Below are 57,671 nucleotides of genomic sequence, written 5' to 3'. Positions count from 1 at the left end.
ACGAACTTAGGCACAGTGGTAGGGCTTTTAATGGAGTGGTTAAATGAATAAGAAACAGATGTTTTGTCTGTAGAAGGGTTTTTGGTAGTGATGAGGATAACACCAAAAGCAGCCCTTGCACCATATATAGAGGCCGAAGCCGCATCTTTCAATACCGAAATTGAAGCCACATCATTAGGGTTGATCCTGCTCGGATCGCCCTCAACACCGTCAACCAAAACCAGCGCGTTTCCACCCTGACCAATAGAGGTAGTACCCCTTACGTTGTACGTTGGCGATTGGATAGGTTTACCATCAAGCGGCACCAGGTTAAGGTTGGGAATAACGCCCTGCAAGCCCTGGGTTAAATTAGGCAGCGACCGGTTTTCAAGCACCTTTGAGGTAACCTGATCAACAGCACCGGTAAGGTTCTGCTTCCGCTGTGTGCCGTAACCAACAACCAACACCTCGTTCAATGTACCTGATTGTGCTACCAATGTTATAGGCTTAAGCTGCGTGACCTCGCCCGATTTTATTTTAACCCCGGGTATTCTTTTCGTCTCGAACGAGATGAAACTTACCACCAGGGTATAGTTTCCGTCATCGGCACTTATGCTAAATTCGCCGTTAATGTCGGCCTGTACCCCTTTGCTGGCTTCCTGCAGCATAACGGTAGCGCCTGTTAACGGCACACCTTTTTCATCAACAATTTTTCCAGTGATTTTACCTAAGGCAGGCTTTGGCGGCTCTTTTTTAAACAGGGTAACGGTACCTGATATTTCTTCTTTAAAAGCGATATCGGTATTTTCAAAAAGGCTTTTTAATATATCAGCTAAACGCTCGTTATTAAAAGACTGGTTTTTAACCTGCACATCGGCCAAACCAAGTAATTTGGGGTCGTAGGCAAATTCAACATTACCGGCAATTTCAATTTTTTTAACAGAACTTAATAAGGTTTCTTTTGAGAGGGAAACGCTAACGCGTTTCTCAAAAACCTGTCCTGTGCTTGGGGCGGCTATCAATACACCTGCGCCCGCGATAATAATGGTGTAAATCAGAAAAGTGATACGCATGGCTTTAGTTAAGCAACGTAAGTTTTTTTTCATACTTTTGAGTTCTTAGTGGATTTTTAACGGAGAAACTAAGGGCATAAGCAAATAGGGCTCAATCTATTAGCTTTGCAATCAATGGCCGGTTCTGCTACAGACCGGCTTCTTTTTTTTAATACATGGTTACATCATTGTTTTTCCTCCTGCAGCTGTTTTTGTGGATGGAACATATTAGCTTCATGGTTTCATCAATCGTGCGCGAATGGCTGATGATGATATTGTATTTATAGGTATCTGTAAGCTTGTTTTTACTGGTGAGTTTTACCCCGTAGATGTTGTTGACGGTTAAGGCCAGTTCCCGGAAGGAAGCATTGCTGAGGGCGCTTTTACCTTCCACCCAACGCCTGCTTTTTTCGCCGTTATAGGCGCTCATATCGTAACTATGCTCTTGTAGTGAATAGGTAGCCCTTTGGTTAGGCCCCAGCACAGCCATTTTGCCTTGCTTATCGCTCACCTCCACGTGGCCGGTACGCAGGGTTACGGCTACGTAGTCTAATAATTTGTATGCTTTAACATTAAATGACGTACCCAGCACCTTAGTGGTTATGCTGTTGGTGACTACAAGAAAGGGGTGTGCAGGATCGTGCTTTACTTCAAAATAAGCTTCGCCCTCATCCAGGTAGATATTGCGGGTTGGCTTTTTCTCAAAACCATCAATAATCCGGATGCTCGACATGGCATTGAGCCAAACGGTTGAACCATCAGGTAGCTCCAGCTTTTTCACCTGCCCAATACCGGTTTTAAAGATGGCATAGCTTGGCTTTTGCTGTTCCTGCTGTTGCTGCGCAATCTCCCGGCGCACCAACAACCCTGCGGTAGCCAGCACAATGATTGCAGCGGCAGCCGCGTACCTGATAATATTTAGTCTTCGTATTTTGGGAGGAGGATTGCTGTTTACGCGTGCTCTCGTGTAGTTGTAGATCTCGCTTTTAAACTGCTGTTCTTTAGCGGCAGGTAATGATTCATTGATATCATCGTACGATTGATACCATTCATCAACCAGTTTTTGCTCCTGCTCGGTAGCTTTATTTTTAAGGTAGCGGTCAATTAATTTTTTAAGCTCCGACGAGTCCATTCAGTTTTGTGCGTTTTTTACTGACATGTTGCACAAAGCCGCTTTTACTACTTCTATTTTACATCAACTTTCTGTTAACTTTGTGTAAACAGGATGACGAGACAAACAAAGCAGTTAATATACCGGTCGGGGTATTCAACTTTAAGACGGCGTTTTAAACGTTTCAGGGCTTCGGTAATATTGTTTGATACCGTTTGCTCAGCGAGATTGAGGTTCTCCGCGATTTCTTTTACCGAATAACTGTCACTACGTAACAGGAAAGCGCGCTTCATATTAACCGGCATATCTTCTACCTCTTCACTTACAATTTTTTCCAGGTTAAAGTAGGATACCAGGTTTTCTTCTTTATAAATAATATCATTAATACGGCTTAAAGCATTTTCCATGGCGTTTTGCCTGATGGCTTCAGAGCGAAAATGATTTAATACCTTACGTTTAACCGCGCCAAATAAAAACTGCTCAAGAGACGTGTTAATCTGAAGCTCACCCCGCTTTTGCCAAACGTCAATCAACAGGTTCTGCACAATATCTTTCGCGGCCTCATCATCTCCTAACCTTGTCTGGGCAGCTATAAAAAGTGATTTCCAATAGCGATTGAACAATACATCAAAAGCGGTGATGTTATCGTCCCTAAGCATTTCCAACAGTTCATGATCAGCAGGAGGAGTATCAAATTGTTGCATCCGCCAAAATTAAACAACCTACGTAAAGTAAAAGTTAAATAACACACTGATCGTTCAGATTGGTTAATTACCTTTTGAAGTAGCAAGAAAGGCCTTAACAGCATCGGCTGTGATTTGAAAAAAAGCAGGTCCTGCAAGCAGCGTTATTTTAGCCATGGGTTGAAAAGCCGTAAGCGAGTGCCCTTTTAAAAAACGCTCGGTTTCATAAGCGTTTATAGCGCCTTTAATTACGTTAACTGCTACCGCGCCTGTAGGTGAGTCAATTCCTGCGTCTTTTAAATCACTGGCATGCGAGTAGCTACTTACCCCTAAGCGTAAAGCTTCACGCATCTCTACTCGGCCAACGCTTGTCATTAGTTCCGGATTGAAGGTTTTTCTGTCTCCAAGGCCTATGATCAGCAATTTTTCGGCAGGCATACTACCTGCGGGTGGTGTAATTAGTATGGTTTCCAATGCATGACCTTCAAACCTGCCGCTTTTTCTCAATTCGGTAAGCATTCCTTTTAATGCATCATCCACGTGCACCAGGCCATTCAGATTGCGGGGCAAGGCGGGTGGCGAATTAAAAATGTCCCCTTCGGTATATTGAAAAACACAAATTACCTGCAGCGGAGTTTGCTGGTTGGATGGCGCCTGAACAGCAACAGCTATTGTTATACTATCTATTTGTCCCAATACTTCAGATGTGCCCGGCGCAGCCAGTTTCTGGGTTTGTGCAAAACCTGTAGCCGCACCTGATAAAACCAAAGCAGCCACTGCAACCAAATACCGAAGCAACTGTCGTAAACCTACACATGTATTTATGGTTGATTGTTGGGGTGTTGATGTAGCGTAATTCATAAAGTAGATATTTAAATTGATTGAAGTATTATATTTTGATCCTTTGCTGATAAATCAAAATTGGGTAAAACGACAAAACAATAAAATGATGTAGATTAAGAAATACAAGATCTCTTAGGAGCTGTTTAAAATCTATAAATGCAGATTACAAGCAAGCAAAACTTCATTGCCGTTGGTTTTAACCAACGGGATAATGAGTAACCGCAAGATGGCTTTAGCCTAAATCCGATTGTAAATTAGGCTAAAGCCAAGACCTTTTAGCTTTTTTCCGTTGGTTAAAACCAACGGCTATGAATAATTTTTATTTTAAATGGCTTCTTAAGAAACAGCTGAATCGACTATCAAATCCAAATCAAACTTTATGTTCTGTAATGACAGCATCACCGTCATCACTTACGACAACGTCACAATCTTTTACTGATATATGGTGCTTAAACTGACCGATTGGTTCAATCCAGTCTCTTGAAGTAAAAACCGGTGCCTGTATCTGAACAGATTCTACCAGGATCTCTTCGCCGTCGAGTACAAGGCGCCAGCATTCGGTTTGGCCGTTGCTGTTTGTATTATAACGGATATGTGCCAGCTGCACTTTCTTATGCATAAACGTATTAGGGTTTTCGCAACAAACGACCGATTAAAAGGAAAAGTATCTACTATCGATGTACTTCGGAAATCCATCTTATTTGTTACGTACACCCGGGCACTTGGCTTAAGGTTGCTGTAGTTTCCATCGGAACTAACTTAAATATTAGGCTTTTTTTGTTCTTTTGCCTCAGTCTATGCAAACATTAAAGCAGTTACAAAACGGAGAGCTAAAAGGAGCCGTATCACTTAAGCTATCTGAACAACTTTCAAGCTTTCCGGTCGAGATTTTTGAATTGGCAGATACGTTGGAGTATCTTGATCTCTCCTTCAATAACCTGAGCTCGTTACCTGCAGATTTTGGCAGGCTCAAAAAACTGAAGATTTTTTTCTGTTCAGAAAACCAATTTACGGTTTTGCCCGAAGTACTGGCCGATTGCCCCTTGCTGGATATTGTGGGCTTCAAATCAAACCGGATAGAAACTGTACCACCGGCCTCGGTTAATCCAAATCTTCGCTGGTTTATTCTTACCAACAACAGCATTGCCGAATTACCTGCCGAAATAGGCAATTGCAGCAGGATGCAGAAACTAATGCTTGCAGGCAACAAATTAACCGAATTACCAGTTTCACTTGCCAATTGTCGTAACCTGGAATTGCTCCGGATCTCTGCTAATCAGTTAAATGAGTTTCCTGAGTGGCTCTTGTCTATGCCTAAACTATCATGGCTGGCTTTTTCGGGTAATCCGTTTAGCTACAAACCAATAGTTCAGCCGCTTGAGTTGATTGACAGCCACGAACTGGAAATTAACCAGTTGCTTGGTGAAGGGGCTTCGGGAATTATCTCTAAAGCTACCTGGAACCACAATCATGAAATTAGCGAGGTTGCGGTTAAAATATTTAAAGGAGCAGTTACCAGCGATGGCCTGCCAGAGGACGAAATGAACGCCTGTATCACCGCGGGTAATCATGAAGGACTGGTAGAACTGATTGGTCAGATCAGCAATCACCCCGAAGGCAAAAAAGGGTTGGTGATGAAACTCATACCACAAACTTTTTACAACCTGGGCATGCCACCCAGCCTGGTAAGCTGTACGCGGGATGTTTTTAAAACCGGTATGGGCCTTTCACCTGTTCATATTTTAAAAATTGCAGGAACCATTGCATCTGTAGCGGAGCACCTGCACAGCAAAGGCATTATGCACAGCGACCTGTACGCCCATAACATTTTGGTTGATGATGATGCTAATACCCTATTCAGCGACTTTGGCGCGGCCTGCTTTTATGATCATTCGGATACGGAAACCGCAAAAAAGCTTGAATCGCTGGAAGTACGGGCATATGGCTGTTTACTTGATGACCTTATAAGTTTGTGCAATGAAGTAGATTCGCTGTTAGTATTAAAACTTGAAGAGCTTAGGGACGCATGTATGAATGAGAACATGGAGAACCGTCCTTTATTTTACCAGATAAGATCTCAGGTCGCCGGATTAAAATAACCTGCAAAAGCCCGTATACTTCCGTAAGTTTTAAGAGGTATTTACACCCCTCTTAACCTTTTCTCCTAATATGGAAGATTAGAAAGTAACCCAACGTATTGCTTTTTTAGAAATATTTGAACGAAAAATGATAATTTTTGCCAATCCATCGATACATTTATCCTATTCGTCGGTTTTTTTTTGATTTTAACAATCCATGTATTAGATTTGCAGCTATTTCAATACAAGGTTACCACCTTGATTTGTGATAAGGTTTAGGTTTAAAGCCTCCAAGCAGCGAGTGCAAGGAGGCTTTTATTTTTTAATCTTATCAATAACGCATCAACTAAAGTTTTAGTGTTTAAACAAGCGTAAAAAAGTATTAAGTCTGAAGTTTTTAGTCTTAAGTCTTGTTTATCAACATTACATGCTGTATACCAGAAACTTAACAACCCAAAATACCCCCCACAAATCTGAGCTAGGCCATTTAATAACATATCCGACTTTGAACTTACGACTTGAGACTTAGAACTTACGACTTAGAACCCGGGACTTATGATTTACTTATTTTCCTTCACAACCTCAATTAAACAGGTCACCAGACCTATAAAACCAGCAATGAATAATCCGGCGCCGGCACCGCGCGCGTAATCGTCCCAATTCTCGGCCGGGCCACTGGGAATGGCCATCCCTGCCGAAAACAGGATAATACCTATTAATAAAAGATAAACAGAGCGTTTTGCTTTATTTTTCATCGGCGTAAATTAAAAAAATCATTTTTAATTTCTGTATTTTTGCAACCTCTTAAAAACGAGGTGAAATAATAGATGTACAAGGAATATAAGCAGTTAAATTTATCGCAAACCGGCAAAGAGATACTGGACTTCTGGAAACAGAAAAATATTTTCGAGAAAAGCATTACCAGCCGTCCGGCGGGTAACCCTTATACTTTTTATGAAGGGCCGCCGAGCGCTAACGGTATGCCCGGTATTCACCACGTAATGGCGCGTTCTATTAAAGATATTTTTTGCCGTTACAAAACCCTTAAAGGCTACCAGGTAAAACGTAAAGGCGGCTGGGACACCCACGGTTTGCCTATTGAGCTTGCCGTTGAAAAAGCTTTGGGCATCACTAAAGATGATATCGGCAAAAAAATAAGTGTAAAAGATTATAACGATGCCTGCCGCAAGGAGGTAATGCGCTATACCGACGTTTGGAACGACCTGACCGAGAAAATGGGTTACTGGGTTGACCTGAACGATCCGTACATCACTTATAAAAACGAATACATTGAAAGCCTTTGGTGGATCCTGAAGGAACTGCATAAAAAAGATATGCTGTACAAAGGTTATACCGTACAGCCATACTCGCCAAAATCGGGCACCGGTTTGAGCTCGCATGAGCTTAACCAGCCAGGTACCTACAAAATGGTGAAGGATACCACCATAACCGCGCAGTTTAAAGTTAAACGCGATGGGGATTCGGAGTTTTTGTTTAATGGCATAGATACAGAGGTATTTATCCTGGCCTGGACAACTACGCCGTGGACTCTGCCATCAAACTGTGCTTTAGCGGTAGGTCCAGACATTAGATATGTTAAAATTAAAACATTTAATAGGTATACCGGTCTTCCTATAACAGTAATACTTGCAGATGCGTTGGTTCTGAAATTATTAGGAGGGAATAATGGATTTGTTGTAAATGATGAATCTGAACTAAGATACAATCCTTCCAATAAACTTATTCCATTCTTTTACGATAGGAAAGGATTAAAGACAGGTTACATATTAGGTGAAGAATTAGTGGGGATCCACTACGAGCAACTGATGCCTTACGTAACTAACGAAGACCTGGAGAAAAACGCTTTCCGTGTTATCCCTGCTGATTTCGTTACTACCGAAGATGGTACCGGTATTGTACACACCGCGTCTGTTTTTGGCGCGGATGACTTCAGGGCCTGTAAGGAAAACAACGTACCATCGGTAATGGTGAAAGACGAAACAGGCAAAGATGTTCCTTTAGTGAACAAACAGGGCCGTTTTGTTGACGAGGTTACCGATTACGCCGGCCGTTACGTTAAAGAAGAATATTATACTGATGCTGAACGTGCCGAAGAAGGTTTTAAACCAACCGACGTACTGATCTCTATTAAATTAAAAACCGAGAACCGCGCGTTTGACGTTAAGAAATACGAACACAGCTACCCGCACTCATGGCGCAGCGACGAGCCGATATTATATTATCCGCTTGACAGCTGGTTTATCCGTACCACAGCGGTTAAGGATAAAATGGTGGAATTGAACAAAACAATCAACTGGAAACCTGAATCAACCGGCACAGGCCGCTTTGGCAACTGGCTGGAAAACCTGGTTGACTGGAACCTTTCGCGTTCACGCTACTGGGGTACCCCGCTGCCTATCTGGCGCGAGGAAAACGGCGCCGAAGAGATTTGCATAGGCTCAATTGCCGAGCTAAATGCCGAGATCGAAAAATCAGTCAAAGCCGGTTTTATGCCCGAAGGCTTTACGTTGGAAGATATGCACCGCCCTTATGTTGATGATGTTGTTTTAGTATCGTCAACCGGTAACAAAATGTTCCGTGAGCCCGACCTGATTGACGTTTGGTTTGATTCGGGCGCTATGCCTTATGCACAATGGCATTTCCCGTTTGAAGGCCGGGAAGAGTTTAAAAACGCTTACCCTGCCGATTTCATTGCCGAAGGTGTTGACCAAACCCGCGGCTGGTTCTTCACCCTGCACGCTATAGCCGTAATGCTAAGCGAAGCAAGCGATGAGGTAAAAGCTATCAACGAACAGGTGGGCAATAAAGGTATCGCGTTTAAAAACGTGGTTTCAAACGGCCTGGTACTGGATAAAAACGGCAACAAAATGTCTAAACGTTTAGGCAATGCCGTTGATCCCTTCGCTACCATCGAAAAATATGGTGCCGATGCTGCCCGCTGGTACATGATCAGCAATGCATCGCCATGGGATAACCTTAAATTCAATGAAGAAGGTATAGATGAAGTTAGGCGTAAGTTTTTTGGTACGCTGTACAACACTTACTCGTTCTTTACATTATATGCCAATATTGATAAGTTCACTTATAGTGAGCCTGAAATAGAGCACAGCAAACGTCCGGAGATTGACCGTTGGATCATATCCCTGCTAAACACACTGAGCAAAGAGGTTGACGGTTACTATGCCGATTTTGAACCTACTAAGGCAGCCCGTGCTATCCAGGAATTTGTGGATGTGCATTTCAGCAACTGGTTTATCCGTTTAAGCCGTCGCCGTTTCTGGAAATCAGATGATTCTGAAGATAAGCTTTCGGCTTATCAAACTTTATATACCTGCTTGATAGCTATCAGCAAACTGATGTCGCCAATAGCGCCGTTCTTTGCCGACAGGTTATATTGCGATCTGAACGCTGTTACCGGAAAAGAAGAGTTTGAGTCAGTACACCTGGCTTATTTCCCTGAGTACAACAGCGCACTGGTTGACGCCGAGCTGGAAGAGCGTATGCAGCTTGCACAGGATGTTTCATCACTAACGCTTTCATTACGTAAAAAGGTGAATATCAACGTACGCCAGCCTTTGAGCAAAATTTTATTGCCAATACTGGATAAAAGCTTTAAATTACACGTTGAGCAGGTTAAGGACCTTATTTTGTCTGAAACTAACATTAAGGATATTGAGTATATTACCGATACCGCAGGTTTCATCAAAAAGAAAATAAAGCCAAACTTTAAGGCCTTAGGCCAAAAAGTAGGTAAGGATATGAAAGTTGTAGCCGAAGCCATCACAAATTTCACCCAGGATGATATCGCCGCGTTAGAAACTAACGGCAATATCCTTGTACTTGATGGCAAATACGAAGTATTAGCTACCGACGTAGAAATCATAGCCGAAGACGTTCCCGGATGGCAGGTTGCAAATTTGGGAAAACTAACCGTGGCTTTAGATGTTACCATAACCAACGAATTAAAACAGGAAGGCATTTCGCGCGAGTTTATCAACCGTGTGCAGAATATGCGTAAGACCAAAGGATTTGAAGTAACTGATAGGATAAACGTGCAGCTAAGCAGCAACCCGGTGATCAGAGCGGCCGTGGAGAACAATTTAACCTATATTTGCGCCGAAATTTTGGCCGACAGCATTGTGTTTGTGGATGACATTACCGTGGGTGAACCTGTTACAATTGACGAACAAGAAATATTGATTGCTATTAGTAAAGTATAATGAAACAAGAACAAGAAAAAACCAGATATTCTGAAGCTGACCTGCAAGAATTTAAAGGGATTATCCTGGATAAAATGCGCATTGCCCGCGAGGAATTAAACTCATTGGCAACGTCATTGAGTTCGCCTAATGCCAACGGCACCGATGATACTGCCGGTACTTACAAAACATTAGAAGATGGTTCGGCCACGCTTGAAAAAGAGCAGATAAACCAATTGGCCGCGCGTCAGAAAAAATTTATTGAGCAGCTTGAAGCCGCGCTTGTACGTATTGAAAATAAAACTTACGGTGTTTGCCGCGAAACAGGCAAGCTGATCCCGAAAGAGCGTTTACGTGCCGTTCCGCACACTACCCTTTCAATGGAAGCTAAATTAAAGCAATAAATGAAGGCTGCTTATACCAAACCTTTTTTAACTGCTGCTTTTATCATCCTTGCCGACCAGATCATCAAAACCTGGGTTCGGGCGCATATGCACATGGGCGAAGAAATTCACCTGCTGGGAAGCCGGGGCATGTTGCGTTATACCGAAAACAATGGCATGGCCTTTGGCTTAGAGTGGGGCGGCGATGCGGGTAAACTGGCTTTAACGCTGTTTCGTATTGTTGCGGTTTGTGGTATAATTTACACCCTTGTTTATTTAATTAAACACAAATACCATCGCGGCCTTATCATGAACGTGGCGCTTATTTTAGCCGGCGCTATGGGTAATATTATCGATTCGACCTTTTATGGCTTGATGTATAAATATGCCCCTTTGTTTCACGGTAAGGTTGTTGATATGTTTTACTTTCCGCTGTTACAGGGTACATATCCTTCGTGGTTCCCGTTTTGGGCGGGCGAATCGTTTGAGTTTTTCAGGCCGATATTTAACCTTGCCGATGCATCCATCTGTGTGGGCGTAATTATGATATTACTGTACCAGAAACGCTATTTTAAACACGAAAAGCCCGAAATAGCCAGTCCCAACAGCGAGATGGTTGAGGAATAGATTTCTAATAAACTTGATATATAAAAAAAGCCGCGATGAGCGGCTTTTTTTGTTGAACTGCGATATAACCATATCGCACTATTATATTTTCTGATTCCCCGGAGGGGATACCTATTTGTAGAAACAACACCATATAATCTTTTTGCCTCGTAGAGGTTACCCTAAATTTTCCTGATAAAACCGGAAGGGTAGCACCTACCGGCGCAAAAAGCTATTTTTTATTCGTGCTACAAACAGGCAACACCTATGGTGCATGAAACCATACTGGTTGGTTGAAAGTAGCGGAAAAATGCTCCTGCCCCAAAGTTTACTTCAATTTTTCCAGTGCAGCTTTTACCCTTGGTATCAAAGCTTCAATTTCGTTAAGTGGCGTAGCACCAACCGAAGCACGGAACCAGTTTACGTCATCGCCGGTACCAAAAGCCGAGAATGGCACAAATGCCGCTCCCGCTTCTTTGATCAGGTAAAAGTTAATATCTGCCGAATCTTTCAGCACTTTTCCGTCAGGCGTGGTTTTGCCGCTGTAGTCAATTTTCAGGGTCAGGTAAATCGCGCCCATCGGTTCAATTGAATCAACGTTCAATCCTCCGGCTTTCATTTCCTGGAAACCTTCATGCAGGGCGGTAAGGCTGGCCTGGATCTTTTCTTTAAGATCATCAAGATAGCTATTTACATCAGCCTCATTGGTTAAAAATTTAGCCATGGCCATTTGCTCTGGCTTTGGCGACCATGCACCCATGTGGCCTACAATAGCCTTCATGTTTTCGATAACCAACTCCGGACCAAAACCCCAGCCTACACGTACACCGGTAGCTGCAAAACATTTTGAACCGCCATCAACAAAAATGGTGTAATCTTTTAATTCAGGGCGAAGGGTTACCGGATCATAATGTTTATGCTCGCCAAAGGTTAATTGCGAGTAGATTTGATCGTACAGTAAATACAATGGTTTTTCACCGGCAGCTCGGCTCTTGTTTTCGGCAATTACAAGGTCGCAGATCTCTTCCAGATCTTTTTTACTGAACATAGTACCGGTTGGGTTCAAAGGCGAACACAGGGCCAGTAATGCCGCTCCTTTTAAATGCGGACGGATATCATCTGCCGTAGGCATGAAATTATTTTCCGGAGCAGTCGGGATGATCACCGCATCTGCGTTTAACAGATCACTGTAGTGGTTATTGTTCCATGACGGAGCAGGGAAAACCACTTTCTCGCCCGGGTTAACTACCGCTAAAAATATAGAATAAATCAACGGGCGTGAGCCGCCAGAGATCAGGATCTGATTTGGAGCATAATCAAGACCTAAGCTTCTTTTCAAAAAGCCGCTTACACTCTGACGCAGGTCAAGCATACCATCGGCAGCAGGGTAGTTGGTTTGGTTATGATTATAGGCATCAATGATCTTATCCTTTAACGGGGTAGGGATAGGATAAATATTTGAGTCGAAATCGCCGATAGTAAGGTTGGCGATATTTTGGCCTTGTCTTTTTAATTCATTGATCTCGCCGGCTATCTTGATGATCTCCGAGCCATGTAAATTTTGAGCTAATAACGAAACACTCATGGGTTTATGTATTTATGAGCGGCAAAGATAGCCGATTGAGGTGAAAGGTGAAAGGCCGGAAAGAAGGTAAAAGCTGAAAGGCAAAAGGTTTATTGTGCCATCATAAAAGCAATCTGGCGCAAAACGAAAAAGAAAGCCTTTTGACTTTGGCCTTAATCTAAAAGAAAAAAGGTCAAAAGCATTAAAGAAAACCTTTTGCCTTTGACCTTTCGCCTTTAACCTTTAAAAGCTTTATAAATATGCTTTACGCAATTTTATGATCCGCATCCAGTGCATGAGTTTCATAACGGGATAAACAGGGTCTATCTCAAACCATTTGGCACCAAAATTAGCTTTATTTGGATGTTTATGGTGATTGTTCTGGAACAGTTCGCCAAGCATTAAAAAATCAAACGGGGTAGTATTTTTTGACTTATCGCCGTTATCAAAATTTTGATAACCATACTTATGGCCGCACCAGTTAACAATAGCGCCATGTATAGGGCCCATTAAAAAATGAATTGGAATAAGCAGGTACATCCACCATGCAGTAGCAAACTCTACATAAAACAAAATGTATAAGATACCGAATGAAATACGGGAGACTACAGATGACCCTATAAAATCAACAAAGCGCCATTCAGGAATATTACCTTTAAAACGCTCCTCAGGCTCTTTCAACTTTTTAACATGCAGCCTATAGCTTTTAGCAGTGTATATCATCATCTGGAAAACATCCTTAAAAAAATGAGGTGAATGAGGGTCTTTTTCAGTATCACTGTATGCATGGTGCTCACGGTGCATAATAGCGTAAGCGCGCGGGTTTAAGAATGACGATCCCTGGCAAATGTAAGTTAACAGGTAAAACATACCTTCGTAAAACTTATTAGTAGTAAACATTTTATGAGATGCATATCTATGCAGGAAGAACGTTTGAAAGAATAGCGACAGAAACCAGTGCGCTATGAAGAATATGATAATAACCATTGAATTGTAGAAAATAGACTTATTTATAATCTTTCCAAAGATACAATTTAAAGCCTTATAAAATTTTTAATATGTAAATAATGCTAATAGCGGCAACAAAAAATGCCGTTTCGGTTATTAAAACGGCATTTTCAAGATAAAGTTATTTACCCGGAATAGTTAAAAAAACCATCTTGTCATTTCGAACGAACAGTGATGGGCTATGGAGGTGGCCGTGAGGAGAAATCTTATACGCCATACACAACAACTTGCATGGCGTATAAGATTTCTCTTTCGCCCCCAGCGCTCAACCTCTCCCAGCTCTATCGAAATGACATTTTTGCTTACACTTATATTAATTCGAACTGCTCTGCCAGCAAGCGGTACGATTCCAGCCTGTCTTCAAAATTTTCGGTAATGGTAACAGCCATGATCTCATCAACCTCATAATCATTGGCGAGCCAGCTTAATTTCAGCTTCAGTTCGGTAGGCGAACCTGCTATCACACGGTAACGGTTATAACGGATACGATCCTGCTCGGCTCCCGTATACTCTACATCCTTTACATCATCATAACTTAGCGGAACGATGGGGCCTCCCTTTTCAAATTGTAAAAAGCGGTGATCCATCACAGCCTGGTGCTGTCTTACCTTTTCGGGATCTTCCGAACAGAAAATAAACACAGCCACATTAGCCTCCGGTTGTTTCAGATCATCCGATGGCTGAAAGCGCTCCTTGTACATTTTAACACTTTCGGGCCCGCCATTAGGATTAATAAAATGGGCAAAAGAGAAACCCATACCAAAATGCGCCGCAAACAAACCGCTTTGCCCGCTTGAACTCAGCAGCCACATATTGGGTACAGTTTTTACCTGCGGAATAGCCCTGATACGCGCCTGGATAGTTCCCGGCTCGTAGGTGTCATGAAAGTAGTTTTGCAGGTCGGCCAACTGCTCTACAAAATCCTGTTCCCTGAACTGGTTTGAAGGGTTAAGCGCCGATGCCGTAATCCTGTCGGTCCCCGGCGCACGGCCCATGCCCAGATCTATCCGGCCGGGGAACAAGGCCTCCAGCATACGGAAGTTTTCGGCTACTTTAAGGGTGCTGTGATTGGGCATCATGATACCGCCCGAACCCATGCGCATATTTTTAGTTTCACCTGCCAGGTGGGCCAGCAATACCTCGGGGGTAGAGCCCGCTATAATACCCATATTGTGATGTTCCGAAATCCAAAAGCGGGTATAACCCAGGGTATCGGTATATTTTGCCAGTTGTATGGTTTCTTGTATGGCCTGCTCGGCAGTAGCACCTTTCCTTATCGGCGACTGGTCGAGCACGCTCAGTTTTATCTTAGTTGTGCTCATATGTATTGTGAACACAAAAATAAGCATCGGGTTGCAGGCAGGCTTTACATCCCGGCTTTTATGGCATTGGGATTACTATTGCATCGTCATGTCCCGGATCACCCGATAGGCAACAGCAATCACCGTTACAACTATTGAAATGTACAGGATATTTTTCCCTTGCCTGCGGTCGGCCTCGCTGTAAACAAAAATCTTTTCGCCGGTGGGCAATGTCTTTTTAAGCGATGAAAGCATCCAGCCAATAAAAATACCAAGTACGCCACCCAATAAAGCAAAGAGATAACCAATAATCACCCATTCGCGCTGTGTGCTTTCCGGAGCCTTAAGTTCATCTATCCTGTTTTGATTGATCTCGGCCAATTTTTGATCGCTCACATCAATGTCCCGTTCGGCAAGCAGTTTGCGTGCAAGCTGGTGGTCAAACGAGCTCCATTCATCGGCTTTCTCCAGAATCTCCATCAATTCGGCATTGGTAAAGCTGAACAGATAATAACTCTTATCAACATGTTTGATATCTTCAGCCTCGCTGGCATTGAGGAGTTCATTGGCGCGGGTGAAGTCATCAGGACTGATCTTCACCCGGTATTCTGTTGAGAGTTCAGCACTGGCAGCAAAAGTAGGGTCGAAAGAGAATCCTCCTTTTTCGGTTTGATGTTCGATACCGGCTTCTTCAAGCAAATCGGTTAATGCCTGCGCCAAAGCAGGGTCATCAAATTTTTTAAAAGTGATAAATTCAGGTTGCATAAACAGGTTTTATATAGCAGGCGTTTACAAGCCGTTTCTCGGCACCCAAGCCTGACTTTTGATGAGCCATTTACCGCTCACTATTCTTAACACAAATGAAAAAGCGCCCTGTTCTTCAAAATGTTCGCCGTTTACAAGGCCGGTATATTCAACGGGGGCTACCAGGTAAACAATTTCGTCGGTTTGCTGAAAAGTTTTGATCCGCTGTAGATCTACTTTGAAATCGCTAATCTTGAAATCCTTAACAGCCTTTTGTACCGAGTTGATCCATTGCACACCGGCCAATTGTCCGTTCCATGAAAAGGGTGGTTGTTCGTCGGCAACAACCGCGTTAGGTGCATAAAGATCTGTTACCGCCTCAATGTTAAAAGTACCGGATGCTTTTATTACAGTTTCCACCACCTGGCGAACCTCTGGCCTTAACTTAGCAACAGTATCGGCAGGAGGCATTGCTTTTACAGAAGCTGCCATAACAGGCAAACTGCTCATAAACATGCACAGGCATAAAAGGGGTAATAAATGCTTTTTCATGATCTTAACAATTTCACACGCTAAAATATTAAGGCCGTTCAATATACGAATAAGCCTGTGTAAAAATACGTTCTGCTTTAAATCAATATCAATCGGGTATAAAGTATTCTACCTTGAGCAATCTGCCTCCATTATGGCTAAACCAAAACATCCACCTGTCCTCTATTGCCGGCTGGGAAACGTCAAGGCCAATTACCTGGTATTTATCCCTATCTGCTCCTGACAACTCTTTTTCGGCTGTCTTCGGAAAAACTTTTTTGAAATCGGCTAACGTTGTATTATAGCTTAACCTGATTTTATCACTCGTAAAATAAAGCGTTGTATCTTTGCTGAAATCTATTTGTGCAAATGCCAGGCTGTCATTCATCATTTCAAACTGCAGCCCTTTATAATACACATACTTAAATTTCTCTCCATTAAAATAAGAAACCGATATGTCTTCATAGTTAGGTGCTACAACACTATCGGGCTTACTTAAAATTTTAGAGGTAGCCGTAAAGCTCGACAGCATATCTATTTTCCCATTTAACTTTACTTTATGCCAGTCAAGATATTCGCCGTTTCGGGCAGTATCAGTTTTGGCGGCCGCTACGCTGTCGGCTGGTTTATCATTAGCTTGCTTTGCGTTTTGTTTACATCCCAAACCAAGCAGTACAACTATTCCTAATAGGTATTTCATATTATTTTGTTTTGTTATTCATATAGTCGATGGTGAGATTGCACAAAGCTTTCACGCCCAAACTAAACCCGCTTTCGTCAATATAGAAATCGGGGGTATGGTGCGATGGCGCTTTCAGCGGATCACCGCCTTTTGGCATCCCACCCAAAAATATGAACAAGCCCGGTACTTTTTCCTGGTAAAAGCTAAAATCTTCGGCACCTGTTACAGGCGGACGCAATAACACATTAACGGCCCCGGCGGTTTGCTGCAGGCTCGGCACCATTTTTTGTGTGAGCTCCGGATCGTTATACGTTACAGGGTAATGGCTGCTGTAAGGAATTTTTACAGTCGCGGTTGCCCCCATGGCGTCGACGGTTTTGGTGGCTATTTCTGTCACCCGGGTAACCAGCATTTTCTCATCGGCCGGGGTGAAGGAGCGAAGGGTACCCAGCATTTCTACCGATTCGGGGATGATATTTGAGCGGTTACCACCCTTTATAGCGCCAATTGTTACTACAGCAGGATTTTCGGTTACGTTGATATTGCGGCTTACTATGGTTTGCAGGTTATTGATGATCTGGGCCGATGTTACAATAGGGTCAACGCTCGACCATGGATAGGCCCCATGCGCCGACCGGCCCTTTACGATAATCTGCATATCATTAACCCCGGCCATAGTGCCACCCGGCCGGTAAGTAATTTTACCCACTTCGGTTTGCGAATTTATGTGCAGGCCGAAAACCACATCAACCTTAGGGTTTTCCAGCACACCCTCCTTTACCATTTCCTCGGCTCCGCCTTGTTGTCCGGGCTCAACACCTTCTTCCGCCGGCTGAAAAATGAATTTTACGGTGCCATGCAAATCGGCTTTCATTGATGACAGCACTTGTGCAACGGCCATCAGGATAGCCATGTGCGAATCGTGACCGCAGGCATGCATTACGCCAACTTCTTGTCCGTTATAGGTTGTTTTTACTTTGGATGCAAAGGGCACAGGCGTGCGCTCAATAACCGGCAGGCCGTCCATATCTGCGCGAAGCGCTACCACCGGGCCGGGATGCCCACCTTTCAATATTCCAACTACCCCCGTTGTGGCTACGCCCGTAGTTACCTCAATCCCTAAGGACTGAAGGTGCTTTGCGATAATAGCCGATGTGCGCACTTCATGATTGCCCAATTCCGGATGTTCATGAAAATCGCGCCGCCAGGTTATTACCTGTTGCTGTAAGGCATCGGCTTTTGTGTTCACCTGCGTACGCAAGGTGTTTTTTTGCGCTATTGCCGACAGCGCGAACATGCATAGTGATAAAATAAGGCTTGTTCTCATATAGGTTATTTAGTGACTTAATATAAGCACAATAGTTTGAATATGATAGATTGTGATGAGAAGCAGACCCGATATAAAAACGGAGAGGGCATGTGCGATTCCTCGCTTGAGAGTAATAGTCCATCTATTGACAATTCCCTCCCCTGGGAGGGGTGCGTTAGGATTGCGTATTGGCAGGGAGGGGTCTATACACCATTTAGCTAATAAGCCTGTCGATAAAACCCCTCCCTACACCCTCCCAGGGGAGGGAATCGCACAGCCCACATTCTTAAAACCTTCTGACTGTGTTTTGATGGGCTATTACTCTCTCAAGAAGGGAATTAAAAATCTCCTGTTTAATACCCTCCAACATTTTTATTACCTTAAGCCCCTCATATCAACAAAACATCTGCAAAATGGCACTTCTAAGCAATTTAGGTAACTACAAAAACTTCGGACTACTGATTATCCGCATAGGGCTTGGTATTATGTTCATTTATCACGGCTTCCCTAAACTGATGGGCGGCGTAAATAGCTGGGAACATCTTGGCGCCTCTATGAAATATGTGGGCATCCACTTTTGGCCGGTGGTTTGGGGATTGCTGGCAGCAGTTACCGAATGTTTTGGTGGTTTCCTGCTCATCATCGGCCTGGCTTTCCGGCCGGTTTGTATCCTGTTGCTTATCAACCTTATAGTAGCCGCGTCAATGCACCTGGGTACCGGCGGCGGGCTTGGCGATGCCGCTCATGCTGTTGAAGACGCTATTATGTTTGCCGGTTTAATATTTATTGGTCCTGGCAAATACAGTGTAGCTAAGAAATAATACTTTAACCAATAGTCACTATATAGCCATATTTAAATTTTCAGTTAAAACACCTACTCGTTTACAAGAAAAATACGGGTTGATAATACCATATTGATATTATATTTTTATAAAAAAATATCACAAATCAATATGAAAAAACAACTATTATGGGGCGTGCTGCTATTAGCGGCGGGTTTTAGCTCATGCCGGAAGGATTCGTTTAAACCTGTTAATGGCGAAAGCGGCAAAGGGAAAGCAACAAAGGTAAACACCGGTCAGCCAACTTACACTTATGCTGATTTAGTGCTACAGCCAAGACAGCCCGGAGAAAGCTTTGACACCTACAAAGGTGTATGGTCGGGGGCAGAAGTGAAAATGATAGGAACACCTATTTGGAACCAGGTTGCGTATCCTACATTGGTAAATGGAATACCTGGCTTAGATGCGTCATATGGAGTTTACAGCAATGGAAATATGATTTCATCAAGTGTCGCTACCGGGCAGGATTTCTTTATTCTATCAATAGGAACCATTGCCTTGCCAGATCTCCAGGCTTTCCAAAAGGACATCGATAATTATACGAAAGCCCGCGATAATTACGAAAAACTTGGCGGACAGGGGCAAGTTCCTTTAGCATCCGATTATATAAAAGATTCTTATACAAGTGGCATGGGAGGCTATGTGACTGTTACAGGCAAGCTCATCAGGGTAACAACCGGTTCACATTGGGCGTTAGCTTCGGTAAGTTATCCTACTCCAACACCAGCCGCACCAACGGCGCCTAAATTTGTCGGCGCGGTGCCTGACCCCGCTGATAATACTATTGTATATGATGTTTATGGCAATAATGGCAACATTTCAATAACTAAAATATTTAAAGGCGGCATTGAGCAAGGCATGGCCGGCGGTTTCGGCACAGGAACTTATAATTTGGTAAGCGGAACAATATACCATGTATCAGTAACCATTTACCGTGCTAACGGGACATCGTTCGTATTTAACGGCAATCTTGACATTTCGTAAACTATAATTATTTACATAAACAATATCACAAATCAATATGAAAAAACAACTATTATGGGGCGTGCTGCTGTTACTGGCAGGTTTTAGCTCATGCCAAAAAGATTCGTTTAAACCTGTTAATGACGAAAGCGCCAAAGGAAAAAGTACAAAGGTGAACACCGGTCAGCCAACTTACACTTATGCTGATTTAGCGCTACAGCCAAGGCAACCCGGTGAAACTTTTGATACCTATAAGGGTGTATGGTCAGGAGCAGAGGTAAAGGTTATTGGAACTCCTGTTTGGAACCAGGCTGCGTATCCTACTTTAGTGAACGGTGTTCCTGCATTAGGAGCATCTTATGGTGTTTATAGTAACGGCACACAAATAACAACATCAACAGTCGCCGGGCAAGATTTTTTTGCATTAACTATTGGTCTCATAGATCTTCAGGGGGGACAAAAGTTCCGGGATGCGATGAAAGCCTACCAAGTGGCAACCTATAATTCTAACAGTTCCACTCCTCCTTCCATTGACAGTTTTTTAGCGGGAGTATTAACTAATAGTCCTGATTCATATACAGTTACCGGAAAGTTAATTAGAGTAACAACGGGATCACATTGGGCATTAGCTTCAATTAACTACCCTACACCTACACCGGTTGCTATCCCTACTTTACCAGCGCATTTTGAAACTGCATTTGTATACCCGGCAGGCTCTCCATATGAGTACGATATCATTGTAGATAACGGCGCCGTTACGTCTGTAAAAGGCTATAATCGCACTACGTTTGCCAACTTCAACGTAACTTCATTCTCGGGAGGATTCGTGTCTATTATCGCTGCATCTTCATACTATATTTCAGACATTACGGTAACACCACAAGGTGGTTCAACATTCGTTTTCAATGGAAAATCTACTGATTTAGAATAGCTAACAAGCTGTTAAACTATTCGATGATTGGTAAAGATCACTGGATAATCATCAGATCTAACTCGAATTATAAACAAGAAATGCCCGGTATATACCGGGCATTTCTTGTTTATAATGATCCATAAATACTATTTATTCATCGTCTGCCCTAGCAACTTCATATAGTTATCATCAATATCATCCGAACCCGCGGTCGACATAAATTTATTTAATTTATCTGCATCTGCCGCAAACACTTCTTTAATCGCTTTTTTCTTCAATAACATTTTCACCGGTTGGCCACCATCCTTTACAACATAATAAAAATCCTGATCGATATACTCGTCGTAATTATTGCCTGTTGAAGCGAGACCATTGGTCGAAAAATCGGCTTTATGGAACTTGGTAGCCAAATCCTTATAAATTTTATACTTAGGCCCATCGCTAATTACCTCAACATAGCGCTGTGGCGAAATAGCAGGCACTTTTGCAAAGGGATGCGCTTTAGCCTGTGCATCAAATAAAATAAATGTTTTAAAGCTGCTGCCATCTATCTGCAGTATGGTGCTATTATCTTTATTAACCAACAAGCTTCCGCCTATTTTATCATAGTTAAATAAATAATGTATATTCTCCACTATCGAATCGGCTGCACTGGTAACGTAACCGTGTACCCAGGTATCATATAAATACCTGCTCCCGCGGGTGGCGTCCTGGTGGCGCGTAACAGATATGGCATTGGTGTTTGCTGCCATAGTGGTTATTCTTGAGCTGAAGGTATCGTAATTATTAACTACAGATGTTTTCAATTTAGATCCGGCTTGAGTTGCCCCATCGCCATTCAGACTTATATTTAAATTGGTTTGGTTATTTACATTAACTAAAGTATCATTAAAGTTATACGCCTTAACCGTTAGTTTTGAAGAGGCCTCGGCAGGCAAATCAAATGTGCCCAGCGAATCGGTAAAAGTTGCATGGTTGCTTTTTACGTCAGCAATAAAAGCGAATGGAACCGGCTGTCCTTTTTCATTACTTACCCTACCAGCCACATTAATAGTTTGAGCAAAGCTCAGGGTGCCGGCCATAACAGGCAAGCAACATAACAATAACTTTTTCATGGTATCCTTGATTATGATAATATTTGAATGAATATAAAGAATTTATAAACAATCGTTAGGTTAAATATCTAATAGTTACAAAATTGTATCACAAAAAAGGGCGCTTTTTATGAGCGCCCCTTTCCGAAATGATCTTTTATATTATTTCTTGTATTGATCAAGATTTGTTCTTGCACCAGAACCGCCGAGAACACTATAAACTATCCCGTTGGTATCAAATAATGCTAATGCTTCTGCAAACGTATACTCTTTCTCTACATATCCAACAATTTTTGGAGCTGCAGTAACAGTAATACCAGCATTTCCAATCCTTGTAACGTCATCAGAGTTGATAGACAATTCAAAATGAGAGTAAGTAGCACTTGCACCGGTACCAGTTTTAGTGAAGCTAACCACATATCTGATATCTCCAGTATAATATCCGCCAGCTACTTCAAATTGAGTTGGTGAATCCGGAAGGAAGGTAGAAGTTTCACCATCTGCATAAGTGAAGTTTCCGGCCGCAGGCGTCCTTGTAAACTGGTGTTTATAAAGACCAGCAAAGTCGTTACCAATAAAGTGATAATAATGAACACCTTTATTAGCACTGATATTCAAACCACCAGCATCAGCTATTTTAATAGGTAGCATATAGCTTTTTGAAGGATCAAGCTTTGCCTTATAAAAAGTAACCGAAACTATAGCTACCCTTTGACCCGCAGGAATAGTTACGCTGGTATTGGTAAATTTAAACGCGTCAGTAGGAAACGTTTCATAAGATACTGCAGTTTGTGTTTTGTTATAAGCAGCAACGAGGCTATTATCAACCGCCAGGGTTATTTTAGTCTCCTTTGTTGGTATTGCCGGTGAAGCAACGTTTACAGCAAATTGCCTAACGATAGTGCTGCCATCAGATTCGTCCGGTGCTTCAGTTATAGCATCCGGGCCGAAATTAATCTGGCCACCCAGCGGAAATTCAACAATTGTACCCGATGCACCAAAATCAACATATCTGCTGTCCTTCAGGCACGAGCTGAAAAACACGGTCAGCATCAATAATGCTAAGCCTTTGGTTATGTATTTAATTTTCATCTTTCTATCTTTTTAATGTTTTATTACTTAGCCCAGAAAATTTTTGATGTAAACTGGTTGATTGTTCCTTCAGCACCTACGTTAGCAGCGTTTTGCTGATATTCGGAGTTCGGATAAAATATACGGGTCGGCAATTTACCACCACCCAAAGCGCCGTTGGCTATTGACGCCGGAGGGTTAGGGAAGCCAGTCCTTCTGTACTCATTATATGCCTCCAACATGTTATAACCTGTTATCGCCAAATATTTTTGAGTAATAATAGCTTGTAATTTATCAGTTGAAGCGCCGTAGTTCACGTTATTTTTCTGTTGTGAATAATAGGTGGTCGCGTCAGCGTCAGCAGCTGAATTGTTAGTGGTTTTGTTTGTTCCGCTATAAGATATATAAGCACTTTCAAAAGAAGCTTTAATACCTGAGTTATACAATGCTTCGGCTGTTGCTGTACCTGAAGTAGCCAGATTTCTGAATTTTGCTTCGGCTTGCAGGAAGTATGACTCCGCAGCAGAAAACAATACAGCGTCCATGTAAGGGCTTTTCAGCAAGCCAGAACCACTTACAAATGAACCGCCTGAAATAACGTTGGTTCCAAAATTACTTGCAGTGACCGGCACAGCTGCACCAAACTGGTTACCGATAATATCACCATTTACCGGCTGATAAAAGATAGGGCCACGTGGATCGCTATTGCTCTTAAATAAACCAACGGCATAAGCACCACCTGTTGTAGCCGGGCTTTTTGTTGCACCAGATTGGCTATACCCGTACACATTCCAGAAAGGGTTTTGCTTACCATCGATATTCTGGTAGCCTGGGTTGGCACCTGCATCAGCAGTAAGATAGCCTTCAGCAGCGGTAGTTGAAACACCACCCGCGACAGTAGCAAAATTGCCTGTATTTGATTGCCTTAAGATCAGGCGTAATTTCAATGTATTGGCAAATTGTTTCCATTTAGTCATGTTACCTGCAAATACGATATCCGCAGATGAAGGGCTAACCGCTACTTTGGTATCAGCACCATTAATAGCAGCAATAGCACCATCAAGCCTCTTGATCAAGTCGGCATAAATATCTGGCCCTTTATCATAAGTTGGCAACAAATTAGCCGATCCCTGGAAAGCTTTGGTGTAAGGTACGTTGTTATAGTTATCAACCAAACCTTCAAAACCGTAAGCGGTCATGATCTGTGCAATTGAATTGAAGTAAACCTGTGTTTTATCACCGGCGGTTTGTTTCAAAATATAATCGTAGTTGGCAAGGTTTAAGTAATAACCTGTCCAAACCTGGTAATCAGATGTTGTGAAGTTGTAAGTTAACAACGACTGGCTTGGAGCATAACCCGCAGCAGGAGATAGATATCCCATCCAGTAGCCGTACACGGTATAACTACCGTTTACAAGCGCCGCCGAAGTACTTAGCGCACTCGGTAATACCAGCGCGGCAGATGCAGAAGTTGGCTGATTCGGGTTAGTCAAATCGTAAAAATTCTTCTTGCAACCGCTAATTGCACCGGCAATCAGCATTAAAGAATATATGATATATTTTTTCATGGTCTTATACAATTTTAAAATTTAACAGTAAGGTTAGCTCCGTAGATCCTTGTTGGCGGAGTTTGATCTTCTGTTGTTACACCAACAGCGTTTGAGTTATCCACGCTATACTCAGGATCTGTCCAAGGGTTGCTCTTAGGCCTGAACATTAACAGGTTACGACCTACTAAACCAAATGTTAAGCCTTTAATATATTTTTGACCTTTAATAAATTGGTAAAGATCAAAGTTTAAGGCAACTTCCCTTAATTTCCAGAAAGCAGCACTACTTACGTAAGCAGCAGTTGAAGTGTAATAAGCTGAATTAGTCCAGAATCCGGCGTTACCATCATTAACAGAAACGTTGGTATTTTGAGCGTAAGTGTTAGGACCTGTTTGGATAACTGAATTAGGATATACGAATGGCTGACGGCCTGCAGATGCTGAAATAGCAGATGTACCTGTAAAGTTTAAGGCCCTGCCCACAGCGTTGTAGATGCTGTAACCACCACGGTATTCTGCAACAGCTGATAAGGTTACAAATTTGTACCTGAAAGCTGTATTGAAACCTAAGATATATTTAGGTGCAGCGTTTCCTAATTGTTGGTTAGTAGGGTTTAGTGAAGGCAAACCGCTTACAGCGTCAACAATAACGTGACCTTGCGGATCGCGATAAACATCGGTACCCATGATCATTGGATAAGGCTTGCCTACAACAGCGTAACTTGTACTTGCCGCACCGCTTGCAAACGGAATATTGAATGACTGAACACCTGGCAATAATGAAAGTACTTTTGAGTTGTAGATAGCAAAGTTAGCACCTAAGTCCCAAGAGAAACCACCTGCTTTTACAACCGGAGATGCCTTTACCTCAAATTCCCAACCTTTGTTTTGCAGCTCACCGGCATTTTGAACAGCGGTTGAATAACCTGAAGCCGGAGAAATAGCTACACCAAAAGTTTGGTTTTTAGTGTGGGTGTTATAGTAGCTTGAGTTAATGTAGATACGGTTGTCAAATAAACCTAATTCCAAACCGTATTCCTGCTCGTATGATAACTCAGGTTTAAGGTTAGGGTTGTTTAAGTTAGAGCTTAATGCTACCGAAGCAACACTTCCGTATGGGTAACCGGCAGCGCTGGCAAATACGTTTTGTAGTGCATAAGGATTAACATCTACCTGACCTACCTTACTGTAGCTTCCCCTTACTTTTAAGTATGATAAGAAATTGATTTTCTTTAATGCAGGGATCGCATCGGTAAGTACTACTGATAATTTAGCAGAAGGGTAGAAGAATGACCTGTTTTGTTTAGCTAACAATGAAGTTTTATCATTACGACCGGTAACCTCTAAAAACGCCCAGTCTTTATAGCTAAAGTTTAAGTCGCCGAAGAAACCAACAAGATTTTGCTCAAGGTAACCAGTGCTTGCGTTAACATCGCCGGTACGGTAAGCTAAGTTGTAAAAATCTTTTAACAACAAATTGGTAGCACCGTTTTGAACAAACTTAAGTTTCTTGGTATAAATAGAGTTACCTAATAATAAGTTAGCGTTAAAGTCACCAAACTTATGTTTGAAGTTTAACAACAGGTCGCCTTGCAAACGTGAGTAACCGTTACCGCTGCCGTCGCCAAATACATCAATATCATAAACACTGCCTGGTTTAAATTTAAGCTGTGAAGCAATGTTGCTGGTGTGGTAAGTGTTACCGTCAGCATCGGTGTAAGTATCGGCAATAGCGTAAGGGCTAAAATCAACTTGTGCGTTGGTTGCCCTGTATTGTTGCCAACCGTATGAAGCAGACACCTTGTACGAAGCATCAAACCATTTAACCGGAGCTACAGTGATTGTAGCGTTACCGATAAGGGCGTCTTTGCGGGTTACCTGGCGAGAGTTTACTGTTTGCCAGTATGGGTTAGGATAGTAAGCATTGTAGAAACCGTCAACGCTACCATATTTACTGTTGATGTCTTTGTAATCAGTTAATGGAGCGTTAGCTTGCTGGTTTAACACGTTCCAGTAAAAACCACGACCCTGGAAAAAGTCAGGACCGGAAGTGCTGGTGTTTGTTTGAGTATACTGAACGCGGTAATCAGTTTTAAAGATACCGTAGTTTCTTGAACCTGCTACAGTGATACCATCCCTGCGGTTCCTGTCATTTGGAACTACACCTTTGGTATAAACATCCTGTGCAGAAAAGAAGAAAGTACCTTTATCATCACCGTATTGGTAAGAGATATCGTTTTGCTCGGTTAAACCGGTGTTGAACACAGCTAAACGAGGGTCTTTACCGGTTGATGAGTACTTAACCATAGGAGTACTACCGTCTGAACGTGGAGCGCCCAATGGTACAATTGAACCATCAAACATCGGACCGAAAGACTGGTTTTCGTATGGTACATAACCATAAGCACCGGTTAAAGGGTCGATGATCTCACCTGCACCGCCACCAAACTGCCTTTGCAATTTAGGGAAGTAAGAGAAGTTTTCGGCCTGAGTAGTGTTGCTGTAAGTAACAGTTGGAACACCGGCACCACGTTTAGTAGTAACCAAAACCACACCGTTTGAACCTTCAGAACCATAGATAGCTGATGCACCGGCACCTTTCAATACCGTGATATTATCAATATCATTAGGGTTAATCTGGTTAAGGAAGTTGTTTGATACCGGGGTACCGTCAACAACAATCAGCGCCTGGTTGTTACCGTTGATACTTCTGTTACCACGTAAAACGATACGGGTATCAGGGTTAACGCCGTTGTTTACAGTGTTAACCTGCAAACCTGCAATTTTACCGGTTAAGCCGTTTGCAGCGTTGGTAACTTTAGCCTCGGTTAAAAGTTTTGAATCAACGTTTGTTGATGCATAACCAACAGCTCTTGCTTGTTTCTTAACACCAAGGGCACCCTGTACAACAACTTCACCAAGTTGTTTGCTGGCGCTAACCATAACCACATTGAAAGTGATCCTTTGAGCAGAAGCAATTTCCTGTGTTTCGTAGCTGATGAACGAGAAAACAAGTGTTGAATTTTCCGGAATGCTGAGAGAAAATTTACCGGCTGCGTTAGTTTGGGTTCCGATTGTTGAACCCTTTACTTTTACTGTTACCCCTGGGATGGGTAGGCCGTCATCCTTGGCCGTAACTGTACCAGTAACTGTACGATTTTGCGCGAATACTTGCGTCATAGACAACACAAGTAAGCACAAACTTACGAGTAGAAGTTTTTTCATTTCGTTAATAATAAGATCAGTTAATAGTTAATTAATCATAAAAGTAATGTTACGTTATCAAAAAGTCAAGTAATTTCTTTTAAAACGTCATTTTTTTTTCAAAAAACCAAGTTTTAGCTAAAACAATAATAATTATAGTACTATGTATTGCATAATACAATCTAAAACATATATCTTTGTATTATGATCGTCGAAAACACCCAAACCCAAATGAGGAAAGGCATACTGGAGTATTGCATTCTCTCCATCATAGCAAAGGGCGAAACATATGCATCAGACATAATTGCTGAACTTAAGAAAGCCCAACTGCTTGTAGTTGAGGGTACTCTGTATCCTCTTTTAACCCGCTTAAAAAATAACGGCCTGCTCACGTACAACTGGGTGGAGTCGATTTCCGGGCCGCCCCGAAAGTATTACGTACTCTCGGACGAGGGCCGCGCGGTACTTGAACAATTGGATAAAACCTGGCAGGAACTGGTATTTGCTGTTCAAACAGCTATCGGTGACAGAAAATAGAAAAACCTACAACTCAAACAATCATGAACAAAACAATTATCATAAATATAAACGGCATGGTTTTTCATATCGAAGAAGATGCCTACGAAGTGCTGAAGAACTATATGACGGATGTAAAGCGTCACTTTTCTACTTCGGCCGATAGCCTGGAAATCACAACCGACATTGAAAACCGCATTGCCGAAATGTTTAACGAAATCCTGGCGCGTGATGCCAAACAAGTTATTGTTGAGGCCGACGTACAGGAAGTTACCGGGCAAATGGGCAGTGTACAGGATTTTGAAACCGCCGAATCTGACGGTAAAACCTCCGGCGGTAATCCATTTGAATATAATACCGAACGCCGCAGGCTTTTCCGCGATCCGGATGATCACCTCATTAGCGGTGTATGCGCCGGTATCGCCAATTATTTTGACATTAACCCGGCCTGGGTACGATTAGCCTTTGCTATCATGGTTCCTTTTGCCGCTATGGGCCTTGTTATATATATTATATTATGGATGGTTGTGCCAAAGGCCGTTACCCGTGCCGACCGAATGGCCATGAAAGGCGAAAAACAAAACCTGAAAGGCTTTAAAAGGAATTTTGAAGAGGAACTAAGCACCGTACGCGAAAACCTTCAAAACTTTAAGCATGAGGCCAAACCTTTCATTTACCAGGTGCGTGATCTTATCAGCGATATTATTGAACACCTGGCTGCTTTCTTAAAGGGCACCGGCAGTTTTCTTGGTAAAGTAGTAGCTGCTGCTATTTTGTTAGCCTGTCTTGGCATGACCATAGCGCTCATTGTTTCGCTTGTGGCGTTGTTTACCGCAGGTAACATGGGCATCTATAATTTGTTCCCTTTCAATATCACTAACCACCAGGCTAACGGCATTTTTATGTTAAGCGCCTTTTTAGTGCTGTCGATACCTTTGTTGGCCATTATATTGACAACCATCGGCTTTTTGTTTAAAAAGGTTTCTTTTAACCGTTCCATTGGTACTGTTTTGTTATGTATCTGGTTAGCCTCGTTAGGCGCAGTTTCATATTATGGTGTAAAAACTGCTGCCAGCTTCCGCGAGGGTGGTAAGTTTACCCAAACCATTAAGATTAAGCCAACTGCTAATAATACCTATTACCTGCAGTTGAATGACACCAAGTATTTAAGCAATGAAGACAGCACCCGCCTCAGAATAAATGAACGCTTTAAAGGCATGATCATTTTAGATGACGACTTTAATGGTGATGACATGCCAAACCGTAGTGTTAACATCGATATTGAAAAAAGCGACGTGCCGCAGCCGGTACTGATCGAAACTTTCAGCGCCAGAGGTACCAATCTGGAGGAAGCTCTGATCAACGCGCGCAGTTCATCTTATCGTTTTGAGCAAAAAGATTCGGTATTGAATTTTGACCGTCACCTGGAAATGCCAAAAGGCTTTTTATGGCGCGGACAGGAGCTGCACCTAACCCTGAAAGTTCCGCTGAATGCAAAAATCATCATCGACCAGAAACTCGACCGCAACATCAACTTTAATATATATGAGTGCAAAAGCGAAGGCGACGGCATTACCACGGCCACTTATATCATGACCGCAAACGGATTGGAATGCAAAGTTGATCCTATAAAGGCTGCCAAATTAAAAGCCGATAGTCTGAAAGCACTCCAACAACAGGATACAACATCGGCAAGTCCCGATACTTCGACAGTACAAGCACGATAAAACATTATCCTATGAAAACAATATTTAAATATATAAGCCTGCTAATTTTTAGCGGGCTTATTATTCCTTTTTACTTCCTGTTGCAACAACAAGGCAAATCGCTTGTAAACAACCGGATAGCCCACCATTCGTCAAACCTTGTTTGTGAAAATGACATGCCAATTACCTTTAGAATTATTAAGGATATGGCAAAAAATTTAATGCCTGCATTAAAAAGTGAAAATAATCTGTAACCAACACCCCTGTTTTTGCATCTTAATGTAAAAAGCAACACAATTACCATTTCCGGGTAATCCGGCAATATAAATTTAATAAAGTCAAAAAAATGACCTCCGGGTCAGGTGGGATTGTTTTGCCAAAATTTAAATTAAAAAACATGAACACTATGAAAACAATCGCCTATATCTCATAATTACTAGCCCCTAAAATCGGCAAAACACGCCGGGAACTAACAAAAACTTGTTTACAAATTTTAAAAAAGAAGCAATTCTTTTCATGGCATTGTATTGCCCTTACTTTCAAAAACAACACCAAAAATGAAAACTATCATACAGAACATATTTTATACACTGCTGCTTGTTGCTATCAGTTGCAGTGTATCCTTTGCCCAGCAGGCGGCGCCTGCCACAAAGGTATCCGGCGCCCTGCTCAATGATCAAGGCAAACCGCTTGACTATGCAACAGTAAGCCTCCTGCGTGCATCCGATTCAACCGTAGTTAAGGGCGCACTCAGCAACGATGCCGGGGTTTACGTTTTTACCAATATCAAAGCCGGCAATTACTTAATTAAAGCAACCGTTGTTGGCTATCAGAAAGCGGTAAGTAAAAGTTTTACCGTACCGGCTAATGCATCGCAGGTTACAGCGCCTGCATTAAACCTGCGTACCGGCAGTACCGAATTAAAGGCTGTTACCATTACCGCCACCAAACCTTTAATTGAGCGCAAGATTGATCGTACCGTAATGAACGTTGAAAACAGCGTACTTGCAGCCGGCAATACCGCCATGGAGATTTTGGAGCGAGCCCCCGGCGTTACCGTAGATAAGGATGATAACATCAGCCTGAAAGGTAAACAAGGTGTAACCGTAATGATCAACGATAAACTAACATACCTTACCGCTGCTCAATTGGCCACTTTATTGCGCTCAACTGATGGCAACACCATTAAATCTATCGAGATCATTACCAATCCATCTGCTAAATATGATGCGGCCGGTAACTCGGGGATCATCAACATCAAACTAAAAAAGAATACACAATCGGGCACAAACGGCAGCATAACAGTAGGCGGTGCAAAAGGCCAGTACTGGCGCGATAACAGCAGCCTAAACCTTAATCACAAACAGGGTAATCTTAATGTATTTACCTCGTTAAGCAGGGGCGATAACAAACGCGGGCATGATCTGCGCTTAAACCGTGTAGTTACCGATAGCCTGGGCAATAAAACTTATTTTAACCAAAGATCATTAATGCCGGGCAGCAACCATTACAACAACTACCGCCTGGGTGCCGATTATGACCTTACGCCAAAACACACCATCGGCTTTGTGGTAAGCGGCTATTCAAATTCCGGAACCGATAATAACGATACTAAAACCATTATAGGCAAGCAATTTGGTGCTGCCGATTCTTCATTACATACCACATCGGTAATTAAACAAACGTATAAAAACTTTGCACTTAACCTTAATGATAAAATTAAGATAGATACCAGCGGTCAGGAAATCAGTTTTGACCTTGATTACTCCAAGTTTAAAAATAACTCCAACGCGTTTTATTATACCAACTATTTTAAAGAGGATGGAAGTCAGCAGCATTTTCCGCTGAACTTAAGCAACCAAACACCATCAAACATTACCATATATACAGGCAAAGTTGATTATGCCAAACCCCTTACCAAAACCATAAAACTGGAAGCCGGTGCGAAATTCAGCAGTGTTAAAACTGATAATGACCTTCGCGCACAAAAGCAGGATAGCGTTACCATGGCTTATTTAAATGATACCACACGTACCAACCGGTTCATTTATAATGAAAAAATAAGCGCTGCGTATATTAACCTTAACAAGCAATTCAAGAAAACATCGGTACAAATAGGTTTACGTGCCGAGCAAACCCGGTCGACAGGAAATTTAATTGGTTTTACACCGGTTAAAAGAAGCTATCTGAACTTTTTCCCGAGCGTATTTGTTAATCAAACCTTAAGCGACAAACATGAAATGAGTTTTTCATACAGCCGTCGTATCGACCGTCCGGGGTATGATGACTTAAATCCGTTTGTATATTATCTTGATCCTTATACCTTTTCAAAGGGTAATGCCTTCCTGAAAGCGCAATACACACAAAACTTTGAGCTTAATTATACTTATAATAAAACGGTTAATGTGAGCCTTGGTTATAGTCGCACATCTGATGCTATTACCGAACTGATACTATCAGAAGGCAATAAAACCTTCCAAACAAATGATAACCTGCAAACCCAAACAGGGTACAACATCAATGTAAACACTCCTTTCACCATCACCAAATGGTGGGAAGGCAATGTTAACGCAACAGCGTTTTACCTGGGCTTTAAATCAGATACACTGGCAGGTTCAAAATTCAGTGATGGACAATGGGCTTTTCAGGGACGTACAACCCAAACATTCAAATATGCAGGCTTCCGCTTTGAGGTAATGGGCGATTATCAGTCTTCCTTAACCTACGGCATCTACAAGATCAGGCCACGTTACTCAATAGATATGGGCCTGAGCAAATCATTCATGAATAAAAAATTCAATGTTAAAGCTTCATGCGATGATATCTTCAACATCCGCCGCAATGATCTGAGCAGCCACGTGATCAACAACAACTTTGATATTAAACAAAAGAATGATACCCGCGTAATGCGCCTTACTTTCACCTACAACTTTGGCAACAACTCCATCAAAATGCGCGAACACCGCTCTGGAGCCGACGACGAAAAAGGCAGGGTAAAAGGGAATAATTAGCCCCCCGGCCCCCTAAAGGGGGAGTTTTTTGATTAACATATTCTTAAAATACAAAAGGCAGGTTCCCAAAACGGGAACCTGCCTTTTAATTATCAAATAGATGTAGCTGCTCCCCCTTTAGGGGGCTGGGGGGCACTACTGCCCCACCATAAACACGGCGTTACTGAATAACAGCTTTCCGTTTTCCCAGAAACTGCGGAACAGTGGGTCATCAACCATATAAACTATTGAGCCACGGCCCATCGGTTGTACACCGAGAAGAAGACCATTGTTGATCTTCTTTTTTGATTCGTATCCCACAAAGCCCGATACATAGCCATCTTTTTTTATGGTGCCTACATTCCAGCCGTCATCATCGCTAAACAGTTCATAAATATCATCATTCAGCTTTAACGAATAATAATAGTCCGGCAAACCGAAGCCAAGCGGGTGGGTATTGTCAAGCTTTAACTTATAAATCGCCCCGGGAATAGATGAGCTGATAGCCGTGCGTTCGCGGTCGCCATATAATTTAACCGGTTTATCCTTTTCCTTCTCTTTTTCTTTATCGTCCTTTTTCTCTTCCTTACGTTTGAGCAGGATACCTTTTTTATCAACCAGTAACGATACTGCATTTTCCATAGCGATAAGCTTACCACCATCACGTACCCAGTTTTGAAGTTTCTCTGAAGGAAAATCGTCATAGCGGCCATCAGGAAAAATAGCCACATCAAACTCCCCAAGTTTTGTGCGACCGAGGTCCTGGTAACGGATCAAAGTAATAGGGTATCCTATCTGCGCCTCAAACAAATGCCAAACCTCGCCCATGGCCTCCGAGTTAACTCCATCACCGGCCACCAGCAACACCTTTGGCTGACGGATAGCCCTGACAGCATCCGACCCAAAATCTGATCCTTTATCAACAAAACCTGTTGAAATAGCAGTGATCTCCTGGTTAAGTGAGGCCGCAGTTTGGGTTACGATCTGATCAAAATCGGCATTGTCATTTCCTGCACGGGTTACAATCAACGATCCGGCTGTAAATTGCTTGCCGCCTACTTCAAAAGGTTTCTCGGCATAGCGTACTTTGATTTTCTTTTTTAACAAGGCAGCTAAAAATTTCACATCATTAACTGACTGCCATGCCGATACATAGGCATAAGCATGCGTATTGGTTAATGGGCCCGGTTCAGCCACATTCCATTTTGCATTAGCCGGTTTAAATGATTCTTTTACTCCATAAGCTTTCAACCCATAGGCATAGGGTAGCGACCATGCGGTGATATCATAGGTAGCCGAATCCGGGATAACTGTTTTAGGTTCCAGCAGCACATGCAGCAACACGGCTTTAGGCTGATAGGCATTAATTACCAGGTCATTCGTGCCAACATTATATTGCTCCGTTTTTTGTGTGATATAGTTAAAGCCTGTTACCGTTTTATTGGCTAAACCAAACCCATACTGGATACCATTACGCTCCAACATTTTTGCCAGCGCATTTATTTTATTATTGTTGTCGTTTTTAAAAACATAGGTCTTGTACTCGCCCGGAGGATTGTTGCGGTTGTTATCAAAAAACTTTTTGTACTCGTCCAAAAGTTTTTGTGTGTTTAGCGAGGCTATCTCCAATGTGCTCAAGCTTGTTGAGTGGTGATGCGCAACCCGCTGCACCAGAGTAAGGGTATCACCGGCACGTGTAACCACGGCCAAACCCGCGCTGATACCACCCTGTTCATAGGTCATGCCGATAGAACCGTTATATAAAGGATAAGTATCACCATAAGAAGGGTACAACAGGTCGAACTCATATTTGGTAAAATACATCCAGCCATTCTGATCAAAATACTTGGCGTTGTTTTTTCCAATTGTAACCTGGAACTGGCGCTGCCATTGGGTAATATCCTTATGGTATGGCTCGGCAGCGGGAGCAAAATAATAAGGCGCGTTATAACCCTGTTCATGATAATCAACATGCACCTGTGGCAACCATTGATTGTATAAACCTACCCGGGCCTGGGTTTCTTTTTGCTGTTGCCATGCCCAGTCGCGGTTAAGGTCAAAGTAAAAGTGGTTAACCCTGCCGCCCGGCCATGGCTCAACGTGCTCGCGCGAAGTTGGGTTAGCATCAGGTGCTGAGCCCACCACCGAATTATAAAAGTTTACATAACGATCGCGCCCATCGGGGTTTAGACATGGGTCGATAACTACCACCATATTTTTAAGCCAGGCTTTGGTAGCTGTGTTTGCGGGGTCAACCAGGTCGAACAAAGTCCACATGGAGGCTTCGCTTGATGCCGGCTCGTTACCATGTACGTTATAGCTCAGCCAGGTAACAACCGGCATAGATGTGCTGCCGCCGCCGCTTTCAACACCGGCCAGTTTAAGGTTATTGTGACGGATCTCTTCCAGGCGACCGATATTCTCGTCGGATGCGATGAACATGGCCAATAAAGGCCTGCCCTCGTTGGTAGTGCCGAACTGCTGCAGCTTTACATTTTTTGAGGCCGATGCCACATATTTAAAATATTCGACAATACGGTAATGCGGGGTAAAATGCTCTCCCAGCTTATAGCCCAGAAACTCCTGTGGCGACTGGATCTTTTGCGCGAATGCCGAACAAAAGAAACCCATAAATACAAAGAAAAGTAAATGTCTTTTTATCATATATTATATAATAATGTTTGGGAGAAAAGAGATAAGCTAATATGCACAAAATATTGGCAGATGTGCAAATTTCAGATGTGCAGATTGTTTGAATGTGCAAATTTTAGATGTGCAGATATGCAAATGAGGAAAATGCGATTATATGCCGCTTTCGCATAAAAAATATGTACATATTAAATTTGCACATCTGAAATCTTTCTGAAATCTGCACATTTGCATATCTGCACATTTGAAAGCATATCAACAAACATGACACCTATTCAGGCCCTGCAAAAATATTTTGGTTATAGCGCTTTCCGGCATGAGCAGGAAGCAATCATTCAAAATATACTGAAAGGGCAGGATGTAATGGCGCTGATGCCTACCGGCGGCGGCAAATCATTATGTTACCAACTGCCTGCTGTATTGTTAGATGGCCTTACCATAGTAATATCACCGCTTATCGCGTTGATGAAAGACCAGGTAGATAGTCTTAATGTAAATGGCATCCCGGCAGCTTTCCTCAATTCGTCATTAAATCCCGAGGAAACGCGGATCCTGGTTAACCGGCTTCGGAACAACGAGATCAAACTGCTTTACCTTGCGCCAGAGCGCTTGTTCAGTGCCGAAAGCAAGGAAAATAAAGACAACAAGCTGATCCCCTTTTTAAAAACACTGAAAGTAGCTCAGATAGCTATCGATGAAGCACATTGTATCTCATCATGGGGGCATGATTTCAGGCCCGAATACCTGATGCTTGCCGGGCTTAAAGAAGAATTTCCGTCGGTGCCGGTTATCGCACTTACAGCTACGGCCGATAAGCTTACACAGAAGGATATACTTGAAAAACTAAACCTAAAATCGCCGGCCATATTTGTATCCTCATTTAATAGAGCAAATATTACTTACCGCGTAACGCCGAAAAAGAACAGCTTTAAACAGCTAACCGCTTTTTTAAATGAGCATAAAGATGAGTCGGGTATTATTTATTGCCTGTCCCGAAAATCTACCGAAGCTTTGGCCGAAGATTTAAAGGATGAAGGTTTTGCTGCGGAGGCCTATCATGCCGGATTAAGCAATGAAATAAAAGCCCGCAACCAGGAGGCCTTTTTGCGCGATGATGTGAAAATCATTGTAGCCACCATTGCCTTTGGTATGGGTATCAACAAATCAAACGTGCGCTATGTGGTGCATGTCGATCTGCCTAAAAACATCGAGGGCTATTACCAGGAAACCGGCAGGGCAGGACGCGATGGCCTGCCTTCTGAAGCTTTATTGCTTTACTCGCCGGGCGACGCGATGAAGCTGCAGGGCTTTGCAAAGGTTGAAGGTAACGAGCAGCAAAGCCGGATCATGCTCAACAAGCTCAATGATATGGTAAAGTATTGCCAGCTGCTTTCTTGCCGGCGGCAATACCTCATGAAATATTTCGACGAGGAATTTCCGGCCAAATGCGGCTCATGCGATGTTTGCCTCACCGAGTACAAACGCTTTGATGGTACGTTGATAGCCCAAAAGGCGCTCTCTGCAGTTGCCCGGTTAAATGAACGTTTCGGGGCAAACTATGTGATCGATTTTTTACGCGGATCAAAAAGCGACAAGATCCGCGAAGAGCATAAACAGCTTAAAACCTACGGCATTGGCGCCGATATCAGCAAGGCCGACTGGCAGCACCACCTCCGTGAACTGGTAACCATGGGCTACCTGCAGACCGCAGGCGATGAATATCCTGTATTAAAACTTACCGCGTTAAGCGCCGATGTTTTAAAAGGCGGGCAGAAGATTGAGTTTATTGAAATAGAAAAGGTAGAAGAGGTTCATCACGAAGAAAGTTTACCGCATGAAGTTCCGTTGTTTAACCGCTTAAGAGAGGTTAGGCGTGGTATTGCCGAGAATGAAAATGTGCCGGCATATGTTATCGTATCTGATGCCACATTGCAGGAGATGGCCACCTACCTGCCGCAAAGTTTGGACGAACTACGATTGATATCTGGCTTCGGCGACATCAAGCTGGCCCGCTATGGCCGCGAGTTATTGCAACCTGTTAAGGAATATTGTGCAGAGAAAAGCCTCGGTTCAAAAATAAAACAGAAATCGCCTAAGCGCGAGCGTAAGACGAAATCGACAGGGCAAGTCAAAACTTCTTCGCGAAACAGTGATACCAAAGCCGAAACGTTTAATCTATATCGTTCCGGAAAAACGATTGTGGAAATAGCTGCTGAACGCGGTTTCACTACATCTACCATAGAAACACACCTGAGTTATTATGTACAAAACGGCGATCTGGATATTACCGAAATTGTTCCGCAGAAAAAAATAGCTGCTATTGCTGATGCTGTCGAAAGCTACGGTGCTGAAAGGCTATCGCCCATAAAAGAGATTTTAGGCGAGGATTACAGCTACGGCGAGATCAGGGCAGTGATAGACTGGATGAAGAGGTAGGAATAATTTTTGTATAATACCTTGCGCTCGTTTGCAACGAGCGTTTAAAATGGGTTTGCGTTTTAAACGCAAATCTGGCGATACAATCGCAGCGCCACGTTAAGCACTCGTTACAAACGAGCGCAAGATAATTTTTGATTAGTACCTTTGATTTACAATTGCCACTATAAACACACATGACTACCACAACCCAACTATACGATATATATCTCAAACATCCCGTTATCAGCACCGACACCCGGAAGATCATTCCTGGCAGCCTGTTTTTCGCGCTTAAGGGCGATAAGTTTGATGCCAACACATTCGCTCAAAAAGCAGTGGAGGCCGGTGCCGCCTACGCAGTGATCGATAATCCCGATTACCAATTAGGCGAACAGTATTTATTGGTTGAGGATGTGTTAACAACTTTGCAGGACCTGGCACGCCACCATCGCCGTCAGCTTGCTATTCCGGTTGTTGGCCTTACTGGTACAAATGGCAAAACCACCACTAAGGAGCTGATCAATGCCGTGCTGTCCCAGCATTTTAAAACCCAGGCTACCCAGGGTAACTTAAATAACCATATTGGCGTACCGCTTACCATATTAACCATTGATGCAAGTCATGAAGTGGCAGTTATTGAAATGGGAGCCAACCATCAAAAAGAGATCGAACTACTTTGCAGCATCGCTCAACCTTCACATGGTTTAATTACCAATGTGGGGAAAGCTCATTTGGAAGGCTTTGGTGGAGTTGAGGGTGTGAAGAAGGGTAAGGGAGAATTGTATGATTATTTTGCCCCCCAGCCCCCTAAAGGGGGAGTTAGCAAAACAGATGGCGTTGTTTTTGTTAATAGTGATGATGCTGTTTTAATGGAGATGGCAAATGCCCGTCATCTTAGCCATGTTGTTTATTATGGTACCGATACTATTGATAACCTTATCAGTGGCGAACTGTTGGAAAACTCTCCGCTCCTGACTTTGGAGTGGACCAATAATAAAACCGGCGACAGTTATAAAGTTAAAACCCAGCTAACCGGCACCTATAATCTGCCCAATATTTTAGTGGCTATTTGCATTGGTACCCATCTCGGTTTACCGGCCAATGAAATTAATGCCGGCATTGAGGGTTATCAACCTAAAAATAACCGCTCGCAAATTGTGCAAACGGCTACCAATACCCTCATTTGCGACTACTACAATGCTAACCCAAGCAGCATGTTTGTAGCTATCGAGAACGTGGGCAAAATTGAAGCGAAAAGGAAAGTGCTCATTTTGGGCGATATGTTTGAGATGGGCCTCGAAGCCGCAGTTGAACATGCCGCAGTAATTAAAAAGGCGATGGATACACCGGTTGACGAGCGGATCTTTATTGGCAAAGATTTTTTAAGTCAAAAATCAGAAGCCGGAAGCCAGGGTGCAGCAACATTTTATGAAACTGCCGAAGATGCCATCGTAGCTTTAAAAACACAGCCAATAAGCAATTCAACTATACTGATCAAAGGATCAAGAGGAATGGCTTTGGAGCGGTTGGTGGAGTTGTTTTAAGTTTTTATTAAATGTAGAGACGCATCACATGCGTCTCTACATAGGACAGGCCAGCAATCAAAATGCAAAACCTGCATGCGGGAGACGCATGTGATGCGTCTCTACTGTTTATACCTAAAAACTATTCCCGCCTTAAACTATCAACCGGGTTAGCAAGCGCAGCTTTAATGGATTGGACGCTGATAGTAATAAAGGCTATTAAAATGGCTATCACGGCTGCTAATGCAAAGGTTGTCCAATTTATACCTATGCGATACGCGAAAGCGTCAAGCCAGTGATTCATGGCCAGCCATGCTATCGGGAAGGCAATAACAATGGCTATCAGCACAAGCTTAATAAAATCTTTAGCCAACAGGGTAACCACGCTGCCTACCGTTGCGCCTAAAACTTTGCGCACACCTATTTCGCGGGTGCGCACCTGGGCGGTAAAGGCCGCCAAGCCAAGCAGGCCAAGGCAAGAGATAAAAATCGCTATCCCGGCAAAATAGTTAAATAAAGTTCCTTCACGCTGTTCGCCCTGGTAAAGTTTGTTAAAAATCTCATCCAAAAAAGTATAGCTGAACGGAAACTGACCATTGTATTGCTTAAATTGCTTTTCGACAGCTGCTATAGCTTTGGGAGCACCCTCGCCGGTTGTTTTTACATATAAGGAAGCATATGTATCCGGTGCATAAAAAAACACCATCGGGCCAATTTTTTCGCGCATACTGGCAAAGTGGAAATCTTTTACAACACCGATGATAATCCCTTCAGTTTTACGAAGCCTGAAACGTTTGCCTATCGGGTCTTTCATTCCTAATTCCTTGATTGCAGCCTCGTTCAGGATATAATGAGCCGAATCACTCACCGAACCTTCAAAGCCACGCCCTGCCGCCATTTTTATTTTAAAGAAGGAGATAAAATCTTTATCGATACCCTGTGGATGTACAATAAATGTTTGTCCGGTAGCCTTTCCATCCCAATCGGTATCGCCAGAAATACCTCCATTGTTGACAATATTACCCGTAGACCGGGTTACAGCTTCAACGCCTGGTTGTTTCAACAGCTCCGCTTTTACGGCATCATAATGGCCTTTCATATCCCGCATCCAAAGACCAAACACATGGCTTTTATCATATCCCAAATTTTTCGACCGGATATAATTGAGCTGACCGGTGATAACAATGGTACCGATAATCAACACTACCGAGAAGGTGAATTGTACCACAACTAATATCTTGCGGAAAAGGACATCACCAATGCTGTTTGATATTTTGCCCTTAAGCGCCTTTAATGGCTCAAAAGACGATAGCAGCAAGGCCGGATAAATACTGGAAAGCACAAGTGTAGCGGCTATGGTTCCGGCGATAACAAACCAAATATGATAATCGGAAAGATTAAACACCAATTGCTTACCTGCAATTGCGTTAAAAACCGGCATTACATTATAAATTACCAGCACTGCTAAAACCGCCGAAACCATGAACAACAAGGCGGTTTCAACCACAAACTGCATAAACAATTGTGTTTTGGCTGCGCCGATGATTTTACGCATGCTGATTTCCTTTGCTCTCAGCATAGCCCGTGCAGTTGAAAGGTTAACGTAGTTGATACAGGCTATAACCAGTATTACCAAAGCTATAACGATAAAAATCCGTACTGTGCTGATGCCCCTGTCGGTACCATCGGCATTGTATAGATGCATTTTGGTGGCAGGCAGCAGGAGGTAATCGGCATCCGTATCTTCAGGCTTCCGTTTTAAGTGAACCTTATTCAAATCTGCAGATAGTTGTTTTAACGAGGTACCGGGTTTTAACTGTAAATAGGTTTCGTATGAGTAATTGCCAAAATCATGGTTCAGGTCATCTTTATAGTTGGTGAACATGTATTTGACATGATAGCTCATAGGCATGATCATATCATAATTAATGCTTGAGTTAAGCGGAAAATCATTAATCACACCCGATACCGTGAAATTCTCTTTGTTATCCGCCACAATAACTTTTCCCAAAGCATCTTCATTTCCAAAATATCTTTTTGCTGTACTCCTGGTGATCACTACCGAATTATCATTTGTGAAAGGCTTTAGGTTGCTTCCTTCAATTAGCGGGAAATCGAAAACGGTAAACAACGATGGATCTGCAAAGCCAACAGCCTGCTCATTAAAAACCTTATCCTGGTACTTAAACAGCGAGAAAAACCAGTTATTGGTTAAGCGAACCTGATTTTGCACAGCGGGCAGCTCCTGTTTGGCCAGCGGCCCCATAGGGGCAACCGTAACCTGCCAAATCTGCTTTGATGCACCGGTACCGCCAAAAAGTTCAACCCGGTAAATGTTTGATGCATTTTTGTGAAAGCTGTCAAAACTAAATTCGTCCTGCACCCAAAGCAGGATGAGGATGCCAATGGCAAGCCCCACAGTTAAACCTGCAATATTGATCACCGAATAAAATTTATTGCGAACAAGGTTACGCCAGGCGGTTTTGATATAGTTCTTCAGCATAAAAATCCATTTTATCTTATTATGTGGCATGCAAAACAATGCCAATATCACAAATAACTATATGTCAACAACTTACACCACAATCAGAAAACACTATCGTTCGGATACGGACAATTGGGTGTTCATTTATGTTACGGCTTATGTATGGATTAGTCCGGGAACGGCAAGGGCATCAACCCTCAAAGGCGGGAGTTATGATATTATGATTAACCAGGATCCGCATCAGCATATCAACCGAAAAATCGCGGGTAATGTCGATACTGATAAAATCGGTTTCGCCATTTTTCACCTCGCAGGCATCGCGGTCAAAATACAATACCAACCCGCGCATGCTGCCCGAGATAATAACAATACGCTCGTTATTAATAAGCTTAAAGCTATTGCGCGTACGCTTAAAAAAGCTGCAGAGGTTTTTAATATGCCTATACGTAAGTAATGAAATGATCATGCCGTCAGCTTTTAATAATGGTGGCCAGCCGCTGCCTTATAATGATTTCCTTAACAGCAGCGGGCAGCAAACTGTTTAATAAAACAAGTACCCGGTTTATCATACCCGGGATAATTTCTTTTTTCCCTTTCAACAGGCCATCTATCGCTATACGTGCTACGTGTCCCGGCTCCATAATGGTTGCCTTTGATATGCCTTTAAGCTTATTATTCATCACCAGCAATTCGGGCTTGGTATTAATACCTCCAGGGCTAAGCAAGCTGATCTTAACATTTGAGCCATGCAGCTCCAGCTGTAAACATTTGGTAAAATACCTGATAAATGATTTGGTAGCGCCATACACCTGCTTTTTAGGTACCACAAACAAACCGCCCAAACTGCCCACATTTAATATGTATGAAGTACAAGCAGTATCGGCCTGGGCCAGAAATAAGCGTGTAAGCAGTACAGGAGTAATCACGTTCAGTTCAATTTGTTTTTTGTAGAAACCAATGTTCAGATCCTCAAACCACGACCAGTTGCCCAAACCGGCATTGTTAATAAGCAGGTGGGCTGTAATTTGCTCAGCACTAAGGTAATTAAAAATTGCCGGGTAACTTTCTGCAAGTGTTAAATCAATTTCAAGATAATTCACCTTAACCTCAAAGTTTTTGCGGATAAAGGAAGCCAATTCAGGCAAGCCGGATGCAGGCAATGAAACCAATACCAGATTTATATGACGCGATGCCAGTTCAATGGCAAATGACTTGCCCAGGCCTTCGCTGGCGCCGGTTATGATGGCAGTTTGAGTGATCATGGTTCAGGCTTGTTTAAGATAATTAATTGTTTTATGCATCCCCTCGGCAAAAGGAGTTATGCGGTATCCAAGTTGCACTATGGCCTTGTTACTGCTATATTTCTGATCGTACTTTAAACGCTCGGCAAATTCGGGCAAAAAGAAGGGGCGTAAACCAGTAAGCTGTGTTTTAAGTTTTTCGACATAACTATAACATTCAATCGCCTTTAGCGGCAGGTGGATCAGCCGGTGTTTCTTGCCGGATACCTCGCAAACCGTATTGAAAAAATCGTTAAAACTGATATCCTCCCCGCCCAAAATGTAGCGTTCGCCGCTTTGGCCTTTAGCCATAGCTGCAATATGGCCATCAACAACATCACTTAAAAAAGCATAGTTAGCTACCTGCTCACCACTGCCGGGAATAAAGCGCCATTTGCCGCGCATATAGGCCGAAACCATTTTGCCAACTGTATTGCTTTCGGTAACCGGCCCCTCGCCATAAACCCGTGAAGGATTTACCGTAACTACTTGCATCCCTTGTTTTATAAAATTCTGCACCTCAAGCTCGGCCAGGTATTTGGTACGCTCGTAAGCAATAGGAAAACCCGCAATCCGCGGATCATTTTCGCTCATGGGATGCTTAACCGTTGGGCCCCATACACCACAGGTAGATGTATAAACCATTTTTTGCACACCTGCATTGGCAGCAACTTCAAGCACATTACGGGTGCCTACAACATTGGTTTCATGATAGTCATCGGGGTTGCGGCACCACATTTTGGCCATAGCCGCGGTATGGTACACCTGCTGGCAGCCCTGCATGGCCCTGCCCAAACTTTGCCGGTATAGGATATTGCCCGTAACCGGCTCAATGTTTTTATGCTTTATCAAATACGGATGATCGGTATTGCGGCATAAGGCCTTAACATCGTAGCCCTGCATAGCCAAATCCAGGCTAAGCTGCCTGCCAATAAAACCTGTTGCCCCGGTTACTAAAACTTTCATACAGGTATTACAACCGGATATAGGTTTACCCCTATCCGTTATAGTTAAATTTTTCGGGATGATTAACTATTAGGTTTAATGGCAGAATTATTTAAATTTGAAATAACTATCAAACAAGCCTTACCTAAAATGAACATGTACCAGGATCCACACAGCACTTTCGCCGGCTTTTCACCCGAAGAAATGGGCTTCTTACAACATGCCACTCCTGACTTAACCGAAAGCCAGAAAAAATACTTTTACATGGTGTACAGCAACAAGCGTAAAAACTCGCAGGATATATTGTTATTTACCTTGTTGGGTTTTGTTGGCTTTGCAGGTATACAACGCTTTGTATTGGGGCAAATTGGTATGGGTATCCTTTACTTTTTAACAGGAGGTCTTTGCGTCATAGGTACTATTGTCGATTTGATCAACAATAAGTCGATAACTTTGGAGTATAATAAAAATATGGCTTACGAAAGCTATCAGATGGCTAAAATGAGTAGTTAAACAAGCCATTACTTATCTCTAAACTTGCTTAATGAAATTATCCGCCTTAACCGCTTACCTTGAAAGCTTAGCCCCGCTTAACTACCAGGAAGATTATGATAATTCCGGCCTGATAGTTGGTAATCCGGATCAGGAAGTGAGCCAGGCCCTGGTTTCGCTTGACTGTACCGAAGCCGTGGTTGACGAAGCTATTGCCACAGGTTGCCAGGTGATCATATCGCACCATCCTATAGTTTTTAAAGGGCTTAAAAAATTTAACGGTAAAACGTATGTAGAGCGGGTGGTTGAAAAAGCCATTCGTAAAGGCATTGCCATATATGCCATTCATACCAATTTGGATAGCATTATGACCGGGGTTAACGCCCGCATTTGCGAAACTTTGGGATTAAAAAACACCCGGATCCTGCTTCCTAAACACAACCTGATCAAAAAGCTTGTTACCTATGTACCCCTAAGCCATGCTGATGCCGTACGCGACGCCTTGTTTAGTGCAGGAGCAGGTAACATCGGCAATTACAGCGAAACCAGCTTTAATGCCGAGGGTACCGGAACATTTAAGGGCAATGATACCGCTAATCCTTACGTTGGCGAAGTTGGTAAACGTCATAATGAAAATGAGGTTAGGATAGAAACTGTTTATCCGGCCAATTTGGAAAGTAAGATCCTGATGGCGCTGATCCTGGCCCATCCTTATGAGGAGGTGGCTTATGATCTTTACAATTTAACCAATCAGCATCAGCAGGTTGGCTCCGGAATGATTGGCGAACTCGAAATACCAATCAACGAGGAAAGCTTCCTGTTTCATGTAAAGGATAAGATGCGTACCCATGTGATACGGCATACTAAATTATTGGGCAAACACGTTAAAAAAGTAGCTGTTTGCGGTGGCTCGGGAGGCTTTTTGCTGAAGCATGCCATAGCTGCCGGAGCCGATATTTTTATCACAGCCGATTACAAGTATCATGAGTTTTTTGATGCCGAAGGAAAGATAGTTATCGCGGATATCGGACACTTTGAGAGTGAACAATTTACGCAGCAATTATTGTATGAAATAATTAGGAAAAAATTCCCTATCTTTGCCGTCCGTTTAACAGAAGTAAATACAAACCCCGTCAAATATTTTATTTAATGGAACAAACCGTAGAACAAAAGCTTAAAGCTTTATACGAACTACAAACTATCCACACCAAGATTGACAGGATCCGCCAGGTAAGAGGCGAATTGCCAATGGAAGTTGCAGACCTTGAGGACGACGTTGCTGGCCTTGAAACCCGCATCCAAAAAATCAAAGGTGAACTTGACGATGTGGAAGATGACATAGTTACCCGTAAAAACCTGATCAAAGAAGCTCAGGCAAACATCAAAAAATACGAAGGCCAGCTTAACGAGGTTAAAAACAACCGCGAATATGATGCTATCTCAAAAGAGATTGAGATCCAGGGCTTAGATATACAAGTTAGTGAGAAAAAGATCCGTGAATACGGCTTCGAAATCACCAACAAAACCCAGGTTTACGAAAAAGCACTTGCTGACTTAGAAGCTCGTCAGAGCGACCTTGACGCAAAGAAAGAAGAATTAGGCACCATTACCGCCGAAACTGAAAAAGAAGAAACCGAATTGAACTCACAAGCTGCAAAAGCAATGGATAACATTGAAGAGCGCTTGTTAACTGCTTACACCCGTTTACGTCAAAACGCTAAAAACGGCCTTGCAGTTGTAACTATTCAGCGTGATTCATGCTCTGGTTGCTTTAACCAGATCCCGCCTCAGCGCCAGTCAGATATCCGTCAGCGTAAAAAGATCATCGTTTGCGAGCATTGCGGACGTATCCTTGTTGACGAGCAAATGGCTTTAGAGGTAGAAGAAGCATAAGCAACCACTTATAAAGTTAAATATATCAAAGGCACCCGGTGGGTGCCTTTTTTGTTGTGCTTATTTAGCCGATATTTATTTCATGCCTAAAAACCGTATAACCTATTTCATATTAACAATACTAACTATTATACTGGGCCTGTTATCCAGGCACTTTAAATTCATCCCATTATTTATTGGCGATATTTTATGGGCCTCTATGATTTATTTTATCATGCGGTTTCTTTTTATCAACAAGCCAGTTAGATTCAATGTAATTGCCTCCTTAATCTTTTGCTTCGCGATAGAGTTTAGCCAGCTTTATAAAGCGCCATGGATAAATGACCTGCGACGCACCTTGTTTGGCAGGTTGGTGTTGGGTGAAGGTTTTTTGTGGAGTGATTTGTTGTGTTATGTGATTGGGATAGGGATGGGTGTTGTCATAGATCTTAATTTAAAAAAGAATTCAAGATCCCTGTAAATAACTATTTTCCCATAAAGTCCCAATCGTCCACTCAAAACATACTCGTCTGTTTTCCTTTCCTCGGTACAAATAAACTATAGTCGTACTCAGGCATCTGCCTATCGCCCATAAAGCGCTTACAGGCCATTTTAAACATTTGATGGATAGATTCGGCTACTTTACCCTCGCCACTCATCCGGCGGCCGTAATCGCTGTCATTCAGGTTACCATCGTGCGTCGAGCGGATCATGTTCAATACCTTTTCGGCCCTGTCCGGAAAGGCTTTATAGATCCAGTCGCTAAAAATTTCGGCTATGCTACCGTTGAGGCGCACCATCGTAAAACCAGCGGCTAAAGCCCCCCTATCAGCTGCCGCTTTGATTATATTGGGCACTTCGTTACTGTTTAACCCCGGAATGATAGGCGCCGCCATTACCCTCACCGGAATACCTCTTTCCGATAGTTTTTGCACAACAGCCAAACGCCCCGTCGCGGTAACTGTACGTGGCTCCAATTTTTGACGGAGTTGCTCATTAAGCGATGTGATGGATACGTTTACATGCACCAGGTTCAACTTAGCCATATCTGCAAGCAGGTCGATATCCCGCAGGATCACGTTGTTTTTGGTGATGATACTTACCGGGTTTTTATATTTCCAAAAAACTTCCAATAGCCTTTGCGTTATCCCCAGCTTGCGTTCAACGGGCTGATAACAATCGGTATTACCCGAAAGCATGATGCAAACCGGCTGGTAATTTTTTTTGTTGAAATATTGCTCCAGAAGCTCCGGGGCATTTGGTTTAATAATGATCTTCCGCTCAAAATCAAGCCCGGCGCTAAAACCATAATATTCATGGCTGTTACGGGCATAACAATATATGCAACCATGCTCGCAACCCTGGTAAGGATTGATGGAATACATATGGCTTAAATCGGGACTGTTGGATTCGCTTACAATTTTTTTGGGCGTTTCTTCAAAAAGCTGCGTATTGGTATTTTCAAGCAACGGCTCGTCAATACCCTCAATATGATCAAGTACATACCTGTTTTTCAGAAACTTATTGTGCGTGTTTACCTGTGCCCCGCGTCCTTTAAAAAATTCCGGATTTTCCTCATGTGACATTGAACAAATTTGCTAAATTAATTAGCAAATTACAATTCAATCAATTTATTTTTTATACTGTATAAAACCAGTCCTACGCGGCTCTTGATCTGGAGTTTTTCAAAAAGCTGATCGCGGTAGCTATCAACGGTACGCACGCTGATATTCATGGCCTCGGCTATTTCTTTATAAGTAAGCTCGGTGCCGGTAAAACGAAGAAACTCAATCTCGCGCGGGTTGAGTTTGATATTCTCTAATTTGCTGTTGAAATTGGTAATCAGGTGACGGGTTACAAACTCCGGGTAATAAAGCTCCCCCTGCGATACTTTCAGGAGCGCATCTTCTACTTCATAAGGTTCCGAATCTTTAAGCAGATAGCCTTTTACACCCATTTTAACCATGAGCAATACCTTTTCGGCATCCTCAAACATCGATAAAATGATGATCCGTACACCGGGGTATTTTGACCGGAGTACCTGGGCCGCTTCCACGCCATCCATAACCGGCATGCTAATATCCAACAATACGATATCCGGAACGGTACCACTCTTAATAGTGTTTACAAGTTCCTGTCCGTTTGCCGCCTCAAATAGTATGTTGTATCTTTTAAAATTGGTTACAAGAGCAGCCATACCACTCCTGAAGAGTTTGTGGTCATCAACTAAGGCTATTTGAATGGGTTCCTTTAGCATAAATTTGTTGTACCAGGGGATTGAACGACAATTTTATCTGACAACCCTTACCAGGCGAACTGGTAATAATTACATCCGCGCCTACTAAAGCTGCCCTGTTTTCAATGTTCCGCAATCCCGAACCGCCCTTATTTTCAACCTTTTCGGCATTGAAACCAGCACCATCATCTTCGATGAGCAAATTAAACATTTGTGCAGTATAATACAAACCGATTTTAAGGTTAGCCGCCTTAGCATATTTCAGGGTGTTATTTACTGCTTCCTGAAATATCCGGAATATTACCAGCTCGCGCTGTTCCCCCATACTGTATACTTCCCCTTCAACAGTAAAAACAGCGTTGATAATACCGCTACGGGTTAAGCGCTCCGTTTCTGCTTCAAGTACTTTTATGAGCCCCAGCGAGCTGATATGCTCAAAGCTCATGCTTTTTGAAAGGTTTCTTAAATCATTAATAGTTTGCGAAATCAATTCCCGGTTTTCGTTTACGCGGCCTTTCTTTTCTTCGTCCAGACTATTGTTGAGCAAACCAAGGTTCAGTTTTACAAATGATAAAACCTGGGTGATATTATCATGGATTTCCCTGCTGATGTCATTGAGAGTTTGCTCCTGGATCTCTATCTGGGTTTTTAGCATCTCCTGCTTAAACGAAGCTTTCAGATTTTCGCGCTCCAGCAGGTTCTTGTTCTGCTTTTTTTGATACATAAGCATAAACCCAATAATGAATACGCCAAGCAACAGCATAAAAGCGGAACCCGCTATTATAACGAGGATAACCTGTTCTTCTTGAAAGAGCATATAAAGGCTATTGAAAATAAAAAATTCAATGCAAAAGTTGTTAGGTTGAGCAGCGTTGCCGTTATCAAATAAAAATGATAATTATTCCGATACACCATATAACTAAAACATGAGTAAAAAAACGTTGTGGATAAGTAATAAAAAAATATGCCAGTTAATGCCAGGAAAGGAGGGTGGGTTATCAGCTCAATATACTCGTCGCGATCATTGTTCAAGAGGCGATAGTAATAATCACAGATCATCCATATCAAAAAAAGATCTTGTATAAGGGTAGCTGCGGTTGCCCTTTTCCAAATCCCCCCTTGTACAAATAAAATATCAAGTATTGATAGCAAGATGACTACACCAGCACCTACATAAACCTTCTTTCGCCTTTCAATGCGCTCATCAAATCCTTGTATAAACCATGTAAAAAAGGCAAATAGCAGTATGTCTTCGATATTATTACACCACGCGTTTGAATGATAAATATTTAGCCAGCCAAAAATGTTCACAAAATCGTAAACAAGCAAAAAGCTTAATAAGGGCAATAATCGCTTAAAGTTCTTATCAAGCCCTTTATATGTAAAAAGGCAGCATACAAAAGCCACCACATCCATTACATAGTAAAAATTCTCCAGCATGAATGCTAAAATAACATATATACTTTAGCATTCATGAAACTGGTTTATTTATTCTATCCCTGGCACATAGGCGGGCATTCTCTTCCGCTGCTTAAAGCTGCCAGCCCGTTTACCGACAGATTTGCAACCTGATCACTCTGTATGGCATCAATATGTTCATCTTTACCCTCGCCTGCAACAGTACCAACAATAGCTACCGACGTTTGATGCGGTGCATTGCTGTGATCGGCATCATGAACTCCGAAATGCAACCTTACACCGGTGGCTTCAGGTGGCAAATTATTAACAAACTCCTTCAGCTTATCAATCGAGATCCATGTCGATTCGGTATCGTTAACTTCGTGATGTTTATCAATAACTGCTTTTCGGGTTTCCTTATACCGGGCTACCATTTCCCTGGCTGTTTTTAAGTCAATAGGGTCCATAAATTTCGGGGTTTAATTTTGCCCCCAATCTATATAATTATTACAAAACAACCTATCCGTTATTTCACGGTTTTACACCCCGTTAAAACACGGTAAACAAAAGAATTGAAGGAAAAAGGTAAAAGGTGTAAAGAAGAAACAGTGGATTAGTCAAATCCACTCAATCCTTAAATCCCGAAAATCAAGGTTCAGATTAGCCCTCCAGCATAAAAACAAACAGTTCCTTAGGGCCGTGGGCTCCTAAAACCAGTGTTTTTTCAATATCGGCGGTGCGGCTCGGGCCGGTTACCGTGCTGACCATGGATGGCAATTGGTTGCCGTATTTAGCTTTGATGAGTTTAAAACCATCTTTGAGGTCCATAACCATTTGCGAGGTATAGGCCAATACAATATGTACCGATGGATAGATACTCAACCTGCGGCCGGCCATGTTTCCGTTCGAAAGCAGGATACTGCCATTACGGGCAATTAACGCTTCGCAAAGGGTAAATCCCACTTCGGCTTGTTCAAAATCTTTATCAGTTTCGTAGTGGGGGTATTCAAACTGGTTCAGGATCTCCTGCAGCTTGGGTTCCCAGCAGTAAATTTTGTGCCATTTGCGTTCTTCGGCAAGGGTGAGCAGGTTTTCAATAAACTGCAGCTCATCTTCGCAAAAAACAAACTGACCTGCCACATTGGTGAACTGCTCGGCAAAGATTACCTCGGGCATTTCTTCGGAAGGAGGGTAAAGGGGAAGATCTTCCAGTTGAGGGTACGGGTTATCCCTTTTCTCCAAAAGCGCTTTCCTGATTTTTTTAAGCAGTTTTTCTTTTGATGTGGTGATATCCCTCATGGCTACAAAAAAGCAAAGCCACCAGCTTTGCCGGTGGCTTTGTATTATTATTTAAAATTAAAGTTTTGGATCTTCGCTGTCTACTCTTGACAGTTCAGGATTAGTCAGTGTATCAGGAATAGCGTTGTTATCCACATCCGGGTTTAACGCGGCCTCGCCGTTTACAAACTTATCATAGGTAGTACGCTCGTCAAACGGACGTTTACCTAATATCTCTTCCAGATCACTTTGGAATAATACTTCTTTTTCCAACAGCTTTTGAGCTATCTTTTCAAGGCCATCGCGTTTGGCATTCAACAGGTCTTTAGTTTTTTGATAAACCACATCAACCAGTTTACGCACTTCAGCGTCAATCATTTCGGCGGTAGTATCAGAGTAAGGTTTGTTAAACTGGTACTCGCCCTGTGGATCGTAGAATGATACGTTACCAACACTATCGTTCATACCATAAATTTTGGTCATGGCATAAGCAAGTTTGGTGATACGCTCTAAATCGCTCAAGGCACCGGTTGAAATTTTACCGAAAACGATATCCTCAGCAACACGGCCACCCATTGATACACTCATTTCATCAAGCAATTGCTCTGTAGTGTATAAAAACTGCTCTTTTGGCAGATATTGGGCATAACCCAGCGCGGCAACACCACGAGGTACGATAGATACCTTAACCAATGGATCGGCATGTTCCAGGAACCAGCCGGCAATAGCGTGACCCGCTTCGTGGTAAGCAACAATGCGTTTCTCTTCAGGAGAGATGATTTTGTTTTTCTTTTCCAAACCACCGATAACACGATCGATAGCATCCTGGAAATCGGTCATATCAACCGACTCTTTATTTTTACGGGCAGCAATCAGCGCAGCCTCGTTACAAACGTTAGCAATTTCGGCACCTGCAAAACCCGGGGTTTGAGCCGATAATTTTTTGGCGTCAACACCGTCAGATAATTTGATAGGTTTCAGGTGAACTTTAAAGATCTGCTCACGACCGATCAAATCCGGTTTATCGATAGATACCTGCCTGTCGAAACGTCCCGGACGCAGTAACGCTGAGTCCAATACATCCGGACGGTTGGTAGCAGCCAGGATGATGATACCAGAATCGGTACCGAAACCATCCATCTCAACCAATAACTGGTTCAGGGTGTTTTCGCGCTCATCGTTACCACCAACTATATTGTTTTTACCACGGGCACGACCAATAGCGTCAATCTCATCGATGAAGATGATACAAGGCGCTTTATCTTTTGCCTGGCGGAACAGATCACGTACACGTGACGCACCCACACCAACAAACATCTCCACAAAGTCAGATCCTGAAAGTGAGAAGAATGGCACCTGCGCTTCGCCGGCAACAGCTTTAGCAAGCAAGGTTTTACCTGTACCAGGAGAACCTACAAGCAGTGCGCCTTTCGGAATTTTACCACCCAGGTTGGTGTATTTTTTAGGATTTTTAAGGAAATCCACAATCTCCATTACCTCCTGCTTGGCTTCTTCCAAACCGGCAACGTCATTAAACGTAACGGTTACCTGGGCTTCTTTATCAAACAGGGTAGCTTTTGATTTACCAATGTTGAAGATCTGACCACCCGGACCACCGCCCGAACCACCGCTCATTCTGCGCATGATAAAGATCCATACACCGGCAAATAAGATCACCATAATAACACCTTGTACCAACCAGTTTGATAACAGGCTTTCGTGGCCCTGCTCAAATTGCAACGATACTTTCTGATCATCTGGTACATCTTTCTGAGCATCAGCAATTGATTTTTTCAGACTCTCGTAAGAGGCATCTGTAAAAGTAAACTGCGGACCGCTGCTGGTGCTTGTATTGAAAAAGTTTTTGTCTTTAGATACGTTATTGGCAAAATACGGCTTTGATAAGCTTTGTTGTTTGATATAAACATCGGCCATTACCAAATCACCACTTTTATAAGCTACAATTTTCTGAACATCATTGGTACGAAGCATGTTAGCTTCAAACTCCTGGAAAGTAACCGGTTTGCCCGATCCGCCGTTTAACAAGGCCGGGATCAATAAAAAAGCCAGGATAACAATACCATATAACCACATGATATTGAACTTTGGCGGTTTTGGAGAGGGCTTCTTGTTCACAATTTTTCGGATAGGTCTTGGATTTTCTGATTTAGAATCTTTAATATCTTTCATTTCTTTTAACGAGCTCAAACTTACAATCTATAATTTAAATTTTACGCGGTAACAGTAAGACTATGCGTTGAGCCTTTTTGTGACGGATGTTTATGCACTTTTATAATATTTAATATCTGCATCGCCCCACAAATCTTCCACTCCATAAAACTCACGTTTATCGGTCCTGAACACATGGATCACAACATCCACATAATCAAGCAGTATCCACTCGCCATGCTCAATTCCCTCTTTGCGCCAGGGTTCGGCTTGGGTGGCTTTGAAAATTTCATCCTCAATGCTATTTGCAATAGCTTTTACCTGTGTCGACGAATCAGCATGACAGATTACAAAATAATCTGCTACTGAACTGAAAATATTACGAAGGTCTAACCTAATAATATCATTGCCTTTTTTTTCCTGGATACCATGTATTGCCAGTTCTGAAATATAGGCAGATTCACTTAACACTTTGTTTTTTACCATCAAAAAGAATTAGTTTTGAACGTTTTTGAGTATAAAATTATTACACTTTGCAAAATAACATATTTTCAGGATTATTTGTTGGTCAAAATTTAGTAACAATTAAACAAGTTGACTCAACAAATAGTTTTCTTAAAAATCTACTGTCAAATTCCACGCCAGTACCTGAAGGTACGGTCATTATGGCAGAAGAGCAATATGCCGGCCGTGGCCAGCAACAAAACACCTGGCATAGCGAACCCGGAAAAAATCTCACTTTCAGTCTGTTATTAAAACCTCATTTTTTAGCCATCGCCGATCAGTTTGACCTGAACCGAGCAGCAAGCCTGGGCGTATATGACGCATTGCAACCCATCCTGGGCGAGCAGCTAAAGATCAAATGGCCCAATGACATCTATTACGGCGACCGGAAACTTGGCGGTATGCTCATTGAAAATACCATACAGGGCGGGCAGCTAAAAGACTCGGTTATTGGCATCGGCTTAAACATAAACCAGGAAAATTTCCCTTCCGGGGCATCAAATGCCACTTCTGTCAAACAAATCTTACAAAAGGATTATGAATTAACCCTGTTATTATCGGAAATTTGCAACTGCCTTGAAGTATACTATCTGAAACTCAAGGCTGGCGAAGTTGATTTTGTAAGGAATACTTACTTAAGCCGACTATACTGGTTAAACGAGGTTAAAAGCTTTGAGTCAAACAAGGGAGTTTTTAGTGGTACTGTAAAAAATGTACTGCCAAATGGCTTGCTGGTTATTGAAGATACTAAGGGGCAGCAATTGGAGTTTAACCTCAAAGAATTGAAATTTTTAAACAAATAAATAACTTAAAACACAAATGAAGAAACTATTGGTATTGGTAACCGCGCTTATCATCAGCGTTGGCGCTTACGCCCAGATCGAATCGCCGGTAAGGTGGTCATACGCGGCAAAAAAAATGAATGATAAAGAAGCTATTGTATACTTAAGAGCAACTATACAAAACGGCTGGCACATTTATTCACAAACCGTAAAGGATGGCGGACCAATAAAAACTTCATTTGAGTTTACCACATCAAAATTATATGCTCCTGTTGGTAAAACGTCTGAGCCAACTCCTGTCACCAAATACGAAAAATCATTCAGCATGAATGTGAGCTATTTTGAAAAGGAAGTTGTTTTTAGCCAAAAGATCAGTTTAAAATCGCCCAAAGCAACAGCGGTTACAGGTAAATTAACCTTTATGACCTGTAACGATATGAAATGCCTGCCACCAGAAGATGTTGAGTTTAATATTCCTTTAGGTAAATAATTCAGCACACCTTAACAGTAGTCATGAAATTATTAAATAGAGGCGCTTCCCTACGCGCCGGGCTTATCACATTAATTACCCTGATCATTCTTAATATAGCGGGGGCAAACCCGGTTTATGCAGTTCAGGCAAAAGCAGCCGATACTACCGCATCATCTGCCGGTATTACGTTTACAGATATCCCAACCGCTGCCGACAGCTTAGCCATCAGGAAAAAACACGCTGATTCGGTGAAAAAAGCGGAAGCGGCAAAGCCAGCAAAAGCAACCACCTCTGCTTCAAAAACAGCAGAAAAGCCAAAATCACTTTGGCACATCTTCATTGAAGGTTTACTGGGCGGCTTTACAGCGGTAATTTTGCCTTGTATCTATCCGTTATTGCCTTTAACTGTAAGCTTTTTCACCAAAAAAAGTGGCAGCAGAAGCAAGGCTGTTATGCAATCACTTATTTACGGGGTTTCAATCATTGTAATTTATGTTACGCTGGGCTTGCTGATCTCTATAATTTTTGGATCAGACGCGCTTAACGAACTGGCCACTAATGGCATATTTAATATTTTCTTCTTCCTGCTGCTCATCGTATTCGGTATTTCCTTTTTGGGTGCGTTTGAAATTACCCTGCCAAGCTCACTGGCCAATAAGCTGGATGCAAATTCGGATAAAGGTGGCCTTGCAGGTATATTTTTTATGGCATCAACATTGGTTGTTGTTTCGTTTTCCTGTACAGGGCCTATTATAGGTACATTGCTGGTTGACGCAGCTTCGAAAGGCGACAGGCTTGGCCCGGCAATGGGGATGTTTGGTTTCTCATTAGCATTGGCTTTGCCGTTTACCATATTCGCTTTATTCCCATCGGCGCTTAAAACCCTGCCAAAATCAGGCGGATGGCTTAACAGCGTAAAGGTTGTATTGGGCTTCCTTGAGTTGGCATTTGCATTGAAATTTTTATCAAATGTGGATCTGGCTTACCACTGGAACTGGTTTGACCGCGAAATATTTTTATCGCTGTGGATAGCCATCGGCTTACTGATCGGGCTTTATCTTATTGGTAAGATCAAGTTTTCGCACGATAGCGATGTTAAATACCTAAGCATCCCGCGCACTTTCCTGGCTATAATTACTTTCGCGTTTGTTATTTACATGATTCCAGGCTTGTGGGGAGCGCCTTTAAAATCAATAAGCGCGTTTTTACCTCCCGAAGCTACCCAGGATTTTAACCTGTCGGCTATTCCTGATGGTTCTGGTTCGTCTTCGGCAGCTCCATCGGCTGCTATACCGGCAAGTATTGGCGAACGCAAGTATGCAGCAAACTACACCCGCATTAAAACCAAAGGTTTAGATGCATGGTATGATTATGACCAGGCCTTACAGGTTTCAAAAGCTTTGCACAAACCAATCCTGATTGATTTCACCGGCTTCAATTGTGTTAACTGCCGCCAGATGGAGGCCAACGTATGGTCGGACCCGCAGGTTTTTAGCCGCTTGAAAAATGATTTTGTATTGCTGCAGCTTGTAGTTGACGACAAAGTTGAGCTACCTGCTTCCGAACAATTTGTGTCAGACTACAGTGGTAAAAAGATCACTACACTTGGTGGCAAATGGAGCAACCTTGAGGCCCAGCGTTTCAATGCAAACTCGCAACCGCTATATGTAATGCTTGACAGCGACGGCAATTTAGTTAAGGATGCATCGGGTGCCGAAATAGCCCCATCACCCGCAAATTATAACATTGCCAGCTATCTTAAATTTTTAGACAGTGGCATAGCCGCTTACAAAAAATAGGGATCGAGTTAAAAAAATAAATGTAAATTCGCGCAAAATTCAAATTCTGCGTTTTATTGGTTAGGCGCGGGGTTTAAATAACGAACAATATTTACAACCCTAATTAGTTATGAATAGGTTAGCCTGTTTATAACCAACACAAAAAAATGACTCAGATCAAAAATATCGGCGTTTTTACTTCAGGTGGTGATGCACCCGGAATGAACGCTGCCATAAGAGCGGTTGTACGTGCCGCGATGTATTACGGAATTGAAGTCACGGGTATTCGCCGTGGTTACGACGGTATGGGCAAAGGTGATTTTTTCACCATGAACCGTAAATCCGTTTCAAACATTATTCAGCGTGGCGGTACTATACTTAAAACCGCAAGGTGTGATGATTTCAGAACGCCAGAAGGCCGTAAAAACGCTTATGAACAACTGGTAAA

At 42.6% G+C, this 57,671-nt stretch carries 50 protein-coding genes (2 of these 50 cut by a window edge); 21 read left to right on the top strand and 29 right to left on the bottom strand.

The window, feature by feature from the left end:
• The 5 genes from DUL71_RS27040 to DUL71_RS27020 form a co-directional block, all read right to left on the bottom strand.
• Window positions 1-1,085, bottom strand: the beginning of a protein-coding gene (locus DUL71_RS27040; RefSeq protein ID WP_114940959.1) for a SusC/RagA family TonB-linked outer membrane protein. The gene continues 2,452 nt to the left of window position 1, outside the view; the window shows 1,085 of its 3,537 coding nt (coding positions 1-1,085); it begins with the start codon at window positions 1,083-1,085; the stop codon falls past the left edge of the window.
• A 115-nt stretch (window positions 1,086-1,200) separates the two neighbouring features.
• Window positions 1,201-2,163, bottom strand: a complete 963-nt coding sequence (locus tag DUL71_RS27035) for a FecR family protein (protein ID WP_114940958.1) — start codon at window positions 2,161-2,163, stop codon at window positions 1,201-1,203.
• 74 nt (window positions 2,164-2,237) lie between these two features.
• Window positions 2,238-2,846 (bottom strand): RNA polymerase sigma factor, encoded by a 609-nt coding sequence (locus DUL71_RS27030; RefSeq protein ID WP_114940957.1) that lies wholly within the window; start codon window positions 2,844-2,846, stop codon window positions 2,238-2,240.
• Window positions 2,847-2,909: 63 nt separating this feature from the next.
• Window positions 2,910-3,686, bottom strand: coding sequence for a M17 family peptidase N-terminal domain-containing protein (locus DUL71_RS27025; RefSeq protein WP_114940956.1), 777 nt, complete (start codon window positions 3,684-3,686; stop codon window positions 2,910-2,912).
• 352 nt (window positions 3,687-4,038) lie between these two features.
• Window positions 4,039-4,287 carry a hypothetical protein gene (locus DUL71_RS27020; RefSeq protein ID WP_114940955.1) on the bottom strand — a complete coding sequence of 83 codons (249 nt, stop codon included), beginning with the start codon at window positions 4,285-4,287 and terminating at the stop codon, window positions 4,039-4,041.
• 178 nt (window positions 4,288-4,465) lie between these two features.
• Between DUL71_RS27020 and DUL71_RS27015 the strand changes: the two genes are divergently transcribed.
• The gene (locus DUL71_RS27015; protein WP_114940954.1) at window positions 4,466-5,767 is read left to right on the top strand and encodes a leucine-rich repeat-containing protein kinase family protein; all 1,302 of its coding nucleotides are present in this window, start codon (window positions 4,466-4,468) and stop codon (window positions 5,765-5,767) included.
• A 539-nt stretch (window positions 5,768-6,306) separates the two neighbouring features.
• On the opposite strand, the gene DUL71_RS27010 is transcribed toward DUL71_RS27015, so the two are convergent.
• Complete coding sequence (locus tag DUL71_RS27010) at window positions 6,307-6,501, bottom strand: hypothetical protein (protein WP_114940953.1); 195 nt, start codon at window positions 6,499-6,501, stop codon at window positions 6,307-6,309.
• 72 nt (window positions 6,502-6,573) lie between these two features.
• On the opposite strand from DUL71_RS27010, the gene ileS reads away from it, so the two are divergent.
• Genes ileS through DUL71_RS26995 form a run of 3 tightly spaced genes read left to right on the top strand, consistent with a single transcriptional unit; the run spans window position 6,574 to window position 10,976 of the window.
• Window positions 6,574-9,987: an isoleucine--tRNA ligase gene (gene ileS, locus DUL71_RS27005; protein WP_114940952.1), complete on the top strand. Its 3,414-nt coding sequence runs from the start codon at window positions 6,574-6,576 to the stop codon at window positions 9,985-9,987.
• Window positions 9,987-10,370 carry a TraR/DksA family transcriptional regulator gene (locus DUL71_RS27000; RefSeq protein ID WP_090533802.1) on the top strand — a complete coding sequence of 128 codons (384 nt, stop codon included), beginning with the start codon at window positions 9,987-9,989 and terminating at the stop codon, window positions 10,368-10,370. The genes ileS and DUL71_RS27000 overlap by 1 nt, the downstream gene beginning before the upstream one ends.
• The gene (locus DUL71_RS26995) at window positions 10,371-10,976 is read left to right on the top strand and encodes a lipoprotein signal peptidase (RefSeq protein WP_112571319.1); all 606 of its coding nucleotides are present in this window, start codon (window positions 10,371-10,373) and stop codon (window positions 10,974-10,976) included. It abuts the gene before it with no gap.
• Between the two features lie 307 nt (window positions 10,977-11,283).
• Here DUL71_RS26995 and DUL71_RS26990 read toward each other — a convergent pair whose 3' ends face one another.
• From DUL71_RS26990 to DUL71_RS26960, 7 genes are all read right to left on the bottom strand, one after another.
• Window positions 11,284-12,540, bottom strand: coding sequence for a pyridoxal phosphate-dependent aminotransferase (locus tag DUL71_RS26990; protein WP_114940951.1), 1,257 nt, complete (start codon window positions 12,538-12,540; stop codon window positions 11,284-11,286).
• A 231-nt stretch (window positions 12,541-12,771) separates the two neighbouring features.
• A complete protein-coding gene (locus DUL71_RS26985; protein ID WP_114940950.1) occupies window positions 12,772-13,506 on the bottom strand; it encodes an acyl-CoA desaturase in 735 nt (244 codons plus the stop codon).
• Between the two features lie 329 nt (window positions 13,507-13,835).
• On the bottom strand, window positions 13,836-14,849 hold the full coding sequence (locus DUL71_RS26980) for an LLM class flavin-dependent oxidoreductase (protein WP_114940949.1): 1,014 nt from the start codon (window positions 14,847-14,849) through the stop codon (window positions 13,836-13,838).
• Window positions 14,850-14,924: 75 nt separating this feature from the next.
• Window positions 14,925-15,593 (bottom strand): hypothetical protein, encoded by a 669-nt coding sequence (locus DUL71_RS26975; protein ID WP_114940948.1) that lies wholly within the window; start codon window positions 15,591-15,593, stop codon window positions 14,925-14,927.
• 24 nt (window positions 15,594-15,617) lie between these two features.
• Window positions 15,618-16,124, bottom strand: coding sequence for a Cif family virulence factor (locus tag DUL71_RS26970; RefSeq protein WP_154402485.1), 507 nt, complete (start codon window positions 16,122-16,124; stop codon window positions 15,618-15,620).
• Between the two features lie 88 nt (window positions 16,125-16,212).
• Window positions 16,213-16,803 carry a hypothetical protein gene (locus DUL71_RS26965; protein WP_114940946.1) on the bottom strand — a complete coding sequence of 197 codons (591 nt, stop codon included), beginning with the start codon at window positions 16,801-16,803 and terminating at the stop codon, window positions 16,213-16,215.
• 1 nt (window position 16,804) lies between these two features.
• Window positions 16,805-18,112: an amidohydrolase gene (locus tag DUL71_RS26960; protein ID WP_114940945.1), complete on the bottom strand. Its 1,308-nt coding sequence runs from the start codon at window positions 18,110-18,112 to the stop codon at window positions 16,805-16,807.
• A gap of 395 nt (window positions 18,113-18,507) precedes the next feature.
• Here DUL71_RS26960 and DUL71_RS26950 point away from each other — a divergent pair, with 395 nt between their 5' ends.
• The 3 genes from DUL71_RS26950 (at window position 18,508) to DUL71_RS26940 (ending at window position 20,830) form a co-directional block, all read left to right on the top strand.
• Window positions 18,508-18,915 (top strand): DoxX family protein, encoded by a 408-nt coding sequence (locus DUL71_RS26950; protein WP_114940943.1) that lies wholly within the window; start codon window positions 18,508-18,510, stop codon window positions 18,913-18,915.
• 132 nt (window positions 18,916-19,047) lie between these two features.
• Window positions 19,048-19,920 carry a hypothetical protein gene (locus DUL71_RS26945; protein WP_114940942.1) on the top strand — a complete coding sequence of 291 codons (873 nt, stop codon included), beginning with the start codon at window positions 19,048-19,050 and terminating at the stop codon, window positions 19,918-19,920.
• Window positions 19,921-19,957: 37 nt separating this feature from the next.
• Entirely contained in the window at window positions 19,958-20,830 is an 873-nt protein-coding gene (locus DUL71_RS26940) for a hypothetical protein (RefSeq protein ID WP_114940941.1), read from the top strand.
• 128 nt (window positions 20,831-20,958) lie between these two features.
• Here the strand turns inward: DUL71_RS26940 and DUL71_RS26935 are convergent, their stop codons facing one another.
• The 4 genes from DUL71_RS26935 to DUL71_RS26920 form a co-directional block, all read right to left on the bottom strand.
• Window positions 20,959-21,927 carry a carboxypeptidase-like regulatory domain-containing protein gene (locus DUL71_RS26935; RefSeq protein ID WP_114940940.1) on the bottom strand — a complete coding sequence of 323 codons (969 nt, stop codon included), beginning with the start codon at window positions 21,925-21,927 and terminating at the stop codon, window positions 20,959-20,961.
• Window positions 21,928-22,068: 141 nt separating this feature from the next.
• Window positions 22,069-22,998: a DUF1735 domain-containing protein gene (locus DUL71_RS26930; protein ID WP_114940939.1), complete on the bottom strand. Its 930-nt coding sequence runs from the start codon at window positions 22,996-22,998 to the stop codon at window positions 22,069-22,071.
• Window positions 22,999-23,021: 23 nt separating this feature from the next.
• Window positions 23,022-24,545, bottom strand: a complete 1,524-nt coding sequence (locus DUL71_RS26925) for a SusD/RagB family nutrient-binding outer membrane lipoprotein (RefSeq protein WP_114940938.1) — start codon at window positions 24,543-24,545, stop codon at window positions 23,022-23,024.
• Between the two features lie 14 nt (window positions 24,546-24,559).
• Window positions 24,560-27,706 (bottom strand): SusC/RagA family TonB-linked outer membrane protein, encoded by a 3,147-nt coding sequence (locus tag DUL71_RS26920; RefSeq protein ID WP_161964518.1) that lies wholly within the window; start codon window positions 27,704-27,706, stop codon window positions 24,560-24,562.
• Window positions 27,707-27,934: 228 nt separating this feature from the next.
• On the opposite strand from DUL71_RS26920, the gene DUL71_RS26915 reads away from it, so the two are divergent.
• The 4 genes from DUL71_RS26915 to DUL71_RS26900 all read left to right on the top strand — a co-directional run bounded on the left by DUL71_RS26915 (window position 27,935) and on the right by DUL71_RS26900 (window position 32,963).
• Window positions 27,935-28,267 (top strand): PadR family transcriptional regulator, encoded by a 333-nt coding sequence (locus tag DUL71_RS26915; RefSeq protein ID WP_090532189.1) that lies wholly within the window; start codon window positions 27,935-27,937, stop codon window positions 28,265-28,267.
• A 23-nt stretch (window positions 28,268-28,290) separates the two neighbouring features.
• Complete coding sequence (locus DUL71_RS26910) at window positions 28,291-29,973, top strand: PspC domain-containing protein (RefSeq protein WP_114940936.1); 1,683 nt, start codon at window positions 28,291-28,293, stop codon at window positions 29,971-29,973.
• An 11-nt stretch (window positions 29,974-29,984) separates the two neighbouring features.
• A complete protein-coding gene (locus DUL71_RS26905) occupies window positions 29,985-30,206 on the top strand; it encodes a hypothetical protein (protein WP_112571353.1) in 222 nt (73 codons plus the stop codon).
• Between the two features lie 303 nt (window positions 30,207-30,509).
• A complete protein-coding gene (locus tag DUL71_RS26900; protein ID WP_114940935.1) occupies window positions 30,510-32,963 on the top strand; it encodes an outer membrane beta-barrel family protein in 2,454 nt (817 codons plus the stop codon).
• Window positions 32,964-33,098: 135 nt separating this feature from the next.
• Here DUL71_RS26900 and DUL71_RS26895 read toward each other — a convergent pair whose 3' ends face one another.
• Window positions 33,099-35,606 carry a M14 metallopeptidase family protein gene (locus tag DUL71_RS26895; protein ID WP_114940934.1) on the bottom strand — a complete coding sequence of 836 codons (2,508 nt, stop codon included), beginning with the start codon at window positions 35,604-35,606 and terminating at the stop codon, window positions 33,099-33,101.
• Between the two features lie 249 nt (window positions 35,607-35,855).
• Between DUL71_RS26895 and recQ the strand changes: the two genes are divergently transcribed.
• Together recQ and DUL71_RS26885 are read left to right on the top strand one after the other, a co-directional pair.
• On the top strand, window positions 35,856-38,027 hold the full coding sequence (gene recQ / locus DUL71_RS26890) for a DNA helicase RecQ (RefSeq protein WP_114940933.1): 2,172 nt from the start codon (window positions 35,856-35,858) through the stop codon (window positions 38,025-38,027).
• 176 nt (window positions 38,028-38,203) lie between these two features.
• Window positions 38,204-39,553 (top strand): UDP-N-acetylmuramoyl-tripeptide--D-alanyl-D-alanine ligase, encoded by a 1,350-nt coding sequence (locus DUL71_RS26885; RefSeq protein WP_114940932.1) that lies wholly within the window; start codon window positions 38,204-38,206, stop codon window positions 39,551-39,553.
• A 121-nt stretch (window positions 39,554-39,674) separates the two neighbouring features.
• Here the strand turns inward: DUL71_RS26885 and DUL71_RS26880 are convergent, their stop codons facing one another.
• From DUL71_RS26880 to DUL71_RS26865, 4 genes are all read right to left on the bottom strand, one after another.
• Window positions 39,675-42,035 (bottom strand): ABC transporter permease, encoded by a 2,361-nt coding sequence (locus DUL71_RS26880; protein ID WP_114940992.1) that lies wholly within the window; start codon window positions 42,033-42,035, stop codon window positions 39,675-39,677.
• Window positions 42,036-42,207: 172 nt separating this feature from the next.
• Complete coding sequence (locus tag DUL71_RS26875; RefSeq protein ID WP_112571363.1) at window positions 42,208-42,483, bottom strand: hypothetical protein; 276 nt, start codon at window positions 42,481-42,483, stop codon at window positions 42,208-42,210.
• Between the two features lie 4 nt (window positions 42,484-42,487).
• Window positions 42,488-43,279 (bottom strand): SDR family NAD(P)-dependent oxidoreductase, encoded by a 792-nt coding sequence (locus DUL71_RS26870; RefSeq protein WP_114940931.1) that lies wholly within the window; start codon window positions 43,277-43,279, stop codon window positions 42,488-42,490.
• A 3-nt stretch (window positions 43,280-43,282) separates the two neighbouring features.
• On the bottom strand, window positions 43,283-44,263 hold the full coding sequence (locus tag DUL71_RS26865) for an NAD-dependent epimerase/dehydratase family protein (RefSeq protein WP_114940930.1): 981 nt from the start codon (window positions 44,261-44,263) through the stop codon (window positions 43,283-43,285).
• Between the two features lie 78 nt (window positions 44,264-44,341).
• On the opposite strand from DUL71_RS26865, the gene DUL71_RS26860 reads away from it, so the two are divergent.
• The 4 genes from DUL71_RS26860 to DUL71_RS26845 all read left to right on the top strand — a co-directional run bounded on the left by DUL71_RS26860 (window position 44,342) and on the right by DUL71_RS26845 (window position 47,087).
• Window positions 44,342-44,755: a TM2 domain-containing protein gene (locus tag DUL71_RS26860; RefSeq protein ID WP_223818071.1), complete on the top strand. Its 414-nt coding sequence runs from the start codon at window positions 44,342-44,344 to the stop codon at window positions 44,753-44,755.
• A 31-nt stretch (window positions 44,756-44,786) separates the two neighbouring features.
• Window positions 44,787-45,884, top strand: coding sequence for a Nif3-like dinuclear metal center hexameric protein (locus DUL71_RS26855; protein WP_114940929.1), 1,098 nt, complete (start codon window positions 44,787-44,789; stop codon window positions 45,882-45,884).
• Complete coding sequence (locus DUL71_RS26850; RefSeq protein WP_114940928.1) at window positions 45,884-46,627, top strand: zinc ribbon domain-containing protein; 744 nt, start codon at window positions 45,884-45,886, stop codon at window positions 46,625-46,627. Before DUL71_RS26855 ends, DUL71_RS26850 begins: the two co-directional genes overlap by 1 nt.
• Window positions 46,628-46,709: 82 nt before the next feature.
• Complete coding sequence (locus tag DUL71_RS26845) at window positions 46,710-47,087, top strand: ribosomal maturation YjgA family protein (protein WP_114940927.1); 378 nt, start codon at window positions 46,710-46,712, stop codon at window positions 47,085-47,087.
• Between the two features lie 34 nt (window positions 47,088-47,121).
• On the opposite strand, the gene DUL71_RS26840 is transcribed toward DUL71_RS26845, so the two are convergent.
• The 7 genes from DUL71_RS26840 to rsfS form a co-directional block, all read right to left on the bottom strand.
• Window positions 47,122-48,192 (bottom strand): PA0069 family radical SAM protein, encoded by a 1,071-nt coding sequence (locus DUL71_RS26840; RefSeq protein ID WP_114940926.1) that lies wholly within the window; start codon window positions 48,190-48,192, stop codon window positions 47,122-47,124.
• A 29-nt stretch (window positions 48,193-48,221) separates the two neighbouring features.
• The gene (locus DUL71_RS26835) at window positions 48,222-48,863 is read right to left on the bottom strand and encodes a response regulator transcription factor (RefSeq protein ID WP_114940925.1); all 642 of its coding nucleotides are present in this window, start codon (window positions 48,861-48,863) and stop codon (window positions 48,222-48,224) included.
• Complete coding sequence (locus tag DUL71_RS26830; RefSeq protein WP_114940924.1) at window positions 48,829-49,659, bottom strand: sensor histidine kinase; 831 nt, start codon at window positions 49,657-49,659, stop codon at window positions 48,829-48,831. The genes DUL71_RS26835 and DUL71_RS26830 overlap by 35 nt, the downstream gene beginning before the upstream one ends.
• 676 nt (window positions 49,660-50,335) lie before the next feature.
• Window positions 50,336-50,707, bottom strand: coding sequence for a hypothetical protein (locus tag DUL71_RS26820; protein WP_114940922.1), 372 nt, complete (start codon window positions 50,705-50,707; stop codon window positions 50,336-50,338).
• 193 nt (window positions 50,708-50,900) lie between these two features.
• Window positions 50,901-51,539 carry a LutC/YkgG family protein gene (locus tag DUL71_RS26815; RefSeq protein ID WP_114940921.1) on the bottom strand — a complete coding sequence of 213 codons (639 nt, stop codon included), beginning with the start codon at window positions 51,537-51,539 and terminating at the stop codon, window positions 50,901-50,903.
• A 57-nt stretch (window positions 51,540-51,596) separates the two neighbouring features.
• Window positions 51,597-53,708 carry an ATP-dependent zinc metalloprotease FtsH gene (gene ftsH, locus DUL71_RS26810; protein ID WP_114940920.1) on the bottom strand — a complete coding sequence of 704 codons (2,112 nt, stop codon included), beginning with the start codon at window positions 53,706-53,708 and terminating at the stop codon, window positions 51,597-51,599.
• Window positions 53,709-53,798: 90 nt separating this feature from the next.
• A complete protein-coding gene (gene rsfS, locus DUL71_RS26805; RefSeq protein WP_091167167.1) occupies window positions 53,799-54,173 on the bottom strand; it encodes a ribosome silencing factor in 375 nt (124 codons plus the stop codon).
• A 47-nt stretch (window positions 54,174-54,220) separates the two neighbouring features.
• Between rsfS and DUL71_RS26800 the strand changes: the two genes are divergently transcribed.
• The 4 genes from DUL71_RS26800 to pfkA form a co-directional block, all read left to right on the top strand.
• A complete protein-coding gene (locus DUL71_RS26800) occupies window positions 54,221-54,994 on the top strand; it encodes a biotin--[acetyl-CoA-carboxylase] ligase (protein ID WP_114940919.1) in 774 nt (257 codons plus the stop codon).
• A gap of 16 nt (window positions 54,995-55,010) precedes the next feature.
• Window positions 55,011-55,463, top strand: coding sequence for a protein-disulfide reductase DsbD domain-containing protein (locus DUL71_RS26795; RefSeq protein WP_114940918.1), 453 nt, complete (start codon window positions 55,011-55,013; stop codon window positions 55,461-55,463).
• A gap of 23 nt (window positions 55,464-55,486) precedes the next feature.
• Entirely contained in the window at window positions 55,487-57,244 is a 1,758-nt protein-coding gene (locus DUL71_RS26790) for a protein-disulfide reductase DsbD family protein (protein WP_114940917.1), read from the top strand.
• 146 nt (window positions 57,245-57,390) lie between these two features.
• Window positions 57,391-57,671, top strand: the 5' portion of a protein-coding gene (pfkA, locus tag DUL71_RS26785) for a 6-phosphofructokinase (protein WP_114940916.1). The gene runs 700 nt beyond the window's last position; only the first 281 of its 981 coding nucleotides appear in the window; its start codon is at window positions 57,391-57,393; the stop codon falls past the right edge of the window.

It is taken from the genome of Mucilaginibacter endophyticus (assembly GCF_003351025.1).
Classification (GTDB): Bacteria; Bacteroidota; Bacteroidia; order Sphingobacteriales; family Sphingobacteriaceae; genus Mucilaginibacter; species Mucilaginibacter endophyticus.
The sequence above is the reverse complement of the archived record's forward strand: the minus strand, read 5'-3'. Positions and strand labels throughout refer to the sequence as shown.

Excerpts from the sequence above, each read along its gene's own strand:
- DUL71_RS27035 (WP_114940958.1), bottom strand. The coding sequence starts at position 2,163 with ATGGACTCGTCGGAGCTTAAAAAATTAATTGACCGCTACCTTAAAAAT.
- DUL71_RS27030 (WP_114940957.1), bottom strand. The coding sequence starts at position 2,846 with ATGCAACAATTTGATACTCCTCCTGCTGATCATGAACTGTTGGAAATG.
- DUL71_RS27025 (WP_114940956.1), bottom strand. The coding sequence starts at position 3,686 with ATGAATTACGCTACATCAACACCCCAACAATCAACCATAAATACATGT.
- DUL71_RS27020 (WP_114940955.1), bottom strand. The coding sequence starts at position 4,287 with ATGCATAAGAAAGTGCAGCTGGCACATATCCGTTATAATACAAACAGC.
- DUL71_RS27015 (WP_114940954.1), top strand. The coding sequence starts at position 4,466 with ATGCAAACATTAAAGCAGTTACAAAACGGAGAGCTAAAAGGAGCCGTA.
- DUL71_RS27010 (WP_114940953.1), bottom strand. The coding sequence starts at position 6,501 with ATGAAAAATAAAGCAAAACGCTCTGTTTATCTTTTATTAATAGGTATT.
- ileS (WP_114940952.1), top strand. The coding sequence starts at position 6,574 with ATGTACAAGGAATATAAGCAGTTAAATTTATCGCAAACCGGCAAAGAG.
- DUL71_RS27000 (WP_090533802.1), top strand. The coding sequence starts at position 9,987 with ATGAAACAAGAACAAGAAAAAACCAGATATTCTGAAGCTGACCTGCAA.
- DUL71_RS26995 (WP_112571319.1), top strand. The coding sequence starts at position 10,371 with ATGAAGGCTGCTTATACCAAACCTTTTTTAACTGCTGCTTTTATCATC.
- DUL71_RS26990 (WP_114940951.1), bottom strand. The coding sequence starts at position 12,540 with ATGAGTGTTTCGTTATTAGCTCAAAATTTACATGGCTCGGAGATCATC.
- DUL71_RS26985 (WP_114940950.1), bottom strand. The coding sequence starts at position 13,506 with ATGGTTATTATCATATTCTTCATAGCGCACTGGTTTCTGTCGCTATTC.
- DUL71_RS26980 (WP_114940949.1), bottom strand. The coding sequence starts at position 14,849 with ATGAGCACAACTAAGATAAAACTGAGCGTGCTCGACCAGTCGCCGATA.
- DUL71_RS26975 (WP_114940948.1), bottom strand. The coding sequence starts at position 15,593 with ATGCAACCTGAATTTATCACTTTTAAAAAATTTGATGACCCTGCTTTG.
- DUL71_RS26970 (WP_154402485.1), bottom strand. The coding sequence starts at position 16,124 with ATGAAAAAGCATTTATTACCCCTTTTATGCCTGTGCATGTTTATGAGC.
- DUL71_RS26965 (WP_114940946.1), bottom strand. The coding sequence starts at position 16,803 with ATGAAATACCTATTAGGAATAGTTGTACTGCTTGGTTTGGGATGTAAA.
- DUL71_RS26960 (WP_114940945.1), bottom strand. The coding sequence starts at position 18,112 with ATGAGAACAAGCCTTATTTTATCACTATGCATGTTCGCGCTGTCGGCA.
- DUL71_RS26950 (WP_114940943.1), top strand. The coding sequence starts at position 18,508 with ATGGCACTTCTAAGCAATTTAGGTAACTACAAAAACTTCGGACTACTG.
- DUL71_RS26945 (WP_114940942.1), top strand. The coding sequence starts at position 19,048 with ATGAAAAAACAACTATTATGGGGCGTGCTGCTATTAGCGGCGGGTTTT.
- DUL71_RS26940 (WP_114940941.1), top strand. The coding sequence starts at position 19,958 with ATGAAAAAACAACTATTATGGGGCGTGCTGCTGTTACTGGCAGGTTTT.
- DUL71_RS26935 (WP_114940940.1), bottom strand. The coding sequence starts at position 21,927 with ATGAAAAAGTTATTGTTATGTTGCTTGCCTGTTATGGCCGGCACCCTG.
- DUL71_RS26930 (WP_114940939.1), bottom strand. The coding sequence starts at position 22,998 with ATGAAAATTAAATACATAACCAAAGGCTTAGCATTATTGATGCTGACC.
- DUL71_RS26925 (WP_114940938.1), bottom strand. The coding sequence starts at position 24,545 with ATGAAAAAATATATCATATATTCTTTAATGCTGATTGCCGGTGCAATT.
- DUL71_RS26920 (WP_161964518.1), bottom strand. The coding sequence starts at position 27,706 with ATGACGCAAGTATTCGCGCAAAATCGTACAGTTACTGGTACAGTTACG.
- DUL71_RS26915 (WP_090532189.1), top strand. The coding sequence starts at position 27,935 with ATGATCGTCGAAAACACCCAAACCCAAATGAGGAAAGGCATACTGGAG.
- DUL71_RS26910 (WP_114940936.1), top strand. The coding sequence starts at position 28,291 with ATGAACAAAACAATTATCATAAATATAAACGGCATGGTTTTTCATATC.
- DUL71_RS26905 (WP_112571353.1), top strand. The coding sequence starts at position 29,985 with ATGAAAACAATATTTAAATATATAAGCCTGCTAATTTTTAGCGGGCTT.
- DUL71_RS26900 (WP_114940935.1), top strand. The coding sequence starts at position 30,510 with ATGAAAACTATCATACAGAACATATTTTATACACTGCTGCTTGTTGCT.
- DUL71_RS26895 (WP_114940934.1), bottom strand. The coding sequence starts at position 35,606 with ATGATAAAAAGACATTTACTTTTCTTTGTATTTATGGGTTTCTTTTGT.
- recQ (WP_114940933.1), top strand. The coding sequence starts at position 35,856 with ATGACACCTATTCAGGCCCTGCAAAAATATTTTGGTTATAGCGCTTTC.
- DUL71_RS26885 (WP_114940932.1), top strand. The coding sequence starts at position 38,204 with ATGACTACCACAACCCAACTATACGATATATATCTCAAACATCCCGTT.
- DUL71_RS26880 (WP_114940992.1), bottom strand. The coding sequence starts at position 42,035 with ATGCTGAAGAACTATATCAAAACCGCCTGGCGTAACCTTGTTCGCAAT.
- DUL71_RS26875 (WP_112571363.1), bottom strand. The coding sequence starts at position 42,483 with ATGATCATTTCATTACTTACGTATAGGCATATTAAAAACCTCTGCAGC.
- DUL71_RS26870 (WP_114940931.1), bottom strand. The coding sequence starts at position 43,279 with ATGATCACTCAAACTGCCATCATAACCGGCGCCAGCGAAGGCCTGGGC.
- DUL71_RS26865 (WP_114940930.1), bottom strand. The coding sequence starts at position 44,263 with ATGAAAGTTTTAGTAACCGGGGCAACAGGTTTTATTGGCAGGCAGCTT.
- DUL71_RS26860 (WP_223818071.1), top strand. The coding sequence starts at position 44,342 with ATGGCAGAATTATTTAAATTTGAAATAACTATCAAACAAGCCTTACCT.
- DUL71_RS26855 (WP_114940929.1), top strand. The coding sequence starts at position 44,787 with ATGAAATTATCCGCCTTAACCGCTTACCTTGAAAGCTTAGCCCCGCTT.
- DUL71_RS26850 (WP_114940928.1), top strand. The coding sequence starts at position 45,884 with ATGGAACAAACCGTAGAACAAAAGCTTAAAGCTTTATACGAACTACAA.
- DUL71_RS26845 (WP_114940927.1), top strand. The coding sequence starts at position 46,710 with ATGCCTAAAAACCGTATAACCTATTTCATATTAACAATACTAACTATT.
- DUL71_RS26840 (WP_114940926.1), bottom strand. The coding sequence starts at position 48,192 with ATGTCACATGAGGAAAATCCGGAATTTTTTAAAGGACGCGGGGCACAG.
- DUL71_RS26835 (WP_114940925.1), bottom strand. The coding sequence starts at position 48,863 with ATGCTAAAGGAACCCATTCAAATAGCCTTAGTTGATGACCACAAACTC.
- DUL71_RS26830 (WP_114940924.1), bottom strand. The coding sequence starts at position 49,659 with ATGCTCTTTCAAGAAGAACAGGTTATCCTCGTTATAATAGCGGGTTCC.
- DUL71_RS26820 (WP_114940922.1), bottom strand. The coding sequence starts at position 50,707 with ATGGACCCTATTGACTTAAAAACAGCCAGGGAAATGGTAGCCCGGTAT.
- DUL71_RS26815 (WP_114940921.1), bottom strand. The coding sequence starts at position 51,539 with ATGAGGGATATCACCACATCAAAAGAAAAACTGCTTAAAAAAATCAGG.
- ftsH (WP_114940920.1), bottom strand. The coding sequence starts at position 53,708 with ATGAAAGATATTAAAGATTCTAAATCAGAAAATCCAAGACCTATCCGA.
- rsfS (WP_091167167.1), bottom strand. The coding sequence starts at position 54,173 with ATGGTAAAAAACAAAGTGTTAAGTGAATCTGCCTATATTTCAGAACTG.
- DUL71_RS26795 (WP_114940918.1), top strand. The coding sequence starts at position 55,011 with ATGAAGAAACTATTGGTATTGGTAACCGCGCTTATCATCAGCGTTGGC.
- DUL71_RS26790 (WP_114940917.1), top strand. The coding sequence starts at position 55,487 with ATGAAATTATTAAATAGAGGCGCTTCCCTACGCGCCGGGCTTATCACA.